Source organism: Pseudoalteromonas sp. Angola-30 (genome assembly GCF_028599215.1).
GTDB classification, from domain to species: Bacteria; Pseudomonadota; Gammaproteobacteria; order Enterobacterales; family Alteromonadaceae; genus Pseudoalteromonas; species Pseudoalteromonas atlantica.
In genome coordinates this window covers 57672-110665 of the sequence record NZ_JAQREI010000015.1, presented here as the reverse complement: position 1 = coordinate 110665, position 52994 = coordinate 57672, and the positions used below count along the sequence as shown (strand labels likewise).

Genomic DNA, 52994 nt, shown 5'->3' with positions numbered 1-52994 from the left:
AGAGTTTATCGCCCCTAGGCAGAACCCGAAGGGCAGCGCATGTTTGGCATTTATGCTGCGTTATCGCCTATTTATGGGGAGTAACCACACTTCATAGGCTCTGCCTTGCCTAAAAACCAAACATACTGCTGCAAATTCAACCATCAAGGATCAACACGCCCTAATGAATACTGCTTTAAAATACTTACTGTTACTTTGCGCTTTTATGTGTTTTAAATTAAGCGCAAATACCCCCTACCAAATCCCTAGAAGCAGCGTTATAGAGCTCACTGAGCCTATGACCAATCGGGTATATCCTGTTTTTATTCAGCTCCCTAAGTCATATAAAAAGCATCCTGAAAAAATATATCCAGTTATTTATTTAACCGATGCACCGTATACGTTTCCTATTGTGGCGGGTGCTACACGGTTTCCTATGAATAGCGGTAAAATGCAACAGGCTATTATAGTGGCCATTAGCTACGAAAAAGGCTCTAGAGGGTCTAATAGCCGAATTAGAGACTACACCCCAAATAAGGCGCAAAGCTGGAAAAAACAAACCGGTAACGCGCAAAACCACGCGCTGTTTTTAAAAAATACTGTATTGCCGTTTATACAAAGTAACTACCGAGCAAGTAGCACTCAAAAAACTTATATAGGTAATTCTTTAGGCGGTTTATTTGGCGTGACTATTTTATTTACGATGCCCGATTTATTTAACAATTATATAATTGGCAGCCCATCAGTTTGGTTTAATAACAATGCGATTTTAGCGCTACAAGCACATAAGCCTAAATTGCCTACAAAGGTTTATATATCGGTGGGGGCAAAGGAAACGCCACGCTTTGGTGAAGGACAAAATATGGTGGCAGGGGCAAAGCTATTAACGCAAAAAATTAATGCACTTAGCAGTGACAATATTGAACTAAAAAGCGTTGTTATTGAAGGGGCGAGCCATGCAACTGCATTTCCTACTACAGCTATACAAGGGCTTGATTGGGTAACAGCAAACAAGCCCTAAAAGGCACTAAAAGCTTAAGCGCTTTCAAGTTCCTGTTTCCAGTTTACTAATACTTCAATAAATTCTGGGCCTATACCACAGCAGCCACCAATAATACTTGCGCCCTGGCTGTACCACGTTTTTGCAAAATCTAGGTATTCTGCAGGTGCAATATCACGATACGCCTGCGAGCCTTCGTTGGCTTTGTAATCGCTTGCGATAGGTGTAAAGCCATTAGCAAATGCGCCTAACACAACGCTTTTATTTTGTTTAGCTAATACTGCGTTGGTATCGCTAAAGGCTTGCTCTATAACCTCAGGTATTGAGCAGTTAAAGAAAATACCAGTAACATTTTGTTCAAGCAAAGCCGCTACAGCGTCACTTACCAGCTCACCAGAGCGAAGTGTCGCTTGCTCGCTTACCACATCATTTAAGGTAAATGCGTAATAACATGGCTTGTTTGAGTCTTTAAGTACATTTGCCATAACGTGCGCTTCTTCAATGCTCGATATGGTTTCGCCAATCCATACATCTACGTGCTCGTCTTGCGCCTTGTATAGCGTATCTAAAATAGTAAAAGCGCGTTCGCTCTCAAATAGCTCTGGGCGGTAAGAGCCAAATGCGGGTGGTAATGAGCCTGCTACTAATACATTTTGTTTAGCGTTTTGAGCTACGTCTTTTGCAATAACTGCCGCTTGCTGTGCAAGGGCTGCGCCTTGAGCTTGGTATAGCGCTTCACCTAAATGAAAGGGCACACAGGCATAACTATTAACGGTAATTATTTCAGCGCCTGCATCTATAAAACCTTGGTGAGCCTGCGTTACAAAATGTGGGGCTTCTATTAGTGCTTGTGCACTCCACAGTGGCTGTGTAAATGGCGCGCCAATGCGTTTAAGCTCGCGTCCCATGCCGCCATCTAAAATAGTTACTTTATTCATAAAGGATTTCTATACAACTAAACAATATGGCGCTATTCAACCATAATTTTTTTAGATTCATAATGAAACTTCGTCACCTTTAACATGAAAAAAGCTCAATGCTTTTTTACAGGCATAAAAAAAGCGACATCTCGCAAGAGAGCCGCTTATTTAAGTAGGCTAAACCTTACTTATAAAATACGTCTACCGTGCCTTTTACTTTCATAAGTAAAGGCTGGCCGCGGCGGTCTAGTGCTTTAGGTGCGGCAATTTTAATCCAACCTTCGCTAATGCAGTACTCTTCTACGTCAAAGCGTTCTTTGCCATTTAAGCTTACGCCAATTTCGTGTTCAAACACTTCTTCTACGTAATGCTTGCTACGTGGGTTAATAGAAAGCTGATCAGGTAATGCTGGTTTTGTTGAATCGGTCATGGTTTTAATCTTTATTAAAAAGTGATGCGCTATTGTAGGCAATCCACTCAATACGCTCAAGGTTTAATGCTTAGCTACTCAACTTAGCTACACAATACAAAGCCAAGTATTAACAGTGCTATCCAAATGGTTTCGGCAACAATCATAATTATTGGTTTTAAGCCTACCTCGGTGAGTTTGCCTAGGTTTGTTTTCATACCAATGGCGGCTATGGCGGCAATTAAAAAGAATCGAGAAAGCTCATTTGTGGTTTCAAGCACAATAGCGGGTAGGTTAAAGGTGCTGTTTATAATCATTAAAATTACAAAGCCAATTAAAAACCCCGGTACTTTTGGCAGCTCGCCATGGTTACCTTTATTTGAGCTATTAATAACCACCATCATAATAAGTACTACAGGCAATAGCATAGCCACGCGTACTAGTTTGGTAAGTGTTGCTATATCGCCAGTTTCGGGCGATACCGAATAACCGGCACCCACTACTTGGGCTACATCGTGTATGGTGCCACCTAAAAATACGCCTGCGTTATGTGCATCAAATTCAAGGTAGTTAACCACAATAGGGTATAAAATCATTGCAATGGTCGACATGGCTGTTACGCCAATTACGGTAAGTAAGGTATCGCGCTCTTTATGCTCGCTGTTGGGCATAATAGATGAAATAGCCAGTGCTGCCGATGCGCCACAAATAGCAACTGAGCCACCTGTGAGTGCGCCAAAGCGTTTTTGCAAACCAAATACCCGGGCAAGTACAACCCCTAAAATAATGGTGGTAAATATAGCGCCAGCTAACATTAGCGCTGTTTGCCAGCCCAGTGTAACCAAATCGCCCAGCGCTATACGGGTGCCAAGTAAAACAATGCCTACACGTAAAACCGTGGTACCGGTAAAGTCTATGCCTTTAGCGCACGGGCTGTCGCTTTGATATAAAAACGACACCGCCATCCCCAATAATAAAGCAAACAACATAGCGGGTGCGCCATAGTGTTCACTTAAAAATAAGGCAGCAAGGCCAGTCATTGCAGCAATGCTGGCCCCTTGCCATAACGGGGAAACTTTTACCTTTAGTGCACCGGTTAAGCTTTGCATTAGGCGTTAGCTGCTGTCAGTGCAACAAGCACTTGGCGTTTACGCTCGCCAGTAAATGGGCGGCGGCCATGCATAGCCATTTCGTTATCCACTAAGGCTACATCGCCATCTTGCCATGCTAAATCAAAGGTAAATTCTTTTGATAGCTCAACAATTTTTTCAAGCCCTTGTTTAGGAATGGCGCTACCATCGCCAAAGGTAATAGCAACCGATGGGTTTTCGCGAACGCCTTTCCAGCCCATGTAAGCGGCAATAAGTTGGTTATAAAAAACCTGTACGCCGTTTTCAAGTGTAACTACCGCAGGTAAAACCGGAGTAATTGCTTTTAAAGAGCCATCTTCTAGCCATTCCCACTCGTAACCTAGCTCGGTAAGTTTGCTGTGTGCTTCTTCTTTGGTTTCAACACTTAGGGTGCTTTTCCAGCTGCGGCCTTGACCCGATGTAGCATCGTCGGCTGCGGGCATGTAAGTGGTGTACTTTAAGCCTTTTTGCTCAAAGTCATCGGCTAATTGGCTATCAAATTGCTTTAATGCACTAAATAATTTATCTGAGCGACAAAGCGGTGTCGCGCCGCCTTCCTCAGCTGCTGATTTACAAAAAAAGAACAGCTTACTTGGCGAAATAGGCGTTTGTGCCATTTCGTGATGAAGGTAAATTTCTACATCTTTGGGGGCTTCGTTAGCGGTAAATACACGCTCGGTAAAGTTAATACGTACCGCGTTAGATAGCGACTCTTGGTACGTAAAGTTGTCGTAATCAAACCCCGCTGAAAATGTATCAAAGGTTTCGGCGCTATCAACAGGAAAGCCTCTAAACAATACAGCGCCTGAGCTGCGTAGTTTTTTAGCCAACTCGTTTTTGTTAGCGCGAATAAAAGCTACCGCTTCTTCAACGGTGCTGGCGTTATTGTTATTAACTACAATGCACGGAAAAACTGAGTCATCAAACGTTAATTGAGTAGGCACTTGGGCATAGTTAAGTTCGGTAGCTGACATTTTATTATCCTAATCGTAAATAGGGTGAAAACGGTTAAAGGCAGCTTCACAAAAGTGCCCAGGGTCGTTAAAACGGCGGTTGCTATTAAGCGCAGAAATTTGCGCCATTTCTTGCTCTGTTAATTCAAAGTCGAACAGCGCGAGGTTTTCTTTCATGCGTTCAAATTTAGAGGTTTTAGGAATAATGGCGGTGCCGCGTTGCACACCCCAGCGCAGTACAACTTGTGCTGGTGTTTTGCCATGATTTTGCGCCGCAGCTTTTACCACGCTTTGCTCAAGCACCGACTCAGTTTGATCGGCCATTTCAAGCTCAAGGTACGAAAGCGCACCCAGTGGTGAAAACGCCGTAACCGGAATATCGTACTGTTTTGCAAGCCTTACTAGTCGCTCTTGGGTTAAATAAGGGTGCGACTCAATTTGCAGCATGGCGGGTTTAATTGTGGCGTAGGTCATTAAATCGTGAATAAGCGCGCTTGAGTAGTTACACACACCAATGCGTTTTGCTTTGTTGTTATGTACTTGCTCTTCCATTGCTTGCCACGTTAAATGCAGCGGCACTTTTGCCAGCTCCATTTGTGGGTTTTGTGCATCTGGGTCTACAAACCACTCTGGTGGGTAGCGCGTTTCGATTGGTACAAACGTTTGCGCAATCGGAAAGTGAATTAAGTATAAGTCGAGGTACTCGAGCTTTAAATCGCTCAAGGTTTTATCAATGGCAAGTTCTACATGCTCTGGCGCATGAAAGGTGTTCCATAGTTTTGATGTTACCCATAATTCTTCGCGGGTACATAGGCCGTCTTTTATTGCTTGAGCAATGCCATCGCCTACTTGTTCTTCGTTACCGTAGTCTGATGCGCAATCAAGATGGCGGTAGCCTGCTTTAATAGCTTGGTACACCGTTTGCGCGCAATCTTCTTGTGCTACTTTCCATAAACCGAACCCGACTGGCGGGATGTTATTTAATGAACTCATTGGGAATTCCTGTTAAAATTGCATAATGACTTTGGTCTTGTATAAGACATAAGTTATTATACGAATCTAACAGTGTCAACACTGTGTTAACCGCAAGGGAATAAATGAAAGGTGTTAAAAAACCTACAGGCAGCAAAAAGGCAGCGTTTGCTGCCTTTAAAAAATATTTAATAAGTATGCGCTAATATAACTTACTCGCGGCTAAAGCGCGGTTAATTAATCAAGTTCTATTTGGTAGTGGTAATGATCGCTACGGCATTTGCTTAAACGGTACTCAATGCGTTTACCTTCGATTGATTCGGTAATGCGCGATACCAACAATAAAGGGTCACCGGCTTTAATAGCGAGCATTTTAGCGTCGGTTTCATCTGCTAAAACGGCTTTAATGCTGTCTTGGGTTTTATGCACGGTTTGGTTAAATTTGGTTTGGTAGTAATGATACAATGTGTGCGGAATATCACTACTTTGATGTATATCAGGAAAGAAGCTTTGTGGTAGATATATAGTTTCGCTCATACAAAATTCGTTATCGAGAATGCGTCTGCGTACCAGCTTAGTAACTTTGTCTTTTTTATTAAGTTGCAGCGCATCAATAACATCTCGTGGTGCAGGGCAAAGCTCAACCGACAATAGCTCGGCTTTAGGTAGGTCGGCGCCTTTACCGTCGGCCTGTAGCGGAAAAAACCTAAACAGGGCATCTTGCGCGGTATGCTCAGATACAAACGTACCAACACCTTGGCGGCGAGTAACTATTTTATCGTCGGTTAATAAATTAAGCGCTTTACGCACAGTGCCTTGGCTTACATTAAACTCTTCAGCAAGGCGAAACTCGCTCGGTAATACTTCGCCAGGTACCCAGCGTCTTTCAACAATGAGCTGTTTAATATAATCAGCCACTTGTAAGTAAAGTGGTTGAAAAGCCAAGCTTGGGCCACTTAATTTGTGATCAAACATAGAGTTACTCATTGTTATTTACCATTAAATTTAATCCACCTGTATTTATATCATAGGTGAAACTTTTTGCGCAGTTTTGCGCAAGCTCAATTAATTGTGAACTATTGCCGTGTAGTTTGTTTTTACATTATGCCTAAAAACAAATCGTTACACTACAATAGCGCACACGTAGGATATTTAAAGTGCTCAGTATTTCGTTAGAACTCATCTTGCTTATGGCGTTGTGCCTAAGCCTTGCCACCATAATGCAAACGCTTAGCGGGTTTGGCTTTGGGTTGCTGGTGGTTGCAAGCTTTACGTTGCTAGATGTTTTACCGCTCACTGCCACCACCTTTTTAGTGAGTTTATTGGGTTTAGTTAACTCAACCACTGTGGTGGTTAAAAATCGCAGTACAGTAAAAGTGCCCGAGCTTAAACTTATGTTGTATACCGGTATTCCGCTAATGCTGTTAGGTTTTATATTGCTTGAATATATGTCGGCGCATTTAACGCAGTTCTTAAACTTTATTTTAGGTATTAGTATTTTGCTATGTTGTGGCTTAATGCTAATTGGCCGTGATAGAGCAAATAAGCAAAGCGGGCGTGGCTCGTTTTTAATTGCCGGCGGCGTAAGTGGCTTGCTGGGCGGGCTGTTTTCAACTTCGGGGCCGCCATTGGTGTTTCAGTGCTATAAACAAGCTTGGTCTATTGAGGCCATTCGTAGCACCTTACTTGCGGTATTTACCATTGGTGGCTTAGTCCGTGTTGGTATTGCCTTATTTGGCACCTTACCCGAGCTCGACATTATGTTTTTAATTGCAGCGGCCATACCGCTGGTATTATTAGTAACGCAATTTGCTCGTAAATTAACGCCTTACGTTGATGCAAAATGGATTCGTATAATAGCAATTGCATTGCTTGGCCTAAGTGGCGTTTCGCTGGTGGCAACATCGGCACCGGGCATATTTTAAAAGTAACGATGTAAATAATTCATCTTAGGGTTATTTACATTGACATGGGGATTACAATTATTTAACTTGTGTCTTATACAAGACTAATAATTGGTTAAGGAACTCCCATGAATGCATTTGAATTACGTGAGCCAGACTGGAACGCAATAGAGCCAGCACGCTTAACTGCAGAGCCTAAATTACAAGGCCATGTGCTAGTTTTACCAACTCAATTTGGCGAGGTCAGCGTTACCATAAGCCAGTTTGGTTTACGTTTAAATGCAGGCTCCACGCATGACGAGACGTTTAAAATATTAACCACCACCCCTTCAAACTTACCGCTATCACTTAATAAATTAGACCAAGGCTTTGCAGCCACCGCCGGAGAGTACCGCTTAGAATTTTACAGCGACCCTTTTTACTTTAAGCTTTATAAAAACGATAAATTAGTACAGCAATCAGCAACCGATGGCCACTTTGTGCGCCAGCACCGTTTACCGCCACTGGCCAAAACCGATAACGGCTGGATTTTAAGCCTAGAGCTTAATTACGACGAAGCCGTTTACGGCCTTGGCGAAAAGTGGGGCAAGCTTGATAAACGCGGCCAACTTATTCGTTCATACAACCACGATGCGCTAGGCGTCAACGCCGAAAAGTCTTATAAAAATACGCCATACGCATGGAGCCCAGAGGGCTGGAATTTATTTGTACACACGCCGGCGCCCGTTACACATGGCGTAGGCTACGCACTTTGGTCGCAACGTGCTTATGTGTGTTTAGTAGAAGATGACGCGTTAGATGTATTTTTATACCAAGAGCAAACGCCTGCACAAAGCATTAATCGCTACTGTGAACTAACTGGTTTTGCACCGGTGCCACCGCAGTGGAGCTTGGGTGTTATTTTATCAAAAGCGTACTACAAAGATGCCGACGAGCTATTAAGTGTCGCCCGCGAAGTACGCGCTAAAAACATGCCGTGCGATGTAATCACCCTTGATGGCCGCGCATGGCAAGACACCGACACCCGCTTTGCCTTTGAATGGGACCCAACACGTTACGCCGACCCAAAACCTGTGCTTGATGAACTAAAAGCCATGGATTTTAAAATTTGTGTGTGGGAATACCCAATGATCTCGGTAAACAACCCATTATTTGCAAAAGCGGCCGAAAACGGCTGGCTAATAAAAGACAAACGCACAGGTAAAGCATATCAATACGAGTGGGATTTAAGCCCCTTTGGCGAAGTACTTACGCCATTACCAGAGTCGGGCATTTTAGATTTTACTCATCCCGATGCTTACGAATACTGGCTGGAGTCGCACAAGCCATTGTTTGAGCTTGGCGTAGATATGATAAAAGCAGACTTTGGCGAACAGCTAGAAGACGAAAACATGGTATCGCACAGTGGCGACAGCGGTATTAGATTACACAATGTTTATAGCATGCTGTACAACCGCTGCGTTTATGAAGCCGCCGAAAAATACTGTAAAACAGGGCCATTTTTGTTTAGCCGCTCAGCGTGGACTGGCAGCCAACGCTTCCCAGCACAATGGGGTGGCGACCCACAAGCCGATTGGCAGGGCTTAGCGGCGAGTATTCGCGGCAGCTTAGCGTGGGGCATGTCGGGCGGGCCATTTTTTGCAACCGATATTGGTGGTTTTTATAAAGATACCCGCGATGCAGAGCTTTATGTTCGCTGGGCGCAAGCGTCGGTATTTAGTGCACATATGCGCTTACATGGTATTGGCCCACGCGAACCGTGGTCATACACCGAGCAAGCAAGTGACGCTGTATTTGCAGCGCTTAAATTACGCTATCAGTTAATTCCGTACTTACAAGAATGTGCAGAGCAAGCGCAGCAAACAGGGCTGCCTATTCAGCGTGCTATGGCATTGGCGTTTCCTGATGACGTACTGGCACATAGTTTTGATCAGCAATTTATGTGCGGCGAAAAACTCCTTGTTGTGCCATGTGTTGTACCAAACGGTAAAGTTAAATTTTATTTACCACAAGGCGAGTGGGTGCGATTCCCTGATGGGCAGGCGTACCAAGGCGGCAAGTATTACGAAGAAACACTTGAGCTTACACAAATGGCCGTATTTGTTCGTAAAGGCGATACGCTCATGCTAGGCCCAGAGGTTCAACACACAGAGCAAGACATGAGCCAGCTAACAGCATGGCCAAAATAAAACTCGGTTAATAGCAAACACACACAACACACGTAACACACAATAATAAAGATATTAGCTTACTTTTTACCGGGTAAAGTAAGCTAAAAGGGGCGCAAGATGGAAGGTATGAACATTACCATGACACTGCTATCGTGCTTGGCGTTTATGGCGCTGGTAGGATATATCTCGTACCAAAAAACCAAAGGGGAAGTTAACACCCAAGACGGCTACTTTTTAGCGGGGCGTGGTTTAACAGGTACATTTATAGCGGGGTCGATGATCCTCACTAACTTATCGGCCGAGCAACTTATTGGCCTAAATGGCTCAGCGTATGGTTACAACCTAAGTTCTATGGCGTGGGAAGTAACGGCTGGGATATCAACCATTATAATGGCGCTGATCTTTTTACCACGGTATTTAGCCGGCGCGTTTTCTACCTTGCCTGAATTTTTACGGGATCGTTTTGACGATACCGTACGCCGTATGACGGTGATCTTATTTATGGTAGGGTATTGTTTTATAACGATCCCTTCTGTTTTGTACTCAGGATCAATCGCCGTTCTTAGGCTGTTTGATGTGCCCACCTTATTAAACTTAAGCTATCAAGCAAGCTTAATTGTCACCATTATTATTGTGGGCTCCGTGGGCGCTATTTACGCGGTATTCGGCGGTTTAAAGGCGGTTGCAGTATCAGATACCATTAACGGTGTTGGGTTATTAATTATTGGTATTTTAGTGCCTACCCTTGGCCTTATTGCCCTTGGCGATGGCAACTTTGCCGATGGCCTAAGCACACTGGTAAACACCGATACGGAAAAGCTCAACGCTATTGGAAGCAGTGACGATCCCGTGCCATTTGGCACCATTTTTACCGGTATGATCCTCGCTAATTTATTTTATTGGGGCACCAATCAGTACGTGATCCAGCGTACACTAGGCGCTAAAAACTTAGTAGAAGGCCAAAAGGGCGTGTTGTTTTCAGGGTACTTTAAAGTGCTAGTACCCTTTATGATGATGATCCCAGGCGTAATTGCGTATCACCTTTATAAGCACGAAAGCTTACAAACCATAGATTTAGCTTACCCACATTTAGTTAAAGATGTACTGCCTCAGTACTTATCTGGGTTCTTTTTAGCGGTGCTACTAGGTGCGGTATTTAGCTCGTTTAATTCGCTGTTAAATAGTGCCGCCACGTTGTTTTGTTTAGATGTATACAAACCCATGAAAAAAGACAAAGTAAGCGACGAAAAGCTGATTAAAGTGGCCAAAATTACCAGTATTGTAATTGCTGTTTTATCGTTTATTACCGCGCCATTACTGATGTTTGCACCAGAAGGTTTATGGCACATAATTCGTGTATTTACCGGATTTTACAACATTCCGGTCATCACAATTGTGCTCGTGGGGTTATTTACTCGCAAAGTGCCTGCACTGGGCGCTAAAGTGGCTATTGTTTTTCATGTTATTGCCTACACTTTGCTTAAATTTGTGTGGGATGTAGATATTAACTTTATCCATATTTACGCCATATTATTCTTTATTGAGCTGGCCATTATGTTAGGTATTGGCTACTACAAACCTCTTGCCACACCATGGAACTTTACCCGCAAAGCCGAGGTAAACCTAAGCCCGTGGAAATACGCACTGCCTTGCGCGATTGTATTAGTGAGCTTAATTATAAGCTTGTACATACTGTTTTCTCCGCTTGGATTGGTGGGTGGCACCAGCGTGTACTTTGTACCAAGCTTAATTGCTGTTTGGACTAGCGCCTTTGTGCTTAGCTGGTGGAGCGTACGCCGATGGCATAAGCGTTACCAAAGCAGCTTAGCGCATATTGGGGCATAACGCGCCGTTATATTCTTTATACAAATTTTAAATCACATTTTATTCACATAATGTTTGCAATAGAACATAAGTTTGTTTAAGTTTATATCTCTTATATAAGACATAAGAGATATAAGGGAAATAACTACAACACTCTGGCACCGCTTTTTAGCAACCCACACACTTGCTAGCGCGGTAATTTAACAGCACACACGCACAATTTGGAGAATGACATGAGAGCTAAAAAGTCCGTCTTAAGCTTGGCAGTCACGTTAGCAATGACAACGGGTTTAGCACTAAGCACGCAAGCACATGCGCAGCAAGAGCAAACTGAACAACAAGCAGAGCAAAACAATAACGACCAGTTTGAAAAAATTGTTGTTACCTCACAAAAACGAACGCAAAGCCTAAACGAAGTACCGCTTGCGGTGTCTGTGCTTAATAGCGACCAGATTGATTCGGCGTTTGCTAATAACATGGAAGGCCTGCAGTCACTTGTGCCTTCGGTGAGTTTTAGAAAAGGCACCACAACCCGTAACTCTGCGCTAACAGTGCGTGGTATTGGTACTATTTCGTTTAGTATTGCTGCTGAGCCAAGTGTGGCAACCGTAGTTGATGGCGTGGTGCTAGGTCGCTCTGGTCAAGCCTTTGCCGATTTATACGATGTATCTCGCATTGAAGTACTACGCGGCCCACAAGGTACACTATTTGGTAAAAATGCCTCGGCGGGTGTGGTAAACATAACGACAAAAGATCCTTCGTACGACACCACCGGCAGCGTAGAAACCTCGTTTTATCAAGACAACGAATACCGCTTTAAAGGCGTGGTAAGCGGCGGCTTAACCGACGACTTAGCAGCAAGCTTAACCGTGTTTAAAGGTAAGTTTGATGGCTACATTGATAACGTTTACAACAACGAAAAAGTAAACGGCTACGACCGTGAAGGCGCACGTGCTGTATTTAAATACGAGCCAAGCGATGATTTAAACGTAAAATTTATTGCCGAATTTTATAACGCCGACGACGACTGTTGTGCCGATTTAGAAGCCCTGCCAAGTGGCCGTAACCCAGATTCAGACGCAGCCCCTAACAGCAACGGTATTGTTGATGGTGTTGCCGATATTGACCTAGACCAGCGCAAAGTTGATCACGACTATGAGTCGCGCACTATTGACGAACACAGCGCGTTTTCGGTACAGGTTGATAAAACCATTGGCGACTACACATACACCTCTATTACTGCGCAGCGCTCGTGGGATAACACCGAATACCGCGAAGGCGACTTTACCTCAATAGCTGGCGACAGTAACGAACCGGTATTTGGCGCGCCCTTTCAATTACACGATTTAGGTGCTCAGCAGTGGGATCAGTTTTCGCAAGAATTTAGAGTTACTTCAAACCTAGCGGGTCCGTTTAACTATGTGGCTGGCTTATTTTACTGGAACATGGACTCGCAACGTAACTTTACCCGTGACGCGAGTTGTCAAAATAACGGTGGCCAACTAGACGCTGCAATGGCGTATTACGCACAAAATAACTTAACCGGTGCAGAGCTTGATGCCGCATTGGCGGACTTAGACGGCTACACACAAAGCTTAGGTGTAAGCTGTAATGCTAACGATATTGTATCGGCAACCGCGTACATGAGCACCGAGTTTAACAACTGGGCAGCCTTTGCCGATGGTACTTACGATTTATCTGAAGACTTACGTGTACTGTTTGGTATTCGTTATACCGACGATGAAGTGTCGTACACACACCGCCGCGTAAGCAATGACGAATTTGGCCGCACCGGTGTAGGTGTACGCTCAGCAGCACTAAATACTGACGAATCAGGCAGTGCAGAAGAAACCAACGTGTCGGGTCGTTTAGGTATGCAATACGACCTAGGTGATGGCCAAATGGTTTACGGTACTTACTCGCAAGGCTATAAAGGCCCTGGTTTTAACGTGTACTACAACTTTAATCCAGATAACGATAGCCGCGAAATATCGCCAGAAGAGTCAGACGCATACGAGTTAGGCTACAAATACGCAAGCCGCGACTTTGTATTTAACTTTGCCGTGTTTAGAACCGAAATTGAAGGATTTCAAGCCAATAACTTTGACTGTTCAGACGGTACCTGTATTACCCGTTTAACCAATGCCGGTGATGTAAGTACACAAGGTGCTGAGGTTGACTTTATGTGGGCGGCTACCGACTCACTTACTTTAACCGGTGGTATTGCGTACATTCAGGCCGAAATTGACGAGTTTAATTGTCCGGCAGAGGTAGAAGCAGGTTCATGTACTGACCGCTCTGGCTTAGATGTCCCGTTTTCGCCAGATTTAAAATACTCACTAAGTGCTGATTACTTTATTGAAACAGAGCACGACTTTAATATTCATATTAACGGCTCTTACATTTACACCGACGAGCAATACTCAGACCTACCAAACAATGTAGGCGAGTTTAACCCAGCAGCGTTACTGCCAGATTACGGTATTTTAAACGCAAGTGTGGGTTTATCGTTTAAAGATGATGCATTTAGAGTATCGCTTATTGCTAAAAACTTAACCGATGAAAGCTACGTAACCACCTACAGTGGCGACAACTTCCGTTACCAAATTCCGCGTGATGCAGAGCGCTACTTTGGCGTATCGTTTAAGGCGCGTTTTTAATTTTATAAATATATCCCTGTGAAAATTGTGCTAAGCGCAGCGTTTAACCGCTGCGCTTTTTTGTGTCTTAATTTTGTCATGGTTTAGTCATTGTTTTTTAATTAAAAGTACTCTTAGAGGTCACATCTATTTTCTATAGTGCAGCGGTTACTTATTTGAGGTTTACGCTTCAAGCAAAAAATAACCACTACACAATGGGAATAATAAAGGATGAAAATTAAAAAAGTTGCTGCGGCAGTTGGCTTAACGTTTATGTTAAGTGCTGCAAGTCATGCCGATGTATTACCACAAAGCCAAACAGATAATGACTGGTATACAAATGCCCAAACCACACTCGCTACAAAAACTGCGCTTGCACAAAGCCAGCAAACAACAAAAGCTAAAAACGTTATTTTATTTGTAGGCGATGGCATGGGTGTATCTACCCTTACCGCAGCACGTATCTTAAAAGGACAAAGAGCGGGCGATTTAGGTGAAGAAGGTTATTTAAGCTTTGAAGAGTTCCCGTACTCAGCACAAGTAAAAACATACAACGTAGATGCACAAACACCAGATTCTGCAGGCACAATGACCGCGATGATCTCAGGGGTTAAAACCGATGTAGGCGTTATTGGTGTAGACGAAGACATCGAGCGCGGTGTGTGTTCAACTGTATCGGGTAATGAGCTTTTAACAGCAACAGAACTTGCTGAAATTAAAGGCCTAGCAACCGGTGTTATTTCAACAGCGCGTATTACCCATGCAACGCCAGCGGCAACCTATGCAAAATCGGCAGACCGTAACTGGGAAGATATCTCAGACATGCCAGAAACCGAAACTGCATGTGAAGACATTGCTTCGCAATTAGTTAATTTTGAAAAAAACCTAGAAGCACGTTTTGTAGGTACCGACGTAGACGGTCTTGATTTTGTAATGGGTGGCGGACGTCGTCACTTTTTACCAAAAGATGAAGCAGCTAATTCAGCAGATGCACTTAGCGCTGTAGAAGGCGATCGTACTGATGAGCGTAACTTAGTTACTGAGTGGCAAACACAATACCCACAAGGTACTTATGTTATGGACCAAGCAGGCTTTGATGCTATTGCTGATGATGCCACTAAAGTGTTTGGCTTATTTAACGAATCGCACATGCAATACGAAGCAGACCGCGCAAACGATATTGCCGGCGAGCCATCGCTTAGCGAAATGACTAGCAAAGCAATTGATGTATTAGGTAAAAACGAAAACGGCTTTTTCTTAACCGTTGAGTCGGGCCGTATTGACCACGCACACCACGCGGGTAATGCCTACAACGCACTTAACGACACCATTGAATTTGCTAAAGCCGTGCAAGCTGCGGTAGATAATACCAACCCAGAAGAAACCCTTATTTTAGTAACCGCCGATCACAGCCACGTATTTACTATTGCTGGCTACCCTAAACGCGGTAACCCAATTTTAGGCCAAGTAGTTGCCGTAGGCGAAACCACACCAAGCCTTGCTGCCGATGATATGCCATACACCACAGTAGGCTATGCAAATGGTTTAGGGTTTAGAAACTTAGTTGATGAAACAGATGCCGATGCAGCGTATACAACTGGCCCAGTTGCTGGACGTGTAGAGCTTAGTGGTGTTGATACTACCAATGTTGGCTTTCACCAAGAAACCACTGTCCCTCTTGGCTCAGAAACTCATGCCGGTGAAGATATTTCGCTGCATGCAAAAGGCCCAGGCGCACAGCTAGCTCAAGGCGTAATTGAGCAAAACGTAGTATTTCATTTAATTAATCAAGCTCTTGAACTAACTCAGCAATAATGGCGGCTAACATGAACAAATTAACAGTACTTTCTTTAGCAGTAATGGTCGCGCTAGCAGGTTGTAGTGACGACGACAAAGACGAAAATAATATTCTCGCGGTAGATAACACCATTGCAGTAGGCTCTGAGCAATGTGTTAATGGCGGCGTAGAAACCCAAACTGGCGTAGATACAAACGGCAACGGCGTGCTAGATAGCGACGAAGTTACCTCTTCAAACTTAGTGTGTAATGCACCTGCTACGTCACTTACCAGCGAGCAACTTGCCACCCTAACGACTAACGCATGGTATGGCGATGCACAAACAAAGCTTGCGGCAACACAGCAAGCTAATAGCGAAGTGGTTACTGAATCTGGCAAAGCGAAAAACGTTATATTATTTGTTGGCGACGGCATGGGTATTTCTACCGTAACAGCTGCACGTATTTTAGCAGGCCAGCTTGAAGGCGGTTTAGGTGAAGACTACCAGTTAAGCTTTGAAAAAATGCCGTACTCAGGTTTTGTTAAAACTTACAACGTAGATGCACAAACGCCGGATTCTGCAGGCACAATGACGGCAATGGTATCAGGTGTTAAAACCGATGTGGGCGTAATTGGTGTAGATGAAGACATTGAACGCGGCGACTGTGCCACGGTAACAGGCAACGAACTAGTTACCTCGTTAGAGCTTGCTGAAATAGCAGGTAAAGCAACCGGCCTTATTTCAACCGCACGTATTACCCATGCAACACCTGCAGCAACGTATGCTAAATCGGCTGACCGTAACTGGGAAGATAACTCAGATATGCCAGAGGGCACTGAAGCCTGTGAAGATATTGCATCGCAACTTGTTAACTTTGAAGCCAACCTAGAGTCGCGTTATGCGGGTATTGATGTAGATGGCATTGATGTTGTAATGGGCGGCGGACGTCGTCACTTTTTACCAAAAGATGAAGCAGCAAATTCAGCCGATGCAGTAAGCGCAGTAGAAGGCGACCGTACTGATGGCCGCAACTTAGTAACTGAGTGGCAAACAACTTACCCAAGCGGCACTTACGTTATGGACCAAACTGGTTTTGATGCAATTAGCGACGATGCCACTAAAGTATTTGGTTTATTTAACGAATCGCACATGCAATACGAAGCCGACCGCGCAAACGATGTAGCGGGCGAGCCTTCGCTTAGCGAAATGACCGAAAAAGCAATTAACGTACTCGATAACAACGACAATGGCTTTTTCTTATCGGTAGAAGCAGGTCGTATTGACCACGCGCACCATGCGGGTAATGCCTACAATGCCCTAAACGACACAGTAGAATTTGCAAAAGCTGTGCAAGTGGCAATGGAAAACACTAACCCAGAAGAAACGCTAATAGTAGTAACTGCCGATCACAGCCACGTATTTACTATTGCAGGCTACCCTAAACGTGGTAACCCAATATTAGGTAAAGTTGTTGCCGTAGGCGAAACCGAGCCAAGCCTAGCTGCCGACGATATGCCATATACCACAGTTGGCTACACCAACGGTGGCGGCTTTAGAGATTTAGGCGATGAAACCGATGCCGATGCAGGTTATGCATTTGCACCTGTTACAGGGCGTGTAGATTTAACCGATGTTGATACAACTTCAGCGGGCTTTCACCAAGAGGCACTTGTACCACTTGGCTCAGAAACTCACGCAGGTGAAGATGTTGGCGTATACGCAATGGGCCCAGGCGCTCACTTAGTTACAGGCACTAACGAGCAAAGCTTTTTATTCCATGTAATGGACTTTGCAGCAGACTTAGTAACTACCGCTGATGAAAAAGTAACGCCATAAGTAATTTAATACGTACGCTCAGCACATAAAGTACGTATTAAAAATGAGGTATTTAAAAACAACTCGTACGCTGTGCGAGTTGTTTTTTTATGTCATAAAAATGCCACTGTAAATAGGTATGGTAATGCCTATTACAGTGACGTTTAAATAAGAGATAATTTAATGAAACTAGCATTATTTTTAATGGCAACACTTGCCAGTACCAGCACCCTAGCGCAGCAATGTAATATTGATAGCGCGCATTTAAAAGCCGACTATAAAATTACCAATACTCATAAAAACGAGCAAAACACGCAATCACTTACGCTTTGGCGAAACAACTCACAAGTTGCGCATCAGCGTGAGGTAATTACTGAGCTTTGGCAGCACTTAGCTAACAAGCAAATTCGCCCAATTCGTTATTTTAATGCTCAGCAACGTGGTATTGAGTATCAGCCATCTGAGGTACGCGGTGTACAAAGTTGGAGCGCTAAAAATCAGCTGGTGGATACGCATTTAATTGAAAAAATGACCCTAGTTAACACCCAAGGCAGCGGCTGCGATGAAGTAAAAAACTACACACTTACTGAGGGCGACAATCAATTTAAACTCGCTTTATTTACCAAATCAAACTTGGTTAAAAGCTTTAGCGTAACCAATAAAAAAAGCGATACCCATACTTTGCTAAGCCTTAACGATGTAAACAGCAATAAAGCAGAAATAACCGCACAGTTTGCCAAATGGGATCGCTTTCAAACCACCGACTACGCCGACATTGGCGATAACGAAAACGACCCGTTTTTAGCAAAAATGATCAACCTTGGTTTTATAGAGCACAGCGCAACGGGGTTTTATAATCAGCAAGGTAAAGCGATTCAAGGCGGGCACCACCACTAGGCTTTAGGGTTTTTAAATGTAGTAGCTCATAGCTGAAAGAATGATAGGCGGCTATGGGCTACAAGTAGGTATTAACAAGTAGATTAATTTAAGCCATTCCCGCCCAAGTAATACTGCAAACACCTCCCCATTTTTTAAAACATACACCATCAGCCGCATAATATTTATAGTTGGCAATAATTTAATCTATTTGATATTAATAGAAGTTCACACAATAGGGACATTTTGTGAAAGTAAGGAAATGCCCTCAGATAGAGCTGTTACGTAATCTACTGAATTAAACTTCAGTCTCCTAGGGACAAAATAAAATGTTACTCAAAGAAGTCATTACTATTAATTATAAAAGCGCCCAAAAAACGGCTCTTAAAGTTAAGTCTAATTCTCCAACCATGCTAATTGGAGAGAATGATTGTGGTAAAACCACATCACTGAATTCGATAAGGTTGTTACTAGACCAGTCTTTTTCTGCATGTATTCCAAATGATAAAACTGAGAAAAACGATCTGTCTCATACAGCTCTAACTAAAGACGAAATTAATGCTCACTTTCGCGAACTAGGTCTGCCGGAGCTATTTATACAAGATGAAGACGACCAACAACAGTTCATCGTATGTCTTGGTAAGTTTCAAGTTGAAGACTTTGACAAAGATTCTGTCGATATATCTAACCACCTAAGATGGGTACTCGAATCAGCTAAGCTTAATGATGATCAGAGTAAATACTTTTATAAAGCAAGGGTAATAAACACCACTACGGGCACCTCTGATATATATTATTCTCATGAACACCCTAGCATGGAGAGTTTAGCTGGTATTTACAGCGCCACCCAAGCCCAAATTAATTCAGCTATGACCACTCATAACCCTGAGAATAAGAACCTTATCAATGATAACGGTGAAGGGCGCCACACAATTTATGAGAAAATGCGCTCAATACTAAATACGGTTCTTTGTACGTATAAGTTTATTAAGTTTAATGATGCTGCTGGTCAGAAAAAATGGAAGCAAGACTTGCAGTCTGCTTTCCCTGAGTATGCGTATTTAAGTTGGAACGAATCACTTGAAGGGATAACTAAAGCTGCAAATGCCATCTTATCGGAATCTATCGAAGCTGAAGTTGCCCAAGCTAATAAGATTTCAGGCATGCTCCGAAAACGAGCACAAACAAAGATTAATAAAAAGCTTGAAGAGCTAGGTATTCATAATGAAGTCCCAAGCATTGAAAGTATCAGTGCCAATGTAAACTTTGAGCTAAAGAATCAGCTTACAGATTTGTTTGTAGGTAAAGATAGTTCCGAAGAGAGTGTTCATATTGAAAATCAAGGCGAAGGTATAAAACGACAAATTTGGTTTGCATTGCTTAGATTACAAGCCGAACAAGAAACAACAACAAAGAAAAGGTATGTCTGGTGTTTTGATGAACCTGAAACACATTTACACCCGAGAGCCCAAAGAGAGTTTATCAAAACTCTTAGTTTGTTAACTGAACAGCATTTTCAAATATTAGTCAGTACCCATAGTACGATTTTTGTTAATGCCTCAAAACTAGGAGACATAAATACTTTCAAAATTGAGAGTAATTATACCCAAATAGGAGCAATTTCAGAGATAAGAGACATCTTTGATACACTAGGTGTAATGAATAGTGATTTTCTATTCTTCAATAAGTTCCTTATTGTCGAAGGTAATACTGAACAAGCCTTAATTCCGTTGCTTTATCATAAATATACAGGTTGTACACTCCGCGAAAATAATATTCAGTTGATAAATTTAAAAGGTTGTACAAACGATTTTATAGCTAATGAATTGTTAGATAATCTAATTGATGGTTTTGCTAAACGAGATGACCTCTCGGTATATATCTTTGATGCCGATACAAACAAGCAACAAGATACACAAACATTTGTAGTAGGTAAGCAAGATCTAGAAGATTCTCTTCCTAGTAGTCTATGGCCACTAATTGTGCGAGAGGTTTATGGTGAAGATATTGAAATAACAGAGCAAGATGTAACAAGTATTATTGATGCTATTCCTATGGCACAACAAGGGCAAACCTTACAAGCAAATCAAAAGTTCGCACCGAAATTGCGGGATCTTATTCGTCAAAGGCTAAACGCAATAGGCTGCGCAGATAGAATTGACGAGTGGCCAAACAAAAGTTTTGATTGGGGTAAAATCATTGGTAACCATCTTGGTGCTCCTGAAATTCCAGAGCCAATTAAAAGTGCATTTGATGCTCTTGGTTAGGCTGTTCATAAATCATTTATGGATAATTCCCAATTCATCGTATTTATTTAATATGAAGCTGATGAAAGATAGTTAGTAAGTCCACTAAACTATTGGAAAAGCCTATTAAGTTTGGTAGCTACCTAATTTACTCCAAATGAGAATCATCAGGCTTTTTAGGCCTATCAGCTAGCTCTGTTAGGCCGTCTTCACAGTCGCCGCTATCGCAGGTATTTAAATCACTTTGTGCCTGCTTGTCTTGTTGTAGCACTTGTTTTAAATCTTCCATACGCTGGCGCACGGCTACGCCGTAGCTGGCGTCGTCGCCCCACAGTTCGGCGAGTTGTAGTACGGCAGCGCGGTCGTGGTCTCTAAATAGTTTTCCGGCGCGCTGGGCATCTTCTTTGTTGTTACCTAATAGCTCTAATGCATCTACCGCTAGGTTAATGGCTGAGTCGACCGTTTCGCGGTTAAAGGCATCTACTTTTAAATTAAGTAATTGATACGCGTGGCGGCGGTCGATAGCGCGGGCAACAATTTTAAGCTGCGGGTAGTTTTTATGCGCAAGCTTAATAATTTCGAGGGTTTTGTCTGCATCGTCTATTGCCACAATTAGCATTTGTGCGGTGTGCGCGCCTGCGGCTTCAAGAAGTTCTTGGCGGGCAGCATCGCCATAAAATACGGTATTGCCAAAGCGGCGTAGGAGTTCTATTTGGCTTGGGCTGTGATCAAGTACAGTAATTTCGTAGCCTTGGGCGTGTAATAAGCGCCCCATAATTTGCCCAAAGCGCCCGTAGCCTGCAATTATAACGTGTTTAGCACTGCTAATTTGCTCGGGCTTATCAAACTCGGGCGCGCTGTTACTGGTGCGTTTTTGTAGCTGCTCGTAAGCCATTAATAGCAGTGGCGCAACCAACATTGAAACAGCCACCACTAACGTCACTAGGCTTGTTTGCTCTGGCGTTAATATGCTTAATGTAGTGGTTACACTTAAAAGTACAAAAGCAAATTCGCCGCCTTGTGCCAGCGCTAGTGCAAACAGCAAACGCTGCTTTTTACTAATATTAAAGGTGATAGCAAGGGCAAATAAAATACAGGCTTTTACTACAATAAGCAGCGCAACGAGTGCAATAACGGTTGTAAATTCATCCGCTAATAATTCAAAGTTGATTGATGCGCCAACAGTGATAAAAAACAGCCCTAACAGTAGGCCTTTAAAGGGTTCTATATCGGCTTCTAGCTCGTGTCTAAACTCGCTTTCGGCAAGGACTACACCGGCTAAAAATGTACCGAGTGCCGGTGATAAGCCAATACTTTGCATTACAAGGGCAATAGCCACCACTAAAAATAGCGCAAAAATAGTAAATATTTCACGCATGTGGGTTTGAGCTATGTATCTAAATAACGGCGCCGACACATATTTACCGCCGGCAATAATAGCGGCGATAACCGCTACCGATACGCCAACTTGTTGCCATACCGGCCAGCTTGCAATAATGGAGTCGCTAATGTCTTTTGAGCTACTTTGCGGCGCAAAAGCCAGCAATGGCAGGAGCGCTAAAATAGGAATAATGGCGATGTCTTGAAACAGCAAAACCGAGAATGCATTTTGCCCGGCTTCTTGCTTTAGCCAGCCTTTTTCTTCAAGGCTTTGCAGTACAATAGCGGTTGATGACAGCGCAAGCATTAAGCCAATAGCCAAAGCGGTTTGCCAATGCATGGTAAAAGCCCAATAACAAAACGCAAAAATAGCCGCGGCGGTAAGTACGACCTGTAAGCCGCCAAGCCCTAATATTGAATGGCGAAGCTTCCATAAACGGGCTGGTTGTAGCTCAAGGCCAACCAAAAACAGCATCATCACTACGCCAAACTCGGCAAAGTGCATTACATCTGTTTGATCCCCCACAATACCCAGGGCGTAAGGGCCAATTAGTATGCCCGCAATTAAATAACCAAGTACCGAGCCAAGTCCCACTCGCTTGGCAATAGGTACAGCCACTATGGCCGCCGCTAAGTAAATTAAAGCTATTTCTAACACGCGTATATCCTAATAGTATCAAGGCTTTTAGCATGGCTTAGTGGCTTTAAAAATACAATGGGTCATGTGGCTGAAAATGGATCATTTAGTCATAATTAATCGGCTACTTTTACAGGGCCGTTAATGTTATCAATGCTTACATCGCCTGAGCCCGATTCGGTAATGGTAAGCCCCATAGCGTGGTTTACACGAATATTGCCCGAACCATCTTCAATGGTTACGCTTGCTTGCACGTGCTCAATGACTAAATCGCCAGAGTTATCGTCTACATCAACCGCACCATTAATATTATTAATGGCAATGCTGCCTGAGCCGTCTTCAACAGTTAAGGTGCCGCGCACATTACTAATACGCATATCGCCCGAGCCATCATCAACTTCGGCGTTGCCGCTAACATTATTAATATTTACGCTGCCAGAGCCATCGGTAATCGCTAAGTTACCGGTGATGTTTTCAAGGGTTATATCGCCTGAACCATCTTCAATAGTAAGGTTTTTAGCGCTGTTGATAGATAAGCTACCTGAGCCGTCTTCTATATCTATATTATTTTGCATGGCGCTTATTGCAATGTCGCCAGAGCCATCATCAATATCGAGCATTAAATTACTTGGCACGGTAACCACTAAATCAATGTGTGGCGATTGGCCGCTGTAAAAACGCATACCGCTGGCAGTATTGTTGTTTGCAACTAGGGTAGCTTGTTTGCCATTTTGCTCAAGGGTGAGTGTGTATTCGTCTTCAATGTCGGCGGTAAAAATTGTGGCATCTACACTTATGCTGGTGGCATTGGGCGAGCCTTTTATTTCAAGAGAGCCTGCACCGCTTAATACGTTTAAGTATTCTAGGTTATTACTTGGCAGTGATAACTGCTGAGTTTGTTTTACTGAGGCAACGCTTGGCGATATATGAAACACACAGCCGCTTAATAATAAAATGCCGCCAATAAGTGAAAGTGGTTTTGTAATGTTAGATACAGTTGATGAACTCATGTTTAGTCCTTTGTGTTTGTTATTTATGCATGTTTTGTATAAGCATAGTAGAGCAAAAACGAGACCAATTGTAAGCCATTGATTTTATTGGGGTGAGATGTGTTTATGAAAAGTGGATTTACTAATAAGTGGTTAAATACACTAAGAAGTAATTAAAAAAGGATGCACATGGCATCCTTTTTAAGTGTTTGCTTTTAGGTTATTTATTAAAAGCTGTAAGTAATATTACCGTATAGGAAACGCCCGTCTAATCCGTACGGTGCATATGGCGTGTACGGAAATATTTGGCCAAAGTCAGAGTAACCAATGTTATCTACCGTTGCTTGTGGGTACTGATCGAACAAGTTGTTTGCACCTACTGCAAATTTCCAGTATTCGTCTGGACGGTAGGCTACTTCTAGGTCGGTGATCCATTTAGGGTCTATGTACTCATCGCGATCGGCGGTAGTTGAAATATCAGCCACTTCACCGTAGCGCGTTGCACGAAGGGTGGTTTGCCATTCGTTAAAGTTCCACACTGCTGATAGGTTCCATTTGCTATCTGGCGTGCCTTCTTCAAAGCGGCCTACTTCGCGGCGCGCAAATACCACGTAGTCATCGCCTAGTGAGTTTAACTCGCTTGGGTTGTCATCTACATGTGTTACTTCGGTATCGTTAAAGTTAGCCGCTACGTTTAAACGTAAGTCACCTAAATCGCTTAAATCTAAGTTGTAGGTAGCAACAATATCAACACCTTGCGTGCGCGAGTCGATAGCGTTAGTAAAGTAACGTACGCTTTCTGTGTTTAGCTCGCCGGCATTTTGCAGTATTTCTACTACAGCATCGCCCTCTAGGTTTTCAGACAATACAATACGGTCATCAATATCAATGCGGTAGGCATCTACAGTTAGGCTAAAGCTGCCTTGTGTGTACATAAAGCCTGCCGTTACGTTGACTGATTCTTCGGCATCTAGTTGTTCAGCACCAAGTGCCTGCGCTGCCGCTGAATCGGTAGGGAATAAACCTACTTCAAACGGTTGGTTGTTCTCAAGTACGGTAGAGATTTGGCGGTACGAGCTTTGCGCAAGTGATGGCGCACGGAAACCTGTGCTAATTGCACCACGCAATGATAGGTTTTCGTTAATGCTGTAACGCGACGCAAGCTTTGATGTAAACGTATCGCCAAAGTCGGTGTAATCTTCGTAGCGACCCGCTAAAACAAGGTTCCAGTCTTCTGTTAGGTAAGTATCAAACTCAACAAATACGGCTACGTTATGGCGGCTTTCGTCGGTTACGCTTTCTGGGCCAAAACCAGCTAATACTTGTGCGCCACCGGCAGCAATTGGATTGCCATCGCTATCTAAAGCGGTAATGTAAGAGGCTTCTTCGCCTTGCTCAATTTTGTAGCTTTCGTGGCGGTACTCTGCACCTACAGTAAAAAATACGTCATCTGGCAAGCCAAAATCTAGCACTGTATTTGCCGTAGCATTTACTAAAAACTGATCGTAAACCAATGCACCGTTGTCAAATTCGGTTGGGCTGTCGGCACCTAGAGATGTATTTATACTATTTACAACCCCAAAGCCAAAGTCGTTGCGGCCGTAGTTGGTACTTACATCCCATGTCCATTCGCCAGCTTCGCCTTGCAGGCCTAGGGCAAATGAGTAATCTTGTACGTCGGTTTCAATTTGCGGTAAAAAGCCATCCGGATACACTTCTAAAACGTTGCGGCTGTCTTTTGCACGGCGGTAAAAACCACCTGAGTTACCTTCGCGTTTTGAGTAGCTACCAAACGAGTACAGGTTATAGCCGTTATCAAAGTCGTAACCCATGTTGTAAAACAGTGCGTAGTCTTCAAGCTCTGCTTTACCAAAGCGGTGGTTGTAACGGTCGATGGTAAATTCGCGTGGGTCTAGGCTGCCATCTTCTAAGCGGTCGTATTGCTCGCGCGGGTCAAAGCCTGAGCGCTGCGTAGAGTCGTTATCACGATACTCAATTGATACGTTCACAAAGCCGTTATCTAAAAGCTCAAAACCAGAGTTTGCGCTAATTGTACGACTTGCGCCGTCGTTTACTTCGCGGTCGGCACCGGTATTAAAGGCAAGGTTGCCATCGGCATCTGCGTAGGTGCTTTCTAGCTGAGGTACGCCAGCCATTTGGGTGTCGTACTCGCCGTAGGTTACGCTTACGCTGCCCCCTTCTGAGGCATCTTTAAGTACAATGTTAATTACACCGGCAATGGCGTCTGAGCCGTATTGCGCTGCTGCGCCATCACGTAGTACTTCTACGCGTTTAATGGCTGAAGTTGGGATCATGTTTAAGTCAACAGCGGTAGAACCACGGCCAACAACACCCGCTAAGTTTAATAGCGCGCCAGCGTGGCGGCGTTTGCCATTAATAAGCACTAGGGTGTGATCGGGTGCTAAACCACGTAATACAGCCGGTTTAGCGTGGTCTGTACCATCACCCATGGTGGCGCTTGGGTAGTTAAAGCTAGGTACTTGGTTGGCCAGTATTTGGCTAATTTCTAGTTGACCCGTGCTTTGCATATCACCGCTGGTAATAATATCTACAGGTACGGTACTTTCGGCAATACTGCGCAGGCTTCTGCGGGTACCGGTAACCGAAATCACTTCAATACTTTCTTGTGCTTGAGTGTCTTGTTCTGCAGCAAATGCAGGAGAATAAGACGCGCCAAGCGCAGAGGTAACGGCCAGGCTAAGTGCTACTTTTTTGGCTGATAATTGCTTTAACATGATGTTGATTCCCTTAAGGGCTGCTGACTATTGATTTTTCAAAGGAGCGCATAATATAGAAGGCACTACCTGTGTGCAAAGATAAAAACTGTCTAAGTTATTCTAAGTTGTTAACAACTAAAATGACAGTTTACGCCCGCTATAGACGTTTAGATCGCTCGAGTTGCAATCTTGTGTCGAATGGTTGCGAATTCAAGGGGAGTGTGAGTAAAAGTTATTAAAAAGTAAAAAGGCCACGCGAGTGCTTGGCCTTTATTTATTTTATAAATTACGCAAAAAATTATTCAGGTGCTACTTCTAACGTCGTGAATAAAGCATAACGACCGGCATCTACGCCTTCTTCGTTTACTTTAACTTTGTTAGAGGTTTCGATTAGGTATAGGCCTGGCTCTTTCCAGGTTGTGCTAAACATGCCGTTTTTATCGGTTGTTACTTTTATTTCCCCACGTTCGTTACGGTAGCGTGTATCGCCTTTTAAAATGCTTACTTCAATGCCTTCGCCCGCTGGCTTGCCATCTTGTAGTAACTGAAAACGCGCTTGCTCGCCAACAAATAAATCGTTTGGATGCGTTGGGCCGCTAAGCTCAAGGCCTAAGCCAAGTTGTGCAGGCTTAGAAGTACCGTTACGGCTTACAAATGTATCTACTGTAGATATAACTTTAGTTGTGGTTACATCTTTTGCATTGCTTGGTAATTTAGCTTCTGACTTTTTACCAAATACGCGCTGGCGCTTACCTTCTTCGTTTTTGTAGAAGGTCATGTACATTGGCTTTTGCGTCATGGCAATGTGGTAAGTACCTTCTTCTTTTAGGCTTACCGCCGCTGAGCTTTTACGCTTTAGGTAATAAGCACGAATGGTCTCAGATACTTCTTCGCCGTTTGGTGCAAGGGCCATAAGTAGTGTGTCGTCGTACTCTGCGCCTTTTTCTTTTGGCTTAAAGGCTTTGTCGGGTGCAAATATTTCGTTAGAAATACTCGCGTCAATCATTACGTAGTGCGCTTTGTCGCCAGATAATGACGTGTGCGAAGGTAATAACCAGCGCCCATGTGCACTTGCCGATGTAGATACCAGCGCCGATAAGCTAAGTGCGCCAATTAAAGCCGTTTTTAATAAATTAATTTTCATTGTATTTCCTTAAATTCAAATGATTAAGTAGCAGCTACTTAGTGCTTACGGTTACAAAACTTGTCGAAAATTCTTTTTTACCTTCAATGGTCACTTTGCCAGCTTGCGATAAATCAAGCTCTACGCGGCTGTAATCACGGCCGCCTTCTTCGCGCACAACCTCAATGTTTAAAAGGTATTTGCCAGGCTTTACGGCATTGCCGTCTAAATCTTTACCTTGCCAATCAATGGTGTAAGTACCTGCACGCTTAGTTGCACCACTTATGCCGTCAAAGTTAATGCCGGTTTTACCTGCTTTACGCCACCATTGGCGCAAATCTTTAAACCATTCTGCTTTTTGAACCCATAGCGCAAGCGTCGTTACGTGTTTACGCTTTGGCGTTTCTAGCCAAACAGCTACGTATGGGCGATGGTAAGGTTGTACATCAAGATCGGGTAGAGTTAATTCAATCTCTAGCTGCGGCGTTTGTGCCTGCGCAGTTGTTTGAAATAATGCGGCAACCATTAATAGTGCTGCACTTAGTACCGTACTTACTTTTAACATTAAGACACTCCTTTAATTTGTGGCACCCAACATAAATAAATAACCAAAGGCGTTGCTATGCCTAAAACGGTTATCCATATTCCTGCTAAGCGTTTTTTTCTGTTTTGAAATAAAATAATCATCCCGGTGATTGAAAAAATAATCATCAATACCGCTGAAATATCAATAACCCAGCTCCACACGGCGCCACTGTGGCGGCCTTTGTGTAAATCGCCAATCAGGCTTAAAAAGCCACCGGTTTGGTAATCTAGGTTTAGCTCACCGGTTGTAAAATCAAGCTCTGCGTAAGCAAAACCTGCCGGTAGTGGGTAGTCGAGCATAACCAGCGCGTCTTCTTTTTCCCACTCAATGCTTTTAACTTTAGTGAGCGCGTATTGCTCGGCAAAAAACGCTTCTATGTCTGGGTAGAGGGTGGGTAATGTATCTAGTTGAGTATTCGCTTTAGCCATTAACGCTTGAGGAATAGTGGTGCTTACTTGGCCGTTGTTTTTGTCGTTTTTAAGCCAATCAACATGGTTAAGTACAATGCCGCTAACGCAAAATAAAATAAGCAAAAAAAACAAAGCTGTAGAAATATAAATATGGAGCGCACGGCTTGTGCTGTACAAAGCCCGCTTATTAATAAACGCCATAAAAACAGTAATTAAATTAAATTTAGAACATGATAATCATTTGCATTAACTATTACAAATTTACTTACTTAACTTTACATTAAATTTTTGGCTAAACGGTGTGTGCATGCAAAAAAGGGCGGTTATTTAGCGCTTGGTGGGTGCGAGGGCCTTAAAATTAGGTAAATCATAACGGCTATTTCAATTACGCCAACAAGGTAAATAACCCAAACAGGGGCGTTTGAGTAAAGCAAAAATACAAAACCAATAAGCATACCAATCGCGGCGTAGCATTTTGCTTTTACAGGCACTACTTTATGCGCTTGCCATTGTTGTAAGGTAACGCCGTAACGAGGGTGGTTAAGTAGCCAGTGTTCAAGCGCTGGTGATGAGCGAGTAAAGCAGGTAAGCGCAAGAATAAAAAAAATGGTGGTAGGCATAACCGGCAGCACAATACCAATAATGCCAAGAGCCACTAATAATAACCCAAGTGCTTTAAGCCATAAGTTTTTATAACAAATAAATACTGCTTTTATATTCACTTAGGCTCTTTTAAGTAATGGCTGTTAGTTAGGATTGTAGGCCAAATAGTTATAAAATCGAACCCTATAAACGCAAAAAAGGGCAAACTAAGTTTGCCCTTTTAACATACTAAATATGTGTTACTTATTTAGAAGTAGTAACCTACGTTGATGTTAAAGCGACGTTCTGTGTCGCCATCACCTGCAACAGAGCCACCAATAAATGGCTGGTTACGTGCTTGAATAAAGTCAAAGTAAGTAAATAATGCACCGGCCGATACGCTCATGCCTGTTACGTTCATCCACGTATCTGGGCTGTCGTCAGACTTGTCGTAAATAATGCCGTAATCGTTGTAAAATTGAACGCCTGTTACTGGGCCCCAATCAAGCGATAGGTCGTAAGCTACGTTAAAGTTGGTCATGGTTGCTTCGCTTGATACGGTATCGTAGTAATCAAACGCGCCAACTACAAAGCGGTTGCTGTTGTCGTCTAGGTCGTAGTCGTACTCGCCGTGCTGAAATTGAATATTCCAGTTATTAATTTGGCTATTTACATGAAACGCCCATGCGCCGTAGTTACCTGCACGGTCGTTACCGTCGTGCAAACCACCGCTTAGTAGTGATACGCCAATATCGGTTTTAGCGTTTTCACTGTGCTCAATTTGATACACTGTACGGCCAGCAAAAGTATTGTACTCACCAAGGCGCGAACCTGGTGCGTCGTAGGTGCCTTCGGTTGTTGCACGGCTACCAACAATATCGTAAGAGTAACGTTCGTTAACTTCTGAGCTGCCATCAACGCCGCCTACTTCATCATTTTTGAAAAAGCCGAGGTCTAGTTTCCAGTTGTCTTTAAGTTTACGGTTTACTGTCACACCTAAATCAAAGTCATCTTCTAGGCCAACGTAGTAGTTGGTGCTAAAAAAGTAGCTGTGTGAGTTGTATGGGCCGTTACCAAACGGTACAGGTGCAATACCGGCTTGCGCTTCCCAGCCATCTGTAAATTCGTAACCTAAGTATGCATACTTAACAATGGTCATGTAATCGTAAAAACGAAAATCACCATTTACAGAAATATCGCTAATTTCACCCGATAAGTTAAGGCGAAATACTTCAAAGTCTAAATCGCCGCCACGGTCTTGCGTGTCTTCATCGTAGGTGTTTGTGCTGTAGTTAAAACGTACGGCACCGCCAATTTTAATGCCTTCATCTTCTTGTTCAGGCGCAGCTGCGGCAACAACAACTTCTTTGTTGTCGGCCTTTTTACTGATCTCGGCAACTTGTTGTTCGTGTTGCTTGTTGATTTGGCTTTGCTTTGATTTTTCATCAGCAAGCTGCTGTTCAAGCAACTGCATTTGTTGCTTAAGCTGCTTTAATTGGCTTTGTAGTGTGTCGAGATCGGCTGCATGAGCAGTGCTTGCTGCACCGCCAAGCATTAGTGCTAGCGTTAATTTTGAGAGTTTAGTCATTGTTGATGCTCAGGTTTTGATTAAAAAATAAAAAAATTCAAGGTGCCCAAAGGCCCCTTACGAATGATGTAAGAACTAATTTAAATTTATTTTTTATTTTTTTTATTTATTTGGTGTTTGAGTTAACGCGCCTACCTCTAACAGAGGTGATGCGTCTAACTTATCAGCATCCATCATTGCTGCAACGCGTTGCATAGATGAAAGCAATAAACTTTGCTCCCACTCTGCAAGTGCAGAAAACTTTTCAATAAAGTGTTCTTGCAGTGGCTGAGGTGCTTTTTCTAGTAACTCTTTCCCTTGCTCGGTGAGGTATAAGCTCACTCGGCGTTTATCCATTTGACTACGAACGCGTGTTACAAGGTTTCTGCTTTCTATTCTATCAAGAATATTAGTTACAGTAGCCGGGCTTAAGTTAACATTCTGAGCGATACGGCTTGCTGTTATTCCATCGGTGTGCGCTACTTCTTGCATTATAAGCAATTGTGGGCCTGTTAAACCTGATGTTTTATTTAGCTGCTTAGAATGTAAGTCAATCGCGCGGATTACTTTACGTAAAGAAACTAATAATTCGTCATATTTTTGCATTTGCTTATCTCGTCGATGGGCCAAAGGTGTGCCGTAATCGCGAAATGTTACACATCAAATAAATTGAATTCAAATAATAAATTAAGCTTGAGCCCATGTTTATTGGTTTTTATTAGTTTGAGCAGAAACTAAAATAGTATAATTTTGTTTAAAACTTATTAAATGTTATTAGCATATTGTTTGCATTGTGGTGCGCACACTACGTATGTTGTGAATAATTGGCAAGTCTTATGGTTTAGACTTTAGTATTATACCCACCTGCATTAATACCTTAATAAATTTAACATGCGTTTGCCTAAGCTTAGCCGCGGTTTTACTGCCTTAAAGCATGGCCATTATTTATACGCATTAGTGTTATTTATAACAGCTGTTATTAATTGGTAATTGTTTGTAAGTTAGCTGTGTATGTATTAATCGCCAATGAACAAATTATGCACGCAATGTTTAGTGAGTATAGCGTATACTTTGCACATGCATTATTGTTTATATGCACATGTTAAAAATCTTTAATATCAGCATTGTAGGGAAAAACATGAAATTATCGCCATCAGTTAGCATTGAACAAAGCGAAACCGGCCTAGAGTTTATAAAAGTTGCGAGCTCAAAGTGTGATGCAAAAATATTTTTGCAAGGCGGGCAAATTACCGAGTTCATCCCAAAAAATAACAAGCCACTTATTTGGGTCTCTAAAAATGAGACGTGTGAAGAAGGGGTGAGCATTCGCGGTGGTATTCCTATTTGTTGGCCTTGGTTTGGTAATCATGAAAATCAAGATTGGCCAGCGCATGGCTTTGCACGTACCAGTTTATGGCAAGCTGATGCTGTGCATGAAGATGATGAGCACATTACAATTAGCTTAAACTTACCCATGAAATTAGTTAACCCAACGTATTGGCCGCACCAATCGGCGTTAAAGGTTGAGTTTGTTTTGAGCGAGCAATTACAGGTGCGTTTAACAACCACTAATTTAAGTAATAGCCCTTTTAGTTATACGCAGGCTTTGCACAGCTATTTTCCTACCTCAGATATAAAACACACCCATGTAGAAGGTTTACAAGGCGCGCAATACATTGAGTTTGGCGAAGGGCCGTTTGCGCAAAATGCCCCAGTGGAGTTTACCCGCGAAACCGATATGGTTTATACCCAGGCCGCTAAGCAGCAACACATTCACACCCCTGATGGGATTATTAATGTAAGCCGCGAGAACTCAAGCTCGTGTGTGCTGTGGAACCCATGGATAGAAAAATCTAAGCGTTTATCTAATTTTGCTGACGATGAATACCTGAGCATGGTGTGTTTAGAAGCCGCCAATGTGTTAGAAGATAGCGTGACACTTGAGCCTAAACAAAGCCATACGTTAGTTACAACAATCAGCTGGGCTAACAGTCAGTAAATAGGAAAGGTACTTAAAATCGTGTTTGATAATCAGCAAGTAATGGATTTACCAAAGCATAGCGAAATACAGCTCAACCCCTTGGCCGATAAAGCGTTACTGCACGTGCAACTTAATTGGCTGGCGTTTTACATTCCTTTTTGCGCGGTACTGTTTGCTGTTTGTTACTTTAACGAAGCGTTTGCTAACAAAGCACAAACCTACTTGCTGATAGGCGTGCCTATTTTAATATTGATTTCAATGCTTTATAACGCCCTGAGTATTAAGCTGCAGGGCTTTGCACTGCGCAATCACGATATTGCGTTTAAAAAAGGGGTTATTTGGCAGCAAATAACTATTTTGCCCCTCGCGCGCGTACAGCATATGGAAATTCACCAAGGCCCCATTGAGCGAAAACTAAAGTTAGCCAGTTTAAAGTTATTTAGTGCCGGCGGGGTCAGTGCTGATTTACAAATAAGTGGCTTAACCCACGAGCAGTGCAAAAACATACGCCAATTTGTACAAAATTATCGCCAAGACGGCACACCCGCGCAGGTTGAATTAGCAAATGAGTAATACCATTAGCGAGGAGCAAAGTAGCTCACTACATTGGCAAAAAGTATCGCCTTGGGCGGTGTTGTATTTTGTGGTGTATTTTAGTGTGCGCTTTGTAAAAGACGGGCTTTTAAACCTGCTGCCTATGCTTGTGGTGTTTGTAACACAAGTAGAAAACAAGCTGTTTTGGGCGCAAGTTGCAGGTGCTATTGCGTTAGTGACACTGCTAATATATTCAATTTTATATTACATAAATTTTAAGTTTTGCATTAGCAACGATCACGAAATTTTGCTTAACAAAGGGGTGTTTAAAAAAGAGCGCCTAACGCTAAAATTTTCGCGCGTGCAAAACGTTAATATTGCTGAGCCCTTTTATTTTACGCCCGTTAATTTGGTTAATTGTATTTTTGATGCCGCAGGCAGCGTAACCCAAGAGGCGGTATTGCCAGGTGTTACCAAAGCCTATGCACAGCAAATGCGTAAACAAATTTTTGCCTTTAAAGCGCAGCAGCAACCCGACGAGCAAACACCCTCCAGCGAGCATTTTGAAGCAGAAAATAGCTTACGTATCAGTAATAAAGAAATCGCTAAATTTGGCTTAATGTCTAATATGGCTATATTAGCAATGGCCGCTATTGCGCCTTTTATAAATGTGTTGGTTGATTTTTTAGAGCAGCAAATTATTGCTAAGGTAGAGGGGTTTTATCAGCAAGAGCTTGGTTTACTGGCAAGTGCTGCAACCTTTGCCATGATAACGCTTATTGCTTTGCTTGTTTTAACGGCTGTGATGTTGTCGGTAGGTATGTCGCTTATTCGTTTTTATAACTTTGAGCTTTACTTTAAAGGCCAAAAATTTAAACGTATTGCCGGCTTATTAGAGCGCCATCAGTTGTCTATGAGCATGGATAAAGTGCAATCTATAGTTATAAAACAAAACCTAATGGGGCGGTTACTAAAGCGTTTTACCGTTGAGTGCTTACAAGCTAGTAGCGGGGGTATAGCGGCGGGCGTGGCTGCTAAAAAAAATAAACAAACCTTAGTGTTACCCGTTTTAAATAGCGAGCAAGTAGATAGCGTTTGCCAATGGATTTACCCGTGGTTTAATAGCAAAAAATTGCAGTTTAACGGCGCAGAACGTGCCTTACTTTATAAAAACTTGAGCTTTTATGCCTTAATTCCAAGCGCTATTGTGCTGTTAGGTTGTTATTTAGGCGACTTTAATGCCTGGCTTAGCTTGGGAGTATTACTTATTTTAGCGGGATTAGTAACGCTTGCTTATCAGCGTTATGGCTATTATTTGCATGAAGACAACGGCCGTTTTTACATGGTGGTACGCAAAGGTATGATAGGGGTGCATTATCGTGTGTTTGAACTGTATAAAGCGCAAAGTGCACGCAGTATTAGTACCTACTTTATGCGCCGCGCAGGGCTTAAAAGCCTGTATATACAACTTGCATCAGGGTTTGCCTTTATGCCCTATATAAAGCAGCAAGATGCTGATTACATAATTGATTTTACTCTTTATCAGGCAGAGTCAACGCAGCGTAACTGGATGTAATTATACCAATCGACTTACATACTTAGCCTTTTTAGGTTGCCAAATAAAGCGTTAACGGCGTTATTAATCTTTCATGTAAAACAAGGCATTGCTTAATTTAAAAGCTTATAAATTATACACTTTCATAAGCTTTGTTACATTTTTTTACTGCAACATTAGTTGGTTTAATAATACTCTAAGTGGTATCAATCATTTAAAGGATTATTATGAAAAAATCACTCATCGCTGCCTCTTTGTTATTAGCCACACCTACCTTAGCTGCTGATTGGCAAACTATTTATACCGAGCACTTTAATGTGCATTACAGCACCGAAAACGCCGATTATGCTAAATCGACAGCGGTCGAACTTGAAATAGTACGCAGGAAAGTGCTTGAGCAGCAAAACCGAGCGCTCGATAAAGTAGTTGATGTGGTGGTGTTTGATCCCCTAAATGCGCCCAACGGCTTTGCTTTACCTACTTCTAATAATCCTTTAATGGCCCTTTTTACCACGCCCCCACAATCAGATACGGTGGTTTCTAACATTAGTGGCTGGCAGCAATTACTGATATTACACGAATATATTCACTTAGTGCATTTAGCGCAGCCCACACGCAACACGTGGCAGCAAAAAATACGGGGTGTGTGGGATATTTACGACTTAACTTACAGTGATATGCCGCGCTGGGTAGCCGAAGGTTATGCAACCTTACTTGAGTCAAAAATGACGGGCCGAGGGCGATTATTTGATAACTACACTGAGTCAATGCTCATTGAGTTTGCCCAGCAGGGGGCATTGCCTAGCTATAGCCAGCTAAGCGATACAGAGGGCGGTTTTATGGCTGGCTCTATGGCGTATTTAATGGGCAGCCGGTTTTTAAATTGGCTAGAGCAAACTTATTCAGCGCAAATGCTCGATGCTGTTTGGACACGTATGCAGGCAGTTAAAAAGCGTGATTTTAACGAGGCCTTTACTGGGATATTTGGCCAAAGTGCGGCTAAGTTATATGGCCGCTTTATTGCACAATATACTTATAAAGCGATGGCAAAAGAGCAGTCAGAGCCTGCGCTTAACAGCGAGCTGTGGTTAAAGCTTAACTTATATGCAAGCAACCCTGCGCTTTCAAAAGATGGCAGTAAACTTGCGATTGTTGAGCGCGATAAAGATAAAAAAACCAAGCTTATTATTTATAGCACGCAGGATAATACTAAAGCTGAAGATGAATTTACAAAAGCACAAAAAGCGCTATTAGAAAACGATGCATTGGATATACCCGATAACGCCCCGAGTGTATTTAAACGTGAGAAAAAGCACGTATTAAATCAAATAAACAGAGCGGGAATTGCTAATCCACAATGGGTAAATAACAGTACACTTTACTTTAATGCTTATACACGTGAAGAGACGGGTATTTATAACAAAGTGTCTGATATTTTTAGTTATAACACCGAAACCGGAAAAGTTGAGCAGTTAACTAAACTTGCTGGCTTACGCCGCTTTAGTGTTACAAACAATGGAGAAACCCTTTACGCCGAGCAAGTACGTGGTGGCTACTCAGAATTAGTAAAAGTAGACTTAACAACGCAAACCATTACCCCTTTATTTACTAAAAGCTTAAAAACAGCTTACGACTACCCAACTTTTAGCCCTGATGAAACCCAATTAGCTTATGTATCAGCCAATTTAAATGAGAATTGGCAATTGTATATACAAGATGTTGCCAATAATACTCGCCAAGCCGTGCCTATGCCAAACGGGTACCAATACCTAAGCCAACCCAGCTTTAGTAAAAACGGAGAAAAAATTTACTTTGTAGCCGGCTTAAAAGGCTCAACCGATATTTATAGCTACCATATTACAAGTAGCACATTAACTAAACTTACTCAGGGCCAAGAAGCCGTTGCCCACCCGCTAGAAACAAACGAAGGGGCATTACTTTATTTATCTATTACTGCTGATGGGCCTAATGTAAAGCAACTACCGAGTACGGTAGAGGGTGAAATAGTCACTGATTTAGCACTTGATAATAGCGCGCCATTGCTTTTGGTTGATCAGTACACTTTGCCTAAAGCAAAAATATATAGCGAAAATGTAGGTAAACAAAGCAGCTACGATGTGCTTGATCAGCGTGCGAGCCTAGCGCTTGGCGCACAGTATTACTCGGCCGCTTCAAGTGCTTTAAATATAAATATTAAAAGTAGTGACTTACTTAAACAGTTAGACCTTCAAGCGGGCTATAGTGTTGATCTAAATGATGATGCTTTGCATGGCGGATACGCCCAAGCAAAATATAATGCACTGCCAGTTAAGCTTAAATTGAGTGTATTTGATTATGATTTAAATACCGCAAAACAATACCAAGCGAGCGAAAATGCAGAAGTATCTGCACGAGGTGGTTTTGCAGCCTTAAGTTACCCGATTAAATACGCGGCGTTTAGCATAACGCCAGAGCTGGCTTATAACTATACCGATTATAAGCAAGACTATAATAAATGGGCACGCATAGGCATTACACAAAGCTGGCAGTACGACCGCCAAGCATTTGCTATAGGGCAAAGTGTTAATGCCCAGTATTACGATGGCAGCAGTAAAAAAAATAATTGGGATGGCTACGATTTAGCGGCCAAAGTATTTGGTAAAGCGTTTGATGTGCCGCTTTATATTAATTTTACTCAAAAGCAGCGCGATGATAGCAGCTTAGCGCTAGGCGGATTTAGCTCAAACCTAATTAGCGAGCACCAAAATAGTGAGTTTGTGCTTTCATCAGAGCTGCCATTTTATAGCACAACTGCTGAGCGCTACATGGGTTATGGCGGTGGTTTTAGCTTTAAAGAAGGCATGCCATGGCTTTATTACAAACAGCACCAGGTAGATGATGCGGTATACGCACAAAGTTATGGTTTAAAATATCAAGGCAATTTTAGCTTTGGATTAGGCCCAGTCGGTGTGAACGATTTAACCTTTAATATGGGATTATCCCGCGTAGAGGGCGATAGCTTTGAGGATGAAATGCGCGGCTGGTTGAGCTTTTACTACTCGCTTTAAGTAAATTGCTATAACACGCTAATGCACTTGTGTAATAAGTGCATTAGCAAAAGCCGCGTTTAAACTAATTTAAAATAAAGATGATTAATTGTGCTTGTTTAGCGACGCAAGCTTAGCTTGATATACGTTTAGCCTTTCTTTATTGCGCTCATACTGGATGGCTTTTTCAAGCAAACTTTGTGTTTGCGCTGTGTTACCTTGTTGGTAGCGAATTTTAGCCAGCTCTAAATAGAGCTCCGATATATAAGGGGCTTTTGCAATGGCGAGTTCGAGTTGTTTTTTAGCTTGAGTGACCTTGCCCTGATGTAAGTTATTTTTAGCAATAACGAGTAGCTCGTAGGGATCTTTTTCTTTATCAACAAGCTGGCTTGTTAGGCGTTTTTCTAGTGTTTTATCTCCCAGCTCTTTTGCTAATATTCGATAGTTATTAATTAAATTTATACTTATATCGTTTCTATCAAGCGCGGTTTGGTAAATCATGTGAGCGCTTTTTAAATCGCCTGCACGGCGGTGCAGCACGCCGGCTATATTAAATAGTTCTGCATCGTTTGGCGTAAAGCGGTTGGCTTGCATAATTAAAGAGTAAGCCTTATTAAGGTTGTTTTCGGCTAGTGCCGTAGCGGCTAAGTTGCTATAAAAATTAGAGAGTAAATCGTTATACGTAGCGCTGCCTGAATAAAAGCTGCCGCGGGTGGGGAAGTAATCAATTAACGTGCCTGCGCGAATTATTACAATAATATCTTCATCTGTTTCTTTTTTTGGGGCGTAAATTTTCGTTCTAAAGTGGTTAGCAACATAAATTACATTGCCTTCTTTGGCATACACAGGTTCGCTCGTCATTTCTTGAAAGCTGGTTTCGAGGTTTAAAAGCTGCGCATAGCTTTGCGTTAGTATGGCTAAACTAATGCAGTTACCTTCTGAGCGTTCAATCGATTGTTGGGCTGTGAGGGTGGCGCCATCATACTTAAAGTTGGTGAGCTGGTTTTGCAGGTAATTAAAAATAATTTCATCAGCGCGTACATTGTTTAAACGCGAGTGTGCGTAGGTTAAAAACGCGCTTTTTTCAGGCTCCGACAGCTCAAAAATACTGTGCTCGCTAGGTGTTTTAACCTGCTCGAAAAGCGAGTGATTTATTATATGGGTAAGTTGTACTTTTTTAATTGGCGCTTCAGGCGGGGTACTACTGCAAGCAGCTAGCAATAAGCTAAGTGTAAAAACTAAATATTTCATATATCACCTCACTGTGATTTTTAACATTACAGTGAGGTGATTTTTTAATCAAGCACTTACAGTGCGGTGTTTACTTAAGCGGTTTTTTTGAGACTGTTTTTTACGCTTACGGCGAGTAAACCATAAATAAAAGCCAGTACCGCCAAGCCAAACTGGGCTTAAACCAATAACACACCAAATTATTTTACTAATGAGCCCTGCAAAATAACCAAAGTGTAGCTTTCTAAAGCTATCAATTACTTGCCAACCTACACCCACTTCGCGAATGTCCCAGTTAGCCATATGCTCGCCCGTTAGCTTATTATAAGTCACGGTATTGGCATATTCACTGGCAAGCGGGTTGCTGGTATCAACCTCACCAAATAACGTTATGTTTTCGTCTGGCTCAAGCGGCATTACTAAAAACGTACCATTAAAGGTGGGTATTTGCTTTTGGCTGTCATCAAGTACCTGCTGAAAAGAAATCTCTTCATTGTATAAATTTTTAGTTAATACAAAGTGCTCTTCTTCTGCGTGTTCAATTACTTCGTGATACCACACCGCGCCATTAAAGTAGCCGCCGGTGATGGCTAAAATTATAATAATTGGCGAGCCAATTACACCGGTCATTTTATGAATGTCGCTAAGCACTATTTGCAGTGTGGCGCGCCAGCGTACACTAAATAACCGCTGCCAAAACTTACGATAAATAATAAGACCTGTAATACCCAGTACTAAAAAAAACACCGCAAAAAAGAACCCTAAAACAGTGCCAGTTTGCCCTGGTAAGCTTTTTAAATCGTTAAGTAAAAAGGTGTAATGTAAGTCTAAAAACCAGTCGGTAAAGTAATGGCTAGTGCCTACTGGCTCCGATAAAATATTGCCCGTGTATTGATCTAAATGAAATTTATACCAGTCCTCTGTACCGCGTTTAATTAAATAAACCCGATCAGCAGTATCATCGTTAAATATTTCCCAGCTACCAACAACATACTCAGGGTAGGTTTTTTGAGTTTTTGTTATAAGTGTATCAATAGGTAAGCGGTTGGCTTGTTGTTGTACAACAAAGTGACTGTCTGGCATTAGTAAGCCGTCAATCTCGCTTTTAAATACCAAAACGCTACCAGTTATACTGATAACAAGCAGCGGAATAAGCGCTATAAGGGCTACCCAGCTGTGAATTTTAAAAAGTGTTTTTCTCATAGTTTATTTTTTGTGTAATTGCCACGGACCTGCGTATGATAACAATTATCAGTTCTATTTCATAGTTGTGCGATGAATGCACAATAATTGTTTTAGAGCGAGCCGATCTCTAGAGTAAAATGCGTTTAAGCTGAGGTGTAAGGTTGGTAACTTTTAAATGCAAAGCGGCCCAGGTGTTCACTTAAAGTAACGCTTTTTGTACAGCTATCTTGCCAGTGCCTAATATAGGTTTACGCTAATTTGTTGAGTAAAATGTATTCATCATTACAATGCGCGCTCACTTTAAAACCCTTTTAAAAACATATGTTTATTTATTGTTTCAGGTGGGTTTTATATTAACATTTAAGTAACGAACGAGGTTGTTTTGGCGCACTATCTACCTATTTTGTCGGCTTTTATTTTAGTTTTTAGCTTTTTACCGCTATTGAGCAAAATTAGAAAGAATCGCAGTGTGTCGGGGTTATCACTATTAATGATGACCTTTGGTTTAGCGCAAAGCCTCTACTTTATTACCTACAATATTTATTTTGAACGCTACTTTATTGCTTTACCATTTTTTGTAACTGGGGCGCTAAGTGGCTTAATTTTATATTACTTTGCACGCTATAACGCCGCAAAAGCAGAACGTATACAGCTTGTGGCTATGCTTGGCTTTTCGTTATTGCCTTTTTTATTGCTTTTAAATAAAAGCCTAGAAACATCATCGGTGCTCAACGCCCTTACATACGTAGGGCTGGTAATGAGCTCAGTGCGGGTTATGCCGCAAACGTATAAAACCTTACGCAGTGGCAATATTAGCAATTTAAGCGCCCGCTACTTTAGCTTACAGTTTGTAGCAGGTACCTGTGGCTTATTTGTAGAGCTAAGCAGTGCTATGCCCAGCACCTCGCATATTTTAATGTTTGTTATGCTACTACTTACAAATGCCGTGCAATTTGCATGTATGCAATATTATAAAATGCGCCCCGCAATGGCTTAAAAAACAATCGTCTTCTATTTATATTGTGCTAAATATGTGGCAAGTTACTTTATCAAATAAAAGGATAAAGTATGAATTGGAATCAGTTTGGCTACATTTGCCGTGTCTATAGTTCTAAAACATTAAGTGCCGCACAAAAAGAAGAGCTAACCACACAATCGTATTTAGCCGTTTATGCTAATAAATATACAGACAGTAAATTAGCCACTTGCCTTGCAGCAAAATTTGCCCTGCAAGATGCAGATATTTTGCAAAAACAAGCCCTGCATTATCAATGTGTACCGCAGCTAGTTAGCGGGTATAAATTTGAGCACAAAGGCATTTTTAGCTATTTAACTGCTGTTTTTTTTATTTATGTTTTTTCTTCGCTTTTATATCAGTCTTTTGTTGTTCCTACATTTGTAGAGATATATAGCAATCATATGGCTTCTTCCGCGCACACCTTAGGTGATTACTTTTCTTATTGGTATGTGCCAATTATTCTATTGGTTTTACTGCAAAGCATTATTTTTATAGTAATTTTTAAAATTAAAAATGCATGCGCTTTAACCGACTCGCAGCCTTTTATTGGTTTATCAAAAGCTTTACTTCCCCGCAGTTTAATTAAGAAATACGATCGCCTAATGACAACGCTTAACTTTGCGGTAAATTTCAAAGAGGATGAAAACGCCGCAATAGTCGAAACTAAACATTTGGCTAAGTGTGATTCGTTAGGCTACGAAACTCATGAAGAGTTTAAAGTGTTACTTGAGCAGCAGCTGGAACAATTTAATTTGCAGGCTAAAGGCTTTATAAATAAGCTGGTTATTCTGTATGGATTAGTCATTGTTGTGTCAATTTACTTATTTGTGAAAGCGGCTTATCAACCAATTTTTATGCTAGGAGAAGTGTTATGAAGTCAAAAGGATTTACGCTAATTGAATTGATGGTCGTAATTTCTATTATTGGTATTTTGGCGGCTGTTGCTTTACCTCAATACAGTAAATATATGCAAAAAGCTGAACTTGTTGATCCGCTTGCTATGGCCGCAGTAATTAGAGAAGACGTAACTACGTATTACATTGAAAACAGAGAGTTTCCTAAAAATAATAAACAAGCAAATGTGCCTGAAAGTAAATATTTAATAGGAAATCGAGTGACAGGTATTGCCATAGAAAACGGTGCAATTAACATTAGCTTGGGGAATAAAGCCTCGCAGCCTTTACAAAATACAGTTTTAACTTTTAGACCCGCAGTCGTTACTAATAGCCCCACAAGTCCTATTGCATGGTTATGCGGTTTTGATGAACCTGTTGTAGGGATGCAAGCTGTGGGTGAAAATAAAACGACAGTACCTAAAGATGTATTACCTTCGGCTTGTTTATAACTAATTTAGGGGGGAACCTATGCAACTCACCATCCATCAAATTGATGCGTTTACCAGCGAGTTATTTAAAGGCAATTACGCGGCAGTGATCCCGCTTGAGTCGTGGCTTAGTGATGAGTTAATGCTTAATATTGGCGCTGAAAATAATGTTTCTGAAACTGCGTTTACTTGCCCACAGGCAGATGGCAGTTTTGCAATACGTTGGTTTTCGCCATTAATGGAAATAGATTTTTGCGGCCACGCTACGCTCGCTGCTGCGTATGTTTTATGCGAGCAGCACAACCTTAGCCAAGTGCGCTTTAACGCCGCGGCTGTAGGGGAGCTTATTGTTAATAAAAATAGCGATGGCAGTTTTGCTATGACCTTTCCTAAACAAGCGCCAGATGAAGTACAAACCATACCCGATGCGCTATTGAAAGGGTTGTCTATACAACCAATTAAGGTGCTTAAAAACCGCCAAGCCTATTTTGCTATATACGAAAATGCTCAACAAATTCATGATTTAACCACTGAGTCTGATTTGTTAAAAACCTTATATCCACTTGATGTGGTCGCCACAGCGAGTTCTGCTGAGTACGATATTGTGTCTCGTTATTTTTGGCCAGCAAGTGGTGGCGAAGAAGACTTTGTTACGGGCTCTATTCACACCGGCCTTGCCCCTTACTGGGCGCAGCAATTAGGTAAAAATAAATTAAACGCGTATCAGGCTTCAAGCCGTGGTGGTTTTATACAATGCGAAGTAGGCGAAAATACAGTGACCTTAACCGGTAACGCTGTGCGGTATTTAAAAGGCACAATTTATTTATAAATTAACAGGCCACGTATTACGTGGCCTGTTTGATTTAGTTAATTAAGCTTCTAACGCTTTAGCAATTAAGTGATCAATATACTTTTTATGCGCTTTAGTTGTTGTATCGGCTCCCCATCCTATGCTTGTATCAGCTATTTGCGTTAGCTGATAGAGCGCGGCAGTTTTTGCCAAATTGTCGTGTTTACTGGCTTTGCCTAGGCCTGCAATAGTAATAAGCTGATTTACATACTCTATTTGTAGATTGCGGCTAACAGACGTGCTCTCTTTGCTATCAACAAAAATACTGGCAGTTAGGTCGTCCATAAATTGCGTTAGGCTATATTCGTTACCGTACAGCGCGGTGTCTGAAATACGCAGCATAACAGCAGGGTGCAGCAATTGCGCAAGTACTGTTTTTTGCATGCCTAAAATCATTTTGTGCGCTTTAGGGTCTTCATTTTTACCATAATGGCTAAAACCACGACGCTGTTGCTGTAAATAGTTATACAGTGGTTGCATGCTAGTGAGTACATCTGGCGCAAATACATATTTAGCAAGTATGTTCATTGCTTGTGTTTGGCGCTCAAGCGGTACGGGGGTAAAGGGTTTATCAGTATGCTGGTCGCCCACAACTGCGCGTTCAACATATACGCCACCTATTTGGCGAGAAACAATGCCCGCTTGCGAGCGGTATTGGCCAAATAAACTATTAGCTGAGGTAACCAGCTGTTGGTAAGACTCACCTTTTACTGTGGCTTTATCTTTTAGCTCAGTAAATAACGTATTAATTAGCGCCATACGGTCGGCGCCATAGGCTGCAGGGTTTGATGAAAGGTCGCCTATCATTACGCGTGGGTCTATATGGCGACCCGGTGCGCGCATGTCGTCGGCATCGTTACCAAAGGCAAGCGCATGCTCGCTAGAGCGCGCTAATATAGTATTTAGGCGTGCGCGCTCTGCGGCTTCATCTTCAAGTGCTGTGCTGTAGCCATAGTTTATAGCCCAGTCGTCATAAGGGCCTGGTTTGGTTTGAAAAATATCGCCTTGTTGCACACCAATGGGGGCTATGTTGGCCGGCGCATAATCCATCACTGAGCCTGTAACTATGCCTTGGGTTTTGGTTTTATCATGAACCTCTTTTTCATCCCACAAAATAGACGATTTCATATTGTGGTTTAAGCCTAGTGTATGGCCTACTTCATGAAGAATTAACTGAGTTAAACCTTGGCGAATCATTTCATTGTCATCAATGGAGGCACCTGTTGCTAAGCCTTTAGCAAGTAATAGGTTTTGTTGAATTTCATGGCCTAGTGAGCAATTTAAATCGCCACTTGTGTGCAAGCTTTCGCCGTGGCTCATTGTGCCTTGTGTGTAAAGCGTGTCATAAATCCATCGGTTTTTCATAAACACAAACTCAAGCATAATGTCTGAGCCAAGTATTTCACCGGTTAGCGGGTTGGCCAGAGCCGGCCCGTAACCACCAAATGGCGGTTTAGGTGATGATGTCCAACGTAATACGTTGTAGTTAATATCACCAGCATCCCAGGTTGCGTCATCGGGTTGTACTTTAACTTCTAGTGCGTTTTTAAAACCGGCTTTTTCAAAAGCGCTATTCCAAGTAAGTACGGCATCGCGTATTGTGTCGCGCCACTCTACTGGGGTGGTATTTTCTATCCACCAGGTAATTGGCTTTACTGGCTCAGAAAGCTCAGCACTAGGGTTTTTCTTTTGTAGGTCCCAGCGTTTAATAACATCTTCATATGGTGCCCAATCGGTCGAGGTCATTAGATCAAATTGATTGGTAAAATAGCCTATGCGCGCGTCATCTTTACGTGGTTTATAGTCGTTTTTTGGTAATGCAACAAAAGAGTGCTGCACCTTTACAGAGACATTGCGCGGGTCGCTTACTGCGTTTGTACCACGCACGGTGGGGCTGGCATTACTAAATACGTAGTCTACAACCACATCTAAGTTATTTGGGTAAGGACGCTGCTTAACAATACGCGACTTTTTGCTGTTTAATTTACCCACTTTAAAGCGTTTTTTAGCTTTTTTATCGGCAGGGTTTGGCGTTGGCGATACCTTGTGTAGCGCCTCACTTAAAAATAACTTGTTGACCTTAAAGGCTATTTTTCCTTGCTCTTCTTTTTCTATTTTAATGCTGGCTAAAACGGCTTCGCTAATATTGGCATTGCTTGCTTTGGCAATGGCACTGTTTTGATCAAATTTATAGCGAGGGGTTTTGCTAACTATATCTATGCGGTCAAAGTATTTTCTAAACTCAATAAGCTTGGTTTCTCTATAGGCACCGCGATAATGCCCAGCATCAGTGACACCGTCGACTGTATGGGCAAAGTATACAAAAGGGGTATTAAGCTGCGATTCGGTGATCACCATTAAGTGCTCACCGGTTTTTGGGTCTTGGTATAAATTAAAAATACCTGAAAATTCGGTTTGTCCTTCGACCATTTCGCTTAGGGTTTGTGGTTTTTTGTCTTCTTTTTTATCGCTAGCCAATGCGTGGCCGCTAAGCGCTACACTAAGTGTTAGCGCAAGGGTTGTTAATTTCATTGTAATAATCTTTTTCGCTGCTATTTATTTAGTGTGACTGTACGTAAATTAAAATTTGTTCGCACATCTTCTCGATGAAATAATAGCCTAAAGCTGTAATTTATTGATTTTAAATAGTAAAAGTTTGTAACAAAATATAATAAATGCGATGAATAGCAGGTGTTTGTTAACGGGTACACAGCTATATTTAGTTCTCAATTTGATTTGTAACAGTTGCTTACAAATGTCAGGTTAATGTTTTATTGCGCTCTGTTATTATAGTGTTAGTAGAAATATGAGGTAATTAGGATATGCAATCAAATTCACTGAGATGGGTGTTCCCATTTGTAGCATTAGCCATTGGTGTAGTGGGCTTTATGGGAATAAACGCTATTGCACAAGAAGATCAAAGTAAAACAGCAATAGATACACGCCCCACCGTGCAAGTTGAGCCTGTAGAAGCTAATAATCATCAAGTAATAATAAACAGCTATGGCGAAATAAAACCATTAGAAAATACGCAGTTGGCGGCGCAGGTGTCGGGCGAAGTAATTAGCTGGCACCCTAACTTTGTAGCGGGTGGCGTGGTTTCTCGTGGCGATACACTTATTAGCATTGAAAAAGACAACTACGAAGCAGCCGTATTGGTAGCCGAAGCCGATTTAGCGCGTGCAAAAGCGGCCTTAATTGAAGAGCAAGCGCAGGCAAAAGTAGCCGAAGACGAAGCAAAGCGTTTTCCGAGTAAGGCACGTACCGACTTGTTTTTACGTAAACCGCAGGTGCTAAGCGCCCAAGCAGCGGTTAAATCGGCGCAAGCCGCATTAAAAAGAGCGCAACGCGATTTAGAAAACTGCGATATAAAAGCACCTTACGATGCGCTTGTTATAAGCCGCAATGTGGGGGTAGGCCAGTTTGTGGCTATGGGCGCACAAGTGGCCGATTTAAATAATATAGAAACAGCAGAGGTTATTATTCCTATTGCTGGTTTTGATAGCGTATTTTTACCGGAGCGAATTAAGGGCATTAAGGCCACTATTATTCAAAAAGGTTTAAACAGTTTTACACGTGAAGGCGTGATTGACCGCGACCTAGGTATTGTAGATAACGCGACGCGTATGAGCAGCTTAGTGGTACGTATTGAAGACCCATACGGCTTAAAAACACAGCAACCGGCTATTAAATTTGGCAGCTACGTGCAGGTTAATTTTGCAGGCGCCATGCTTAATAATATTTACCGTTTGCCGCAATCATTAGTTAATAACCAAACGGTGTGGATAGTTAACGAAAACCAAGAGCTTGAACCGCGCAAAGTAACCGTAGTGAGAGAAGAAGGCGAGTACTTTTATATTAGCAGCGGACTTAACGCCGATGATAAGTTGGTTACCACGTTACCTGAGTACCCACAAAAAGGCATGCAGGTTAAAGTGGCTGGCATGGGCGAGCCAAGTAACGCTAATACAAACACCGAAAGTAGCGCTGATGCGCAACAGTTGTAAGGTGTAAATTAATGAGCGAATCAATTGAAAAAAAACAAACAGGGTTAATAGCTTATTTTGCTAAAAACTCTGTTGCAGCCAACCTAATGATGGTTTTTATCATCATCATGGGGATTATTAGCTACTTAACCATTCAGCGCCAAATGTTTCCTAATGTAGAAATTAACTACATTAATGTTGAGGCAAATTACCCCGGTGCCTCACCACAAGAAATTGAAGAAAGCATTCTTATAAAAATTGAAGAATCACTAAAGGATGTGACCGAAATTAAAAAGGGCGTGTACCGCGCCTTTAGAAATGGCGGTAGAGCAAGCCTTGAAATTAACACCGATGCAGAGCTTACCGATGTACTTGATAAGGTCAAGCTGCGTGTTGATGGTATTGCAACCTTTCCTGCGGGTATGGAACCGGTCACCATAAGTCAGATTGAGTTTAGGCAAGATGTTATAGGGATGACCTTAGTTGCCGATTTGCCGCTGACAGAACTCAAACCAATTGCCAATCAAATTGAAGATGAGCTATTACAGCTATCAAACGTGTCGTTGGTAGAAAACGATGTGCCGCTTGATGAAATTGCCATTGAAATCGACCCAGACACTTTGCGCCAATACAACTTAACCCTAAGCGATGTAATGACCGCTGTGCGTAATTACTCTGCTAATTTTTCGGCAGGGCAACTAACAACAGATGCGGGGATTATTTCTGTTCGGGTTGAAAACCAGTATTACTCTGGCGATGAGTTTAGACAAATTCCGGTAAAAATAGGCGAATACGGCGCTAAAGTATTGCTTCAAGACATTGCTGTTATTAAAGACCAATTTACCGAAGGCGAGCGCTACTTTAAATTTAATGGCGAAAACGCAGTGTATATGTCGGTAAAGGCAACGCAAGATCAAAACATGATCCCCGTTGCCGATTCGGTTAAAGCATTTATTGAACAAAAAAATACCCAGCTGCCACCGGGCGTTAGGTTAGAGCCATTAATGGACATGACGTACTACCTAAATGCGCGCCTTGATATGATGAAAGCTAACTTGTTTCAAGGGGCAATATTAGTCGCTATTATGCTTTCGTTATTCTTGCGCTTTAAGTTAGCGCTTTGGGTAATGATTGGCTTACCAGTGTGCTTTTTAGGCGCCATGATGCTAATGCCTTTATTTGGTATAAGCATTAATATTATTTCGTTGTTTGCTTTTATTATGGTGCTCGGGATTGTAGTAGATGACGCCATAGTAATAGGTGAGGCCGCCTATACTGAGGTTGAAAAAAGCGGAGGCGGAGTTGAAAACGTCGTCCGTGGTGCTAACCGTGTAGCAACCCCTGCTACATTTGGCGTACTAACAACCATTGCGGTGTTTGCCCCGTTTACACTTTCAAGCGGGCCAGAAAGCGCCTTCTTTTACGGTATTGCCGTAGTAGTTATGCTGTGTTTAGTATTTAGCTTAGTTGAATCAAAACTTATTTTACCGGCGCACATTGCCCACACGCACTTTTCACCTATTAAAAAAGGGGGCTGGCGCGATAGGTTTAATACCCGTTTTTTTGGCTTTGTAAATGGCCCTTATAAGCGTTTTATATCGCGTTGTGTAGATTGGCGTTGGACAGTATTGTTTGGCTTTATTGCTATGTTTTTTATCAGCATTGCGCTGATCACATCAAATAAAGTACGCACTGTACCTACTCCTAAAGTGCCGCATGATTTTCCGCAAATTCAAATAGAAATGAATGACAATGTGTCTGATTTACAAACTATTGCAGCTATTCGTGAAGTAGAAGCCATGGTGTTAAGAGTTGATGAAGAAACAGAGCGTGAATTTGGCCAAAAAATAATTCGTGATGTACTGGTATTTAACCAAGGCAGAACGGAGTCTCAGTTACTTGCGCCGTTGGTTGATGAAGACTTACGCCCTTATAACGCGTTTGAACTTTCGCGCCGCTGGCGAGAAGCCATGCCAACCATTGCCGGTATTAAATCACTCACTATTGAAGATGATGTTGGCGGCGGTGGCGGCACTGGCGAAGGCGAATTTGGTTATTTACTGTTTGGCTCTGATATAGAAACGCTTAATGCGGCAGGGCGTCGTTTTATTCAGCTATTGCAGCAACAAAAAGGCTTGTTTGATATAAGTTCAACCATTGACCCTGCTAGCAAAGAAGTGCAAATGAGCTTAAAACCTGTAGCTTACGATTTAGGGCTCGACCTTGCTAACATTGCAAATCAAGTAGGGGCTAGTTTTTATGGTGGCGAAGCACAGCGTGTAATACGTAACGGCGAAGAAGTAAGAGTAATGGTACGTTACCCTAAACTGACTCGCGAAGCGTTTTCATCGCTAAAACACACTGTAGTTACTACACCGCAAGGGCGTGAAGTACTTTTAGGTGATGTGGTTGAATTAACCGAAACGCCGGGTATTAGCTATATTCGCCGTGAGGGCGGTTATCGTACTGTTTATGTGTACGGCAGTATTGATGAAGAAGCTATAGAGCCAGGCGAAGTGGTTTCGCAAGTAAAAGAAAACTTACTGCCGCAACTTAAAGAAGAATACCCAAGTGTTAAATCAGAGCTAGGTGGCGCAATAGAAGAGCAACAAGCGCAAGCTAATGAGCAGCTGCTGTTTTTTGTAGGCGGCATGATTTTAGTTTATATATTGCTTGCTGTACCACTTAAAAGTTATGCCCAGCCGCTTATTGTTATGTCGGTTATTCCGTTTAGTTTAACGGGGGCTATTTGGGGGCACTTTTGGTTTGATTTAGACATTAGCTTAATGTCGGGCTTTGGTTTAATAGCCGCGGCCGGCGTAGTAATAAACGACTCGCTGGTAATGACCGACTACGTAAACCAAGTACGCCGAGAGGGTGTAAGTGTTAAAAACGCGGTAATAGAAGCCGGTTGTGCACGCTTTAGGGCAATATTATTAACCTCTATTACAACCTTTGCAGGGGTTCTGCCCATAATGTTTGAAACCAGTTTACAAGCTAAATTTGTAATCCCTATGGCAGTAGCGCTAGGCTTTGCGGTAATGTTTGCAACACTAATCACCCTTATATTGGTGCCGTGCTTGTACATTATTTTAGGCGATATTGGCGGCGTGTTTAAAATGGCTTTTCGAAAAGTATTTAGGCGAAAAGCCCCTATAAACCAAACCTCTTAAACTATTAAAAGCCAACTTTAACAAGTTGGCTTTTTAGTTATTTAGGGTTATATAAAAATCTCGGTTACATTCTTTTGTTTGAATAAGCTTTGCGCACGTTTTATAATCACTTTTTTCTGTTGGCAAATTAGTCGAAAGGCTAAGACGCAAAGTTTCCGGTCTAAGGTGTAAACTACGATAGCGGGGCTGCTGCATAATTTTTATACGGTATTGCTTGCCCTCAGTGTCGTTTTTGTGTATCCATATGATATGGATAAAATTTTGTGACTCTTAAGGTGTTACTGTGTTTATGCATACGTCGTTGGCCTGTGGAAAATGGTCAACTATAGGTTGTTTAAACCATCATACTCAATTATTCATTGGGGATGTGGTTAGTGTAACCTTTTCAGACATGCAAGGAGTGCTTGTTGATTTATCGTTTGATTATAAAATTACCTCTTTAGAACAAGGTGAGCCTCATGCTTGGCCACGCTTAGTTGCTGAGTATATAAACGTGCATGTGCCCCTGGTAAGTGCAGGTAGAATGACCAAGCAAGGGTTGGTTGTTGGCTATCGAGATAACGAAATATTTGCCCTAGAAAGTAGCGGTATTAATAAGGCAAAGGTTGATTTTCATTGCATTGCAAAGTGCGATACCCCCGCTAAGTGCACCAACCAAGCATATGATTTTGTATACCCTAATGGGGGCGAGCAATACAACGCGGGTACTCGCGTGCTGCAGCCTAAAACCGGTTATATATACCAATGTAAGGCATGGCCATTTAGCCAATTTTGCAGAACCAATAATGATAAAGACCCAAGCTTTGAACCTGGTATCGGAAAAAGCTGGGCAATGGCCTGGACTAAGGTCTCTTAACGCTTTTAAAATAAAAACCATCTTCCCATGGGTGTAATGACAAGAATAAAATTGCAGTAATTTTAAAATTTGGACTTATACCTCAAGCCCACTCTCTATGAGTGGGCTTTTTTATTTTTATGATAAACTGCCTGCATTGTTATTTTTTATACGGTTTTGTTGTGTCTTTAAGTGAATTTTCTTCTCAATCATTAGCTCGTTTTCCTGTTGCTAAAAAGCAACCTCATCAATTAACTATGCACAATAAAACGCGCACCGATAACTACTACTGGATGCGCGATGATGAGCGCGAAAACCCAGAAATACTCGCCCATTTAGCGGCCGAAAATACATACTGCGATGAGCAACTAGCCGCAATAAAGCCACTTCAAAACAGTATTTTTGAAGAACTAAAAGGGCGCATCGTAAAAGATGACAACACGGTGCCGGTTAAAGATGGCAAGTACTGGTATCACTCAGAGGTACGTGGTGACGATGAGTATTCGCGCCATTACAGAAGCACAAGTATTAACACCGATAACAAGCAGTTACTACTTGATGTAAATGTTTTAGCCCAAAACCATGAATTTTATGAACTAGGTGAAGTAGCGCTAAGCCCATGCGAGCAATTAATGGCCTACAGTGAAGATACCGAAGGGCGTAGAATTTACAGTGTACATTTTAAAAACTTGCAAACCGGTGAAATGCTCAGCGATGTTTTAGAAAATACCGAAGGGCAAATTGTTTGGGCTAACGACAATAAAACCGTATTTTACGTTAAAAAAGACTTACAAACGTTACTGGGTTTTCAGGTGTTTAGGCACGAGTTAGGCACAGCGCAAAGCCAAGATGTCATGGTGTACGAAGAGCACGATAAAAGCTTTTTTATGGGCTTGGGTAAAAGCCGCGATGAGAGCTTAATTATTATTGATTTAGCCACCACCGAAACAAATGATACGTGGGTGCTTGATGCCAATAACCCGCAAGGAGAGTTTTACCCCTTGCTGCCGCGTGAGGAAGGACATGAGTTTGATATTGATAAACATGGCGACACTTTCTATATAGTAACCAACTGGCAAGCTAAAAACTTTAGACTGATGACGGCAACAAGCGAAACAATCGCAGATAAAACGCAGTGGCAAGAGCACACCGCGCACCGCGAGCATGTGTTGTTGGAAGGCGTAGAAATATTTGATGACTTCTTAGTATTAACTGAGCGCGAACAAGGCCAAGCTCGCTTTGTTGTGATTAATAAAACCCAAGCACGCATGGCGCTTGAATTTAGCGACCCGTGCTACTATGCCGCTGTAGCGATGAACCCCGAGCCCCAGGCGCGATCGGTCCGTATTTATTATTCAAGTCTCACCACGCCAGGAACGTTGTATAATGTTGATTTAGCCTCGGGTGAAAAAACATTACTTAAACAGCAGCAAGTACTGGGTGGGTTTAATAGTGCACTTTATGCCTCTGAGCGCTTACTTGTGACAGCACGCGATGGCGTGCAAGTACCTGTTTCTTTAGTTTATAGAAAAGACACCTTTACCAAGGATGGCACTAACCCGCTGTTTCAATACGGCTATGGCGCATATGGTTACACGATAGATCCTAGTTTCTCGAGTACTTCATTGAGTTTGCTAGACCGCGGATTTGTGTATGCAATTGCACATGT

General features: G+C 42.3%; 39 protein-coding genes and 1 riboswitch (1 of these 40 only partly in view). Of the genes, 21 read left to right on the top strand and 18 right to left on the bottom strand.

Translation table 11 applies throughout. The features are described from left to right. Positions 1 to 163 precede the first annotated feature (163 nt). Positions 164 to 1000, top strand: coding sequence for an alpha/beta hydrolase (locus PSH54_RS16365; protein ID WP_273606613.1), 837 nt, complete (start codon positions 164 to 166; stop codon positions 998 to 1000). A 14-nt stretch (positions 1001 to 1014) separates the two neighbouring features. Here the strand turns inward: PSH54_RS16365 and PSH54_RS16360 are convergent, their stop codons facing one another. From PSH54_RS16360 to PSH54_RS16335, 6 genes are all read right to left on the bottom strand, one after another. Further along, on the bottom strand, positions 1015 to 1917 hold the full coding sequence (locus PSH54_RS16360; RefSeq protein WP_273606612.1) for a homocysteine S-methyltransferase family protein: 903 nt from the start codon (positions 1915 to 1917) through the stop codon (positions 1015 to 1017). Positions 1918 to 2083: 166 nt separating this feature from the next. Further along, positions 2084 to 2329, bottom strand: a complete 246-nt coding sequence (locus PSH54_RS16355) for a DUF3297 family protein (RefSeq protein WP_024034014.1) — start codon at positions 2327 to 2329, stop codon at positions 2084 to 2086. Between the two features lie 83 nt (positions 2330 to 2412). Then, entirely contained in the window at positions 2413 to 3417 is a 1005-nt protein-coding gene (locus tag PSH54_RS16350) for a YeiH family protein (RefSeq protein ID WP_273606611.1), read from the bottom strand. Further along, positions 3417 to 4412 (bottom strand): TauD/TfdA family dioxygenase, encoded by a 996-nt coding sequence (locus PSH54_RS16345; protein WP_248443775.1) that lies wholly within the window; start codon positions 4410 to 4412, stop codon positions 3417 to 3419. Before PSH54_RS16345 ends, PSH54_RS16350 begins: the two co-directional genes overlap by 1 nt. Positions 4413 to 4421: 9 nt before the next feature. Then, positions 4422 to 5384 (bottom strand): aldo/keto reductase, encoded by a 963-nt coding sequence (locus PSH54_RS16340; protein WP_273606610.1) that lies wholly within the window; start codon positions 5382 to 5384, stop codon positions 4422 to 4424. 216 nt (positions 5385 to 5600) lie between these two features. Then, positions 5601 to 6350 carry a GntR family transcriptional regulator gene (locus PSH54_RS16335; protein WP_273606609.1) on the bottom strand — a complete coding sequence of 250 codons (750 nt, stop codon included), beginning with the start codon at positions 6348 to 6350 and terminating at the stop codon, positions 5601 to 5603. A gap of 170 nt (positions 6351 to 6520) precedes the next feature. Between PSH54_RS16335 and PSH54_RS16330 the strand changes: the two genes are divergently transcribed. The 8 genes from PSH54_RS16330 (at position 6521) to PSH54_RS16295 (ending at position 20637) form a co-directional block, all read left to right on the top strand. Continuing rightward, entirely contained in the window at positions 6521 to 7288 is a 768-nt protein-coding gene (locus PSH54_RS16330; RefSeq protein WP_004586028.1) for a sulfite exporter TauE/SafE family protein, read from the top strand. A 107-nt stretch (positions 7289 to 7395) separates the two neighbouring features. Then, on the top strand, positions 7396 to 9456 hold the full coding sequence (locus PSH54_RS16325) for a glycoside hydrolase family 31 protein (protein ID WP_256846385.1): 2061 nt from the start codon (positions 7396 to 7398) through the stop codon (positions 9454 to 9456). 99 nt (positions 9457 to 9555) lie between these two features. Next, positions 9556 to 11283: a solute:sodium symporter family transporter gene (locus PSH54_RS16320; protein ID WP_273606608.1), complete on the top strand. Its 1728-nt coding sequence runs from the start codon at positions 9556 to 9558 to the stop codon at positions 11281 to 11283. Positions 11284 to 11495: 212 nt separating this feature from the next. Continuing rightward, positions 11496 to 13922, top strand: a complete 2427-nt coding sequence (locus PSH54_RS16315; RefSeq protein WP_054983875.1) for a TonB-dependent receptor — start codon at positions 11496 to 11498, stop codon at positions 13920 to 13922. A 210-nt stretch (positions 13923 to 14132) separates the two neighbouring features. After that, on the top strand, positions 14133 to 15716 hold the full coding sequence (locus PSH54_RS16310) for an alkaline phosphatase (RefSeq protein ID WP_054983876.1): 1584 nt from the start codon (positions 14133 to 14135) through the stop codon (positions 15714 to 15716). An 11-nt stretch (positions 15717 to 15727) separates the two neighbouring features. Beyond that, positions 15728 to 17515 (top strand): alkaline phosphatase, encoded by a 1788-nt coding sequence (locus PSH54_RS16305; protein ID WP_024034005.1) that lies wholly within the window; start codon positions 15728 to 15730, stop codon positions 17513 to 17515. Between the two features lie 162 nt (positions 17516 to 17677). After that, positions 17678 to 18391, top strand: coding sequence for a hypothetical protein (locus PSH54_RS16300; protein WP_273606607.1), 714 nt, complete (start codon positions 17678 to 17680; stop codon positions 18389 to 18391). 308 nt (positions 18392 to 18699) lie between these two features. Continuing rightward, on the top strand, positions 18700 to 20637 hold the full coding sequence (locus tag PSH54_RS16295; protein ID WP_154945985.1) for an AAA family ATPase: 1938 nt from the start codon (positions 18700 to 18702) through the stop codon (positions 20635 to 20637). Between the two features lie 127 nt (positions 20638 to 20764). On the opposite strand, the gene PSH54_RS16290 is transcribed toward PSH54_RS16295, so the two are convergent. From PSH54_RS16290 to PSH54_RS16250, 9 genes are all read right to left on the bottom strand, one after another. Next, positions 20765 to 22654, bottom strand: coding sequence for a monovalent cation:proton antiporter-2 (CPA2) family protein (locus PSH54_RS16290; protein WP_273606606.1), 1890 nt, complete (start codon positions 22652 to 22654; stop codon positions 20765 to 20767). 95 nt (positions 22655 to 22749) lie between these two features. Continuing rightward, positions 22750 to 23643 (bottom strand): DUF4097 family beta strand repeat-containing protein, encoded by an 894-nt coding sequence (locus tag PSH54_RS16285; RefSeq protein WP_273606605.1) that lies wholly within the window; start codon positions 23641 to 23643, stop codon positions 22750 to 22752. 206 nt (positions 23644 to 23849) lie between these two features. Continuing rightward, positions 23850 to 26378 (bottom strand): TonB-dependent receptor plug domain-containing protein, encoded by a 2529-nt coding sequence (locus tag PSH54_RS16280; RefSeq protein ID WP_443197779.1) that lies wholly within the window; start codon positions 26376 to 26378, stop codon positions 23850 to 23852. 280 nt (positions 26379 to 26658) lie between these two features. Further along, complete coding sequence (locus PSH54_RS16275; protein ID WP_004586016.1) at positions 26659 to 27504, bottom strand: DUF4198 domain-containing protein; 846 nt, start codon at positions 27502 to 27504, stop codon at positions 26659 to 26661. Between the two features lie 34 nt (positions 27505 to 27538). Beyond that, on the bottom strand, positions 27539 to 28048 hold the full coding sequence (locus tag PSH54_RS16270) for a DUF2271 domain-containing protein (protein WP_273606604.1): 510 nt from the start codon (positions 28046 to 28048) through the stop codon (positions 27539 to 27541). Beyond that, complete coding sequence (locus PSH54_RS16265; RefSeq protein WP_273606603.1) at positions 28048 to 28680, bottom strand: PepSY-associated TM helix domain-containing protein; 633 nt, start codon at positions 28678 to 28680, stop codon at positions 28048 to 28050. The genes PSH54_RS16270 and PSH54_RS16265 overlap by 1 nt, the downstream gene beginning before the upstream one ends. A 122-nt stretch (positions 28681 to 28802) precedes the next feature. Then, positions 28803 to 29201, bottom strand: a complete 399-nt coding sequence (locus PSH54_RS16260; protein ID WP_024033997.1) for a YbaN family protein — start codon at positions 29199 to 29201, stop codon at positions 28803 to 28805. A 128-nt stretch (positions 29202 to 29329) separates the two neighbouring features. Then, entirely contained in the window at positions 29330 to 30649 is a 1320-nt protein-coding gene (locus tag PSH54_RS16255) for a hypothetical protein (protein ID WP_024033996.1), read from the bottom strand. A 102-nt stretch (positions 30650 to 30751) separates the two neighbouring features. Beyond that, complete coding sequence (locus PSH54_RS16250) at positions 30752 to 31234, bottom strand: MarR family winged helix-turn-helix transcriptional regulator (RefSeq protein ID WP_004586011.1); 483 nt, start codon at positions 31232 to 31234, stop codon at positions 30752 to 30754. A 532-nt stretch (positions 31235 to 31766) separates the two neighbouring features. Between PSH54_RS16250 and PSH54_RS16245 the strand changes: the two genes are divergently transcribed. The 4 genes from PSH54_RS16245 to PSH54_RS16230 all read left to right on the top strand — a co-directional run bounded on the left by PSH54_RS16245 (position 31767) and on the right by PSH54_RS16230 (position 37745). Beyond that, the gene (locus tag PSH54_RS16245) at positions 31767 to 32627 is read left to right on the top strand and encodes a D-hexose-6-phosphate mutarotase (RefSeq protein WP_273606602.1); all 861 of its coding nucleotides are present in this window, start codon (positions 31767 to 31769) and stop codon (positions 32625 to 32627) included. Positions 32628 to 32648: 21 nt separating this feature from the next. Then, the gene (locus PSH54_RS16240) at positions 32649 to 33182 is read left to right on the top strand and encodes a PH domain-containing protein (protein WP_055255437.1); all 534 of its coding nucleotides are present in this window, start codon (positions 32649 to 32651) and stop codon (positions 33180 to 33182) included. Further along, a complete protein-coding gene (locus PSH54_RS16235) occupies positions 33175 to 34719 on the top strand; it encodes a PH domain-containing protein (protein WP_273606601.1) in 1545 nt (514 codons plus the stop codon). Before PSH54_RS16240 ends, PSH54_RS16235 begins: the two co-directional genes overlap by 8 nt. A gap of 206 nt (positions 34720 to 34925) precedes the next feature. Next, positions 34926 to 37745: a TolB family protein gene (locus PSH54_RS16230; RefSeq protein ID WP_273606600.1), complete on the top strand. Its 2820-nt coding sequence runs from the start codon at positions 34926 to 34928 to the stop codon at positions 37743 to 37745. Positions 37746 to 37829: 84 nt separating this feature from the next. On the opposite strand, the gene PSH54_RS16225 is transcribed toward PSH54_RS16230, so the two are convergent. Next, positions 37830 to 38975 (bottom strand): tetratricopeptide repeat protein, encoded by a 1146-nt coding sequence (locus PSH54_RS16225; RefSeq protein ID WP_273606599.1) that lies wholly within the window; start codon positions 38973 to 38975, stop codon positions 37830 to 37832. 48 nt (positions 38976 to 39023) lie between these two features. Next, positions 39024 to 40157 carry a PepSY-associated TM helix domain-containing protein gene (locus PSH54_RS16220; RefSeq protein WP_273606598.1) on the bottom strand — a complete coding sequence of 378 codons (1134 nt, stop codon included), beginning with the start codon at positions 40155 to 40157 and terminating at the stop codon, positions 39024 to 39026. Positions 40158 to 40521: 364 nt separating this feature from the next. On the opposite strand from PSH54_RS16220, the gene PSH54_RS16215 reads away from it, so the two are divergent. From PSH54_RS16215 to PSH54_RS16200, 4 genes are all read left to right on the top strand, one after another. Continuing rightward, a complete protein-coding gene (locus PSH54_RS16215) occupies positions 40522 to 41136 on the top strand; it encodes a PQ-loop domain-containing transporter (RefSeq protein ID WP_029773076.1) in 615 nt (204 codons plus the stop codon). A 71-nt stretch (positions 41137 to 41207) separates the two neighbouring features. Beyond that, positions 41208 to 42032 carry a hypothetical protein gene (locus PSH54_RS16210; RefSeq protein ID WP_273606597.1) on the top strand — a complete coding sequence of 275 codons (825 nt, stop codon included), beginning with the start codon at positions 41208 to 41210 and terminating at the stop codon, positions 42030 to 42032. Next, positions 42029 to 42502: a pilin gene (locus PSH54_RS16205; protein ID WP_138685056.1), complete on the top strand. Its 474-nt coding sequence runs from the start codon at positions 42029 to 42031 to the stop codon at positions 42500 to 42502. The genes PSH54_RS16210 and PSH54_RS16205 overlap by 4 nt, the downstream gene beginning before the upstream one ends. A 19-nt stretch (positions 42503 to 42521) precedes the next feature. Beyond that, the gene (locus PSH54_RS16200; RefSeq protein WP_248463042.1) at positions 42522 to 43310 is read left to right on the top strand and encodes a PhzF family phenazine biosynthesis protein; all 789 of its coding nucleotides are present in this window, start codon (positions 42522 to 42524) and stop codon (positions 43308 to 43310) included. A 42-nt stretch (positions 43311 to 43352) separates the two neighbouring features. Here the strand turns inward: PSH54_RS16200 and PSH54_RS16195 are convergent, their stop codons facing one another. Next, a complete protein-coding gene (locus tag PSH54_RS16195; RefSeq protein WP_273606596.1) occupies positions 43353 to 45863 on the bottom strand; it encodes a zinc-dependent metalloprotease in 2511 nt (836 codons plus the stop codon). A 290-nt stretch (positions 45864 to 46153) separates the two neighbouring features. Here PSH54_RS16195 and PSH54_RS16190 point away from each other — a divergent pair, with 290 nt between their 5' ends. From PSH54_RS16190 to PSH54_RS16175, 4 genes are all read left to right on the top strand, one after another. Next, complete coding sequence (locus PSH54_RS16190) at positions 46154 to 47338, top strand: efflux RND transporter periplasmic adaptor subunit (protein ID WP_273606595.1); 1185 nt, start codon at positions 46154 to 46156, stop codon at positions 47336 to 47338. A gap of 11 nt (positions 47339 to 47349) precedes the next feature. Further along, a complete protein-coding gene (locus PSH54_RS16185; protein ID WP_064385951.1) occupies positions 47350 to 50490 on the top strand; it encodes an efflux RND transporter permease subunit in 3141 nt (1046 codons plus the stop codon). 111 nt (positions 50491 to 50601) lie between these two features. Next, positions 50602 to 50684, top strand: a riboswitch (cyclic di-GMP riboswitch). Between the two features lie 95 nt (positions 50685 to 50779). Then, on the top strand, positions 50780 to 51346 hold the full coding sequence (locus tag PSH54_RS16180) for a hypothetical protein (protein WP_029772913.1): 567 nt from the start codon (positions 50780 to 50782) through the stop codon (positions 51344 to 51346). 119 nt (positions 51347 to 51465) lie between these two features. Continuing rightward, a protein-coding gene (locus tag PSH54_RS16175) for a S9 family peptidase (RefSeq protein ID WP_443197778.1) crosses the window boundary here: on the top strand, positions 51466 to 52994 show its 5' portion. Its footprint extends 589 nt past the window's final position; 1529 of the gene's 2118 nt are visible here — the first part of the coding sequence; its start codon is at positions 51466 to 51468; the stop codon falls past the right edge of the window.

What these genes read in the sequence shown, in the direction of transcription:
- PSH54_RS16320 (WP_273606608.1), top strand. Translation starts at nt 9,556, where the DNA reads ATGGAAGGTATGAACATTACCATGACACTGCTATCGTGCTTGGCGTTT.
- PSH54_RS16360 (WP_273606612.1), bottom strand. Translation starts at nt 1,917, where the DNA reads ATGAATAAAGTAACTATTTTAGATGGCGGCATGGGACGCGAGCTTAAA.
- PSH54_RS16265 (WP_273606603.1), bottom strand. Translation starts at nt 28,680, where the DNA reads ATGGCGTTTATTAATAAGCGGGCTTTGTACAGCACAAGCCGTGCGCTC.
- PSH54_RS16355 (WP_024034014.1), bottom strand. Translation starts at nt 2,329, where the DNA reads ATGACCGATTCAACAAAACCAGCATTACCTGATCAGCTTTCTATTAAC.
- PSH54_RS16210 (WP_273606597.1), top strand. Translation starts at nt 41,208, where the DNA reads ATGAATTGGAATCAGTTTGGCTACATTTGCCGTGTCTATAGTTCTAAA.
- PSH54_RS16180 (WP_029772913.1), top strand. Translation starts at nt 50,780, where the DNA reads ATGCATACGTCGTTGGCCTGTGGAAAATGGTCAACTATAGGTTGTTTA.
- PSH54_RS16315 (WP_054983875.1), top strand. Translation starts at nt 11,496, where the DNA reads ATGAGAGCTAAAAAGTCCGTCTTAAGCTTGGCAGTCACGTTAGCAATG.
- PSH54_RS16245 (WP_273606602.1), top strand. Translation starts at nt 31,767, where the DNA reads ATGAAATTATCGCCATCAGTTAGCATTGAACAAAGCGAAACCGGCCTA.
- PSH54_RS16365 (WP_273606613.1), top strand. Translation starts at nt 164, where the DNA reads ATGAATACTGCTTTAAAATACTTACTGTTACTTTGCGCTTTTATGTGT.
- PSH54_RS16275 (WP_004586016.1), bottom strand. Translation starts at nt 27,504, where the DNA reads ATGAAAATTAATTTATTAAAAACGGCTTTAATTGGCGCACTTAGCTTA.
- PSH54_RS16280 (WP_443197779.1), bottom strand. Translation starts at nt 26,378, where the DNA reads ATGTTAAAGCAATTATCAGCCAAAAAAGTAGCACTTAGCCTGGCCGTT.
- PSH54_RS16200 (WP_248463042.1), top strand. Translation starts at nt 42,522, where the DNA reads ATGCAACTCACCATCCATCAAATTGATGCGTTTACCAGCGAGTTATTT.
- PSH54_RS16190 (WP_273606595.1), top strand. Translation starts at nt 46,154, where the DNA reads ATGCAATCAAATTCACTGAGATGGGTGTTCCCATTTGTAGCATTAGCC.
- PSH54_RS16220 (WP_273606598.1), bottom strand. Translation starts at nt 40,157, where the DNA reads ATGAGAAAAACACTTTTTAAAATTCACAGCTGGGTAGCCCTTATAGCG.
- PSH54_RS16335 (WP_273606609.1), bottom strand. Translation starts at nt 6,350, where the DNA reads ATGAGTAACTCTATGTTTGATCACAAATTAAGTGGCCCAAGCTTGGCT.
- PSH54_RS16255 (WP_024033996.1), bottom strand. Translation starts at nt 30,649, where the DNA reads ATGACTAAACTCTCAAAATTAACGCTAGCACTAATGCTTGGCGGTGCA.
- PSH54_RS16195 (WP_273606596.1), bottom strand. Translation starts at nt 45,863, where the DNA reads ATGAAATTAACAACCCTTGCGCTAACACTTAGTGTAGCGCTTAGCGGC.
- PSH54_RS16250 (WP_004586011.1), bottom strand. Translation starts at nt 31,234, where the DNA reads ATGCAAAAATATGACGAATTATTAGTTTCTTTACGTAAAGTAATCCGC.
- PSH54_RS16235 (WP_273606601.1), top strand. Translation starts at nt 33,175, where the DNA reads ATGAGTAATACCATTAGCGAGGAGCAAAGTAGCTCACTACATTGGCAA.
- PSH54_RS16325 (WP_256846385.1), top strand. Translation starts at nt 7,396, where the DNA reads ATGAATGCATTTGAATTACGTGAGCCAGACTGGAACGCAATAGAGCCA.
- PSH54_RS16285 (WP_273606605.1), bottom strand. Translation starts at nt 23,643, where the DNA reads ATGAGTTCATCAACTGTATCTAACATTACAAAACCACTTTCACTTATT.
- PSH54_RS16310 (WP_054983876.1), top strand. Translation starts at nt 14,133, where the DNA reads ATGAAAATTAAAAAAGTTGCTGCGGCAGTTGGCTTAACGTTTATGTTA.
- PSH54_RS16305 (WP_024034005.1), top strand. Translation starts at nt 15,728, where the DNA reads ATGAACAAATTAACAGTACTTTCTTTAGCAGTAATGGTCGCGCTAGCA.
- PSH54_RS16295 (WP_154945985.1), top strand. Translation starts at nt 18,700, where the DNA reads ATGTTACTCAAAGAAGTCATTACTATTAATTATAAAAGCGCCCAAAAA.
- PSH54_RS16350 (WP_273606611.1), bottom strand. Translation starts at nt 3,417, where the DNA reads ATGCAAAGCTTAACCGGTGCACTAAAGGTAAAAGTTTCCCCGTTATGG.
- PSH54_RS16230 (WP_273606600.1), top strand. Translation starts at nt 34,926, where the DNA reads ATGAAAAAATCACTCATCGCTGCCTCTTTGTTATTAGCCACACCTACC.
- PSH54_RS16340 (WP_273606610.1), bottom strand. Translation starts at nt 5,384, where the DNA reads ATGAGTTCATTAAATAACATCCCGCCAGTCGGGTTCGGTTTATGGAAA.
- PSH54_RS16270 (WP_273606604.1), bottom strand. Translation starts at nt 28,048, where the DNA reads ATGTTAAAAGTAAGTACGGTACTAAGTGCAGCACTATTAATGGTTGCC.
- PSH54_RS16345 (WP_248443775.1), bottom strand. Translation starts at nt 4,412, where the DNA reads ATGTCAGCTACCGAACTTAACTATGCCCAAGTGCCTACTCAATTAACG.
- PSH54_RS16300 (WP_273606607.1), top strand. Translation starts at nt 17,678, where the DNA reads ATGAAACTAGCATTATTTTTAATGGCAACACTTGCCAGTACCAGCACC.
- PSH54_RS16225 (WP_273606599.1), bottom strand. Translation starts at nt 38,975, where the DNA reads ATGAAATATTTAGTTTTTACACTTAGCTTATTGCTAGCTGCTTGCAGT.
- PSH54_RS16205 (WP_138685056.1), top strand. Translation starts at nt 42,029, where the DNA reads ATGAAGTCAAAAGGATTTACGCTAATTGAATTGATGGTCGTAATTTCT.
- PSH54_RS16185 (WP_064385951.1), top strand. Translation starts at nt 47,350, where the DNA reads ATGAGCGAATCAATTGAAAAAAAACAAACAGGGTTAATAGCTTATTTT.